The organism is Aureibaculum luteum, assembly GCF_003449015.1.
In the GTDB taxonomy this organism is placed as follows: domain Bacteria; phylum Bacteroidota; class Bacteroidia; order Flavobacteriales; family Flavobacteriaceae; genus Aureibaculum; species Aureibaculum luteum.
The window spans coordinates 173,015-230,685 of the sequence record NZ_QRGD01000004.1 but is presented as its reverse complement, the minus strand read 5'-3'; the positions used below and the strand labels follow the sequence as shown (position 1 = coordinate 230,685).

The 57,671-nt window shown below is 28.7% G+C and carries 48 protein-coding genes (2 of these 48 running past the window's edge); 41 read left to right on the top strand and 7 right to left on the bottom strand.

From position 1 onward, the window contains the following. Together D3P13_RS11655 and pepE are read left to right on the top strand one after the other, a co-directional pair. Positions 1-339, top strand: partial view of a hypothetical protein gene (locus D3P13_RS11655; RefSeq protein WP_117882579.1) — the 3' portion only. It extends 600 nt beyond the left edge of the window; only the last 339 of its 939 coding nucleotides appear in the window; the start codon falls outside the window, past its left edge; the stop codon is at positions 337-339. A gap of 91 nt (positions 340-430) precedes the next feature. After that, on the top strand, positions 431-1,132 hold the full coding sequence (gene pepE / locus D3P13_RS11650) for a dipeptidase PepE (protein WP_117882828.1): 702 nt from the start codon (positions 431-433) through the stop codon (positions 1,130-1,132). Here the strand turns inward: pepE and D3P13_RS11645 are convergent. Next, entirely contained in the window at positions 1,129-1,848 is a 720-nt protein-coding gene (locus D3P13_RS11645) for a DUF4369 domain-containing protein (protein WP_117882576.1), read from the bottom strand. The genes pepE and D3P13_RS11645 overlap by 4 nt on opposite strands. A gap of 390 nt (positions 1,849-2,238) precedes the next feature. On the opposite strand from D3P13_RS11645, the gene D3P13_RS11640 reads away from it, so the two are divergent. Beyond that, on the top strand, positions 2,239-7,431 hold the full coding sequence (locus tag D3P13_RS11640) for a T9SS type A sorting domain-containing protein (RefSeq protein WP_117882574.1): 5,193 nt from the start codon (positions 2,239-2,241) through the stop codon (positions 7,429-7,431). Here D3P13_RS11640 and D3P13_RS11635 read toward each other — a convergent pair. Further along, on the bottom strand, positions 7,424-8,815 hold the full coding sequence (locus D3P13_RS11635) for a PIG-L deacetylase family protein (protein WP_117882572.1): 1,392 nt from the start codon (positions 8,813-8,815) through the stop codon (positions 7,424-7,426). The genes D3P13_RS11640 and D3P13_RS11635 overlap by 8 nt on opposite strands. A gap of 237 nt (positions 8,816-9,052) precedes the next feature. On the opposite strand from D3P13_RS11635, the gene D3P13_RS11630 reads away from it, so the two are divergent. The 4 genes from D3P13_RS11630 (at position 9,053) to D3P13_RS11610 (ending at position 15,843) form a co-directional block, all read left to right on the top strand. Next, on the top strand, positions 9,053-9,589 hold the full coding sequence (locus D3P13_RS11630; protein WP_117882569.1) for a UpxY family transcription antiterminator: 537 nt from the start codon (positions 9,053-9,055) through the stop codon (positions 9,587-9,589). 27 nt (positions 9,590-9,616) lie between these two features. Then, positions 9,617-10,591, top strand: a complete 975-nt coding sequence (locus tag D3P13_RS11625) for a Gfo/Idh/MocA family protein (protein ID WP_117882567.1) — start codon at positions 9,617-9,619, stop codon at positions 10,589-10,591. 916 nt (positions 10,592-11,507) lie between these two features. Beyond that, complete coding sequence (locus tag D3P13_RS11620; protein ID WP_117882565.1) at positions 11,508-12,566, top strand: glycosyltransferase family 4 protein; 1,059 nt, start codon at positions 11,508-11,510, stop codon at positions 12,564-12,566. Between the two features lie 2,221 nt (positions 12,567-14,787). Beyond that, positions 14,788-15,843: a glycosyltransferase family 4 protein gene (locus D3P13_RS11610; RefSeq protein WP_117882561.1), complete on the top strand. Its 1,056-nt coding sequence runs from the start codon at positions 14,788-14,790 to the stop codon at positions 15,841-15,843. 61 nt (positions 15,844-15,904) lie between these two features. Here the strand turns inward: D3P13_RS11610 and D3P13_RS11605 are convergent, their stop codons facing one another. Next, the gene (locus D3P13_RS11605; RefSeq protein ID WP_117882559.1) at positions 15,905-16,972 is read right to left on the bottom strand and encodes a glycosyltransferase; all 1,068 of its coding nucleotides are present in this window, start codon (positions 16,970-16,972) and stop codon (positions 15,905-15,907) included. 551 nt (positions 16,973-17,523) lie between these two features. Here D3P13_RS11605 and D3P13_RS11600 point away from each other — a divergent pair. The 33 genes from D3P13_RS11600 (at position 17,524) to D3P13_RS11435 (ending at position 51,480) form a co-directional block, all read left to right on the top strand. Further along, positions 17,524-18,354 (top strand): hypothetical protein, encoded by an 831-nt coding sequence (locus tag D3P13_RS11600; protein ID WP_117882557.1) that lies wholly within the window; start codon positions 17,524-17,526, stop codon positions 18,352-18,354. After that, positions 18,354-19,409, top strand: a complete 1,056-nt coding sequence (locus tag D3P13_RS11595; protein WP_117882555.1) for a glycosyltransferase family 4 protein — start codon at positions 18,354-18,356, stop codon at positions 19,407-19,409. Before D3P13_RS11600 ends, D3P13_RS11595 begins: the two co-directional genes overlap by 1 nt. A 25-nt stretch (positions 19,410-19,434) precedes the next feature. Next, a complete protein-coding gene (gene rfbF, locus D3P13_RS11590) occupies positions 19,435-20,217 on the top strand; it encodes a glucose-1-phosphate cytidylyltransferase (protein WP_117882553.1) in 783 nt (260 codons plus the stop codon). Positions 20,218-20,220: 3 nt separating this feature from the next. Further along, positions 20,221-21,318 (top strand): CDP-glucose 4,6-dehydratase, encoded by a 1,098-nt coding sequence (rfbG, locus tag D3P13_RS11585; protein WP_117882551.1) that lies wholly within the window; start codon positions 20,221-20,223, stop codon positions 21,316-21,318. 1 nt (position 21,319) lies between these two features. Further along, on the top strand, positions 21,320-21,856 hold the full coding sequence (gene rfbC / locus D3P13_RS11580; RefSeq protein WP_117882549.1) for a dTDP-4-dehydrorhamnose 3,5-epimerase: 537 nt from the start codon (positions 21,320-21,322) through the stop codon (positions 21,854-21,856). 12 nt (positions 21,857-21,868) lie between these two features. Then, complete coding sequence (locus D3P13_RS11575) at positions 21,869-23,161, top strand: NAD(P)H-dependent oxidoreductase (RefSeq protein ID WP_117882547.1); 1,293 nt, start codon at positions 21,869-21,871, stop codon at positions 23,159-23,161. Positions 23,162-23,263: 102 nt separating this feature from the next. Beyond that, positions 23,264-24,466 (top strand): O-antigen ligase family protein, encoded by a 1,203-nt coding sequence (locus D3P13_RS11570; protein WP_157972901.1) that lies wholly within the window; start codon positions 23,264-23,266, stop codon positions 24,464-24,466. Further along, on the top strand, positions 24,459-25,835 hold the full coding sequence (locus D3P13_RS11565; protein ID WP_117882543.1) for a lipopolysaccharide biosynthesis protein: 1,377 nt from the start codon (positions 24,459-24,461) through the stop codon (positions 25,833-25,835). The genes D3P13_RS11570 and D3P13_RS11565 overlap by 8 nt, the downstream gene beginning before the upstream one ends. After that, positions 25,816-26,508: a xenobiotic acyltransferase family protein gene (locus D3P13_RS22385; RefSeq protein WP_117882541.1), complete on the top strand. Its 693-nt coding sequence runs from the start codon at positions 25,816-25,818 to the stop codon at positions 26,506-26,508. The genes D3P13_RS11565 and D3P13_RS22385 overlap by 20 nt, the downstream gene beginning before the upstream one ends. Next, a complete protein-coding gene (locus D3P13_RS11555; protein ID WP_117882539.1) occupies positions 26,501-27,325 on the top strand; it encodes a sialate O-acetylesterase in 825 nt (274 codons plus the stop codon). Before D3P13_RS22385 ends, D3P13_RS11555 begins: the two co-directional genes overlap by 8 nt. Before the next feature lie 6 nt (positions 27,326-27,331). After that, positions 27,332-28,339 (top strand): polysaccharide biosynthesis protein, encoded by a 1,008-nt coding sequence (locus tag D3P13_RS11550; RefSeq protein ID WP_117882537.1) that lies wholly within the window; start codon positions 27,332-27,334, stop codon positions 28,337-28,339. A gap of 2 nt (positions 28,340-28,341) precedes the next feature. Beyond that, a complete protein-coding gene (locus D3P13_RS11545) occupies positions 28,342-28,797 on the top strand; it encodes a WxcM-like domain-containing protein (RefSeq protein WP_117882535.1) in 456 nt (151 codons plus the stop codon). A 1-nt stretch (position 28,798) separates the two neighbouring features. After that, positions 28,799-29,914 carry a polysaccharide biosynthesis C-terminal domain-containing protein gene (locus tag D3P13_RS11540; RefSeq protein WP_117882533.1) on the top strand — a complete coding sequence of 372 codons (1,116 nt, stop codon included), beginning with the start codon at positions 28,799-28,801 and terminating at the stop codon, positions 29,912-29,914. Positions 29,915-29,940: 26 nt separating this feature from the next. Beyond that, positions 29,941-31,080, top strand: a complete 1,140-nt coding sequence (gene wecB, locus D3P13_RS11535) for a non-hydrolyzing UDP-N-acetylglucosamine 2-epimerase (RefSeq protein WP_117882532.1) — start codon at positions 29,941-29,943, stop codon at positions 31,078-31,080. Continuing rightward, positions 31,081-32,256: a glycosyltransferase family 4 protein gene (locus D3P13_RS11530; RefSeq protein WP_117882530.1), complete on the top strand. Its 1,176-nt coding sequence runs from the start codon at positions 31,081-31,083 to the stop codon at positions 32,254-32,256. A gap of 13 nt (positions 32,257-32,269) precedes the next feature. Then, positions 32,270-33,376 carry a sugar-transfer associated ATP-grasp domain-containing protein gene (locus D3P13_RS11525; protein WP_117882528.1) on the top strand — a complete coding sequence of 369 codons (1,107 nt, stop codon included), beginning with the start codon at positions 32,270-32,272 and terminating at the stop codon, positions 33,374-33,376. Positions 33,377-33,433: 57 nt separating this feature from the next. Beyond that, complete coding sequence (locus tag D3P13_RS11520) at positions 33,434-34,921, top strand: asparagine synthase-related protein (RefSeq protein ID WP_117882526.1); 1,488 nt, start codon at positions 33,434-33,436, stop codon at positions 34,919-34,921. 76 nt (positions 34,922-34,997) lie between these two features. After that, complete coding sequence (locus D3P13_RS11515) at positions 34,998-36,104, top strand: glycosyltransferase (protein WP_117882525.1); 1,107 nt, start codon at positions 34,998-35,000, stop codon at positions 36,102-36,104. A gap of 33 nt (positions 36,105-36,137) precedes the next feature. Further along, positions 36,138-37,163 carry a lipid II:glycine glycyltransferase FemX gene (locus tag D3P13_RS11510; RefSeq protein ID WP_117882523.1) on the top strand — a complete coding sequence of 342 codons (1,026 nt, stop codon included), beginning with the start codon at positions 36,138-36,140 and terminating at the stop codon, positions 37,161-37,163. Between the two features lie 22 nt (positions 37,164-37,185). Continuing rightward, positions 37,186-38,283, top strand: coding sequence for a DUF354 domain-containing protein (locus D3P13_RS11505; RefSeq protein WP_117882521.1), 1,098 nt, complete (start codon positions 37,186-37,188; stop codon positions 38,281-38,283). Positions 38,284-38,285: 2 nt separating this feature from the next. After that, on the top strand, positions 38,286-39,425 hold the full coding sequence (locus D3P13_RS11500; RefSeq protein ID WP_117882519.1) for a glycosyltransferase family 4 protein: 1,140 nt from the start codon (positions 38,286-38,288) through the stop codon (positions 39,423-39,425). After that, entirely contained in the window at positions 39,415-40,059 is a 645-nt protein-coding gene (locus tag D3P13_RS11495; protein ID WP_117882516.1) for a nucleoside/nucleotide kinase family protein, read from the top strand. The genes D3P13_RS11500 and D3P13_RS11495 overlap by 11 nt, the downstream gene beginning before the upstream one ends. Continuing rightward, on the top strand, positions 40,046-40,723 hold the full coding sequence (locus tag D3P13_RS11490; protein ID WP_117882514.1) for a hypothetical protein: 678 nt from the start codon (positions 40,046-40,048) through the stop codon (positions 40,721-40,723). Before D3P13_RS11495 ends, D3P13_RS11490 begins: the two co-directional genes overlap by 14 nt. A gap of 16 nt (positions 40,724-40,739) precedes the next feature. Beyond that, on the top strand, positions 40,740-41,786 hold the full coding sequence (locus D3P13_RS11485) for a glycosyltransferase (protein ID WP_117882512.1): 1,047 nt from the start codon (positions 40,740-40,742) through the stop codon (positions 41,784-41,786). Between the two features lie 12 nt (positions 41,787-41,798). Beyond that, positions 41,799-42,899: a sugar-transfer associated ATP-grasp domain-containing protein gene (locus D3P13_RS11480; RefSeq protein ID WP_117882510.1), complete on the top strand. Its 1,101-nt coding sequence runs from the start codon at positions 41,799-41,801 to the stop codon at positions 42,897-42,899. A 25-nt stretch (positions 42,900-42,924) separates the two neighbouring features. Then, positions 42,925-43,683: a polysaccharide deacetylase family protein gene (locus tag D3P13_RS11475; RefSeq protein WP_117882508.1), complete on the top strand. Its 759-nt coding sequence runs from the start codon at positions 42,925-42,927 to the stop codon at positions 43,681-43,683. A 90-nt stretch (positions 43,684-43,773) separates the two neighbouring features. Beyond that, positions 43,774-44,700, top strand: a complete 927-nt coding sequence (locus D3P13_RS11470) for a polysaccharide deacetylase family protein (RefSeq protein ID WP_117882505.1) — start codon at positions 43,774-43,776, stop codon at positions 44,698-44,700. Then, positions 44,697-45,491 carry a methionyl-tRNA formyltransferase gene (locus D3P13_RS11465; RefSeq protein ID WP_117882503.1) on the top strand — a complete coding sequence of 265 codons (795 nt, stop codon included), beginning with the start codon at positions 44,697-44,699 and terminating at the stop codon, positions 45,489-45,491. Before D3P13_RS11470 ends, D3P13_RS11465 begins: the two co-directional genes overlap by 4 nt. A 367-nt stretch (positions 45,492-45,858) precedes the next feature. Continuing rightward, the gene (locus D3P13_RS11455) at positions 45,859-47,259 is read left to right on the top strand and encodes a sugar transferase (protein ID WP_117882499.1); all 1,401 of its coding nucleotides are present in this window, start codon (positions 45,859-45,861) and stop codon (positions 47,257-47,259) included. A gap of 124 nt (positions 47,260-47,383) precedes the next feature. Next, a complete protein-coding gene (locus D3P13_RS11450) occupies positions 47,384-48,871 on the top strand; it encodes an AMP-binding protein (RefSeq protein ID WP_117882497.1) in 1,488 nt (495 codons plus the stop codon). A 24-nt stretch (positions 48,872-48,895) separates the two neighbouring features. Next, positions 48,896-49,141 carry an acyl carrier protein gene (locus tag D3P13_RS11445; RefSeq protein WP_117882495.1) on the top strand — a complete coding sequence of 82 codons (246 nt, stop codon included), beginning with the start codon at positions 48,896-48,898 and terminating at the stop codon, positions 49,139-49,141. Positions 49,142-49,193: 52 nt separating this feature from the next. Further along, positions 49,194-50,579 carry an MBOAT family O-acyltransferase gene (locus tag D3P13_RS11440; RefSeq protein WP_232829175.1) on the top strand — a complete coding sequence of 462 codons (1,386 nt, stop codon included), beginning with the start codon at positions 49,194-49,196 and terminating at the stop codon, positions 50,577-50,579. Positions 50,580-50,583: 4 nt separating this feature from the next. Then, entirely contained in the window at positions 50,584-51,480 is an 897-nt protein-coding gene (locus D3P13_RS11435) for an SGNH/GDSL hydrolase family protein (protein WP_157972898.1), read from the top strand. Between the two features lie 24 nt (positions 51,481-51,504). Here D3P13_RS11435 and D3P13_RS11430 read toward each other — a convergent pair whose 3' ends face one another. After that, complete coding sequence (locus D3P13_RS11430) at positions 51,505-52,689, bottom strand: hypothetical protein (RefSeq protein WP_117882489.1); 1,185 nt, start codon at positions 52,687-52,689, stop codon at positions 51,505-51,507. Between the two features lie 85 nt (positions 52,690-52,774). Next, on the bottom strand, positions 52,775-54,055 hold the full coding sequence (gene fahA / locus D3P13_RS11425; protein WP_117882487.1) for a fumarylacetoacetase: 1,281 nt from the start codon (positions 54,053-54,055) through the stop codon (positions 52,775-52,777). Positions 54,056-54,317: 262 nt separating this feature from the next. Between fahA and glyA the strand changes: the two genes are divergently transcribed. Then, the gene (gene glyA / locus D3P13_RS11420) at positions 54,318-55,592 is read left to right on the top strand and encodes a serine hydroxymethyltransferase (RefSeq protein ID WP_117882485.1); all 1,275 of its coding nucleotides are present in this window, start codon (positions 54,318-54,320) and stop codon (positions 55,590-55,592) included. Between the two features lie 288 nt (positions 55,593-55,880). On the opposite strand, the gene D3P13_RS11415 is transcribed toward glyA, so the two are convergent. Then, entirely contained in the window at positions 55,881-57,209 is a 1,329-nt protein-coding gene (locus tag D3P13_RS11415; RefSeq protein ID WP_117882483.1) for a DNA recombination protein RmuC, read from the bottom strand. Between the two features lie 128 nt (positions 57,210-57,337). Continuing rightward, positions 57,338-57,671: the 3' end of a sterol desaturase family protein gene (locus D3P13_RS11410; RefSeq protein WP_117882481.1), read on the bottom strand. It continues 602 nt past the right edge of the window; 334 of the gene's 936 nt are visible here — the last part of the coding sequence; its start codon lies beyond the right edge, outside the window; it ends in the stop codon at positions 57,338-57,340.

Below are 57,671 nucleotides of genomic sequence, written 5' to 3'. Positions count from 1 at the left end.
CAAACAATAATTGATACGAAGAGAGTATTAAATAAAGAAACTGTAAAATTATTTAATGAATTGATATCTAATTTTACTAAAAAAGGTTGCCCAGTTTTCATTGTAATTAGTCCAAGATATAATGAAATTATTAAAAACACATCAACATTAGATTATATTAGGAATATGAAGAATGTTTATTTGGTAAATTTTGATGATAATATAATTTTTTCAAAAGATTATCGTAATTTCCGAGATGAAAGTCATTTAAATAAGGAGGCAGCAATAAAATTCACAAATGTGTTAGTTGAGAAAATGATAAGAATGAATATTGATTCCATAGTTGAACAAAATAAATAAGTTAATATCACATTTCGAATAATAGTATTTCAATCAAGGTTTTTAACAACTTGATTTTGTAACGTAATTATTTTTGGCATATTAGGTAATGATGAAAAAACTTCTTTTAGCAAGTACTTCAACAATTTATGGTAGTGGGTATCTTGAATATTTAATGCCGACATTGGAAACTTTTTTTAATGGTGTTAAAAATCTGTTATTCGTTCCTTATGCTAGACCTAGTGGCATTAGTTATGGTGCGTATACCAAAATAGTATCAGAAGCTTTTAAAAAGATAGATATTAATGTTGTTGGGATACATACTTTTAGTGATAAAAATAAAGCAGTTGAAAACGCTGATGGTATTTTTGTAGGTGGTGGCAATACTTTTGTTTTGGTAAATGAATTATACGACCAAGATCTGATGGAGGTTTTAAAAAATACTATAGTTAAAGGAACTCCCTATTTGGGAACGAGTGCAGGGAGTAATATTGCTGGTTTAACGATGCAAACGACTAATGATATGCCAATAGTATATCCACCAAGTTATAACACTTTAGGAGGTATACCTTTAAATATTAATGCCCATTACTTAGATTCAGATCCAACTTCAAAGCATAAAGGTGAAACTCGAGAAACAAGAATTAAAGAATTTCATATCTATAATAAAATTCCTGTTATTGGCTTACGAGAGGGGAGTTGGTTACAAGTTGACGGAGATGAAGTTGTATTAAAGGGAGACTTAGCTGCGAGATGGTTTGTAAAAGATAAAGAGCCAATTGAAATTGAAATTAATCACCTGATAGTTATTTAATTGTCAATATTGTTTAATGCTTCTTGACTTTCTAAATGTAATAAAATTTCAATTGCGAAATCCCCCTTTTTAACTTCATGTGAAAAATTATTATAAATTGACGCAATGGTATCTGCAGATATAGATTTGTCATTTAGTAATGTTTTTAATGCAAAAGCAGCAATGTAGGAATCTGAATTACTTTTTGCAAAATTTAATACGAATGTTGTATTTTCCTTATGAATTAATTCCATTTTTTTATTGATTTCATTCAGTTTTATAACATCATTTTCGGTTCTTGCTTTTTGGAAAAGCGGGAATAGATAATTGGTCCTTGATATTATTTCATTTGATTTTTTTACAAAATTCAAGTATTTATCATTTAGCTCAGAACCTTCAATGATAGAATTGCTTAACATATTTTCATCTACATCAATAAAAACGCTATCATTTTGAATAAATAAACCAATTGATCCTTTAATGCCGTCTATAAAAATACCGAAAACTTCTGGCTTACTTATGTTACCATTAAATTGAAAAGCATTATTTACCGTATAAACAGTATCTAAAGGTATAATTTTGTTTGATTCTTGAATTTTTAAAAAGACTTTAGTATTGTCGGAAATAGAATCAACTTTTCCAAAAATGAAAAAACTATTATCTTTATTTTTAAGATAATTTTTATCACAAGAAAAAAATGAACATGTTAGAATGATAATTAATATCAAATATTTCATGAATAACGATTAAGCAATTTATTATTTAGCACAAAAATACTACTCTAAATTTAACTACTCTAAATTCAATCAAACTTATCAACAAAAAAGAACGTTTTTAAACAATATATACAATTCTAAGTATAACTTTAGATTTCCTTTAGAATTGAAAACTACGTTCGCGGCAGTTCAATTTCAGAGGGATTAAGAAGTTTATCAAATGGAATACAATTTTATTAAAAATGTTGCGTTAAGTAATTTCTGCTAAGAAGAGAATTCAGAGAAATATTTGTTCTAAAACCTCCCTGTGATTTGAATTTCATTATTCAATGAATTAGAAAATTTATGTCTTAACGAAAAAGAAATATTACTGATAATTATTTAAAAATAATTAATCTGTAACAAACGACTATGGTTAAAAAATTACTATTATGTGTTAGTATTGTATTCTTTACTAATATTGTATTCGCGAATACACCACCAACAATTTTTAATTTCAGAATAGAGGCTTCTGAACCTAATAGAGTTTATTTTGATAGTGATAAGGTTATCTCAGGGTCAAATACTGTTGGTTTTACAGTCAATAATAAATCTATTTCTGGAATTACTATTAATGAAGGACAAATGTCAAATCATTATTTTAAGATTTCATCTTCCTTTACCTATTGGGATAACAATACCATAAGATATGAAGGCGGTGGGGATATAAAAGATGCTAGTAATAATCCTTTAATAGACTTTACTTTATCGTATATAAAAAACAACATTCCTGAGCCTAGTACTTCTAAAGATAGGTTTGTAACAACTTCAGCTAAGGGTGGTGGAGATGGAGTATCTGAAGCCAATGCTTGGACTTTAAAAGAAGCTTTTTCAAAGGCTAATGCAGGTATTACAGTTTGGATAAAAGCAGGTAATTACGGAAATCAAAATTTGGCTATATATAATGATGGAACAACTACTAATCCTATTAAATTTATAGGATATAAAAATTCTAAAGGAGATATTACCTCAAACTATTTTGATTATGGTAAAAGTTGGAGTACCTCTGAAATGCCTACACTAACAGGGTCGTCATTATCTGATGGACACGCGATTCAACTAATGGGAACGAATTATGTGGTGTTTAGAAACTTACAAATCACGAATTATTATCAAGGTATTAGAGCAAATGGTACCCGTAATAGTAACTTGATTTTTGATAGAATTAACGGGAAGATGTTTGGAGGAAATAGTACCCAACATAATGATGTTAATGCAACATTTATTAATTTGGCAACTTACGTTTCCTCAGGATCAGGTTCCTATAGACCCTTTACATCAAATGACTATATGAAGTTTTTGGATTGTCGTAGTATTAATGCTAATATGGGGGGGTTCACATTGTTTGGAAGTGGAAATAATTTGGTTGACGGTTGTAAATCATACAACGATAGAACCGCAATGAATGAAAGACAAGATTATCATATTAGCGTAAATGGAAATAATAATATAATTAGAAACTGCTACGCTGAGAATTTTAACACTACCTCAACAAATGCTGCAACTCATGGTATTGGTATAAGAGGTTCAACTAATTTAGATAATGATTACAATTTAATAGAACTTAGTAAAGGGGTAAATTTAAATGAGAGCTTTTATATTAGAAATTATGGTTGTGATTTTAATGTTATAAAGGATTGTTATGCTGGTAACAATGCTAATGCATACAATCATAAAATGAAGGAACACTCTGGTGCAGTTTACCTTTGGGGGGGGGTTAGTAATAATATAATTGAAAGAGTGGTTAGTAATGAGGTGTCAATTGCCATAGGTTTTATTGATAATAAGGAGGAAGGAAATACAAATGATGAAAGTATAGGTTATGATAATATTATAAGAAATTGTGTTTTTAATGGACACAGATTTGGTATTTATATAAACGGGTATACAGGGTCAGAATTACATAATAATAAAATTATTAATACAACCTTTAATGATGGTACTTTTCTCTTTAGAGATGTCAGCCCAAATGCAGATATAAAAAATTTCGAAATTATAAATAGTACGTTTTCTAATTTTTCTCAAAAAGCAAACTATTTTCCGTTAACAGGAGTAAGTTTTTATAATAGTAATTTATATAACTTTAAAACTTCTTGGATGCCCTCTGGTAATAATAATATTTCAGTCGACCCTAAATTTGTAAATATAACTGCGAGAGATTTTTCATTACAATCGGATAGTAAATTAATTAATGCGGGTGCTAGACATGATGATAATAAATATGACATTTTAAATAATTATCGATTAAATGATAGCTCATATGATATTGGAGCTTATGAATATACTGACAATACTACTGGATATATTAATGCAAATGCGGGCCCCGATGTTGAAATTTGTAAAGGTTCTGAAACTATTCTGAATGCCACGGGGGGAAGTGAATTCTCATGGAGTACTGGTGAAACTACAGCAAGTATAACAGTAAACCCGGAAGAATCTACAACTTATACGGTTACAGTATCTGATGGCGATAATTCAGCATCTGATGAAGTTATGGTAAGTGTTAACCAACCACCTTTAGTAGATTTGGGAGAAGACATTACCACATGTTTAGGCAATGAGGTTACTTTAGTTGCAGTGGGGAATGGAGAATTTTTATGGAGTACCGGCGATATTGGCTCAAGTATAAGTGTAAACCCTTTGGAAACAACTACTTATGTTGTGACTTCAACAATTGAATGTGGTAATGAAAATTTAAGTGTTTCAGATACCATTATAGTGAATGTAAATTCAGATCTTATCGTAACAGCTGGAGATGATGTTACCTCGTGTTCGGGAGCAGAAGTAGTTTTAAAAGCAGAAGGTACTGGAGATTATTTGTGGAATACAGGTGAGACAACAGCAAGTATAACAGTAAGTCCAACTGAAACAATAACCTATTCAGTTACATCTAGTGATGGAAATTGTACAATAAGTGATGACGTCATTGTTACAATAATTGAACAACCAGAAGTGAATCTAGGAAATGATTTAACGATTTGTTATGGTAGTGAAGTAACGCTAAATGCGGATGGTAATGGAAAAATTTTATGGAATACTGGTGAAACTTCAACAAGTATCGATGTAAGTCCTTTAGAAACAACGGAATATATTGTAACTTCAAGTGTTAATTGTGGGACTGAAGTATTGAGTGTAAGTGATACAATCGTTGTAAATGTAACACCAGAATTAACGTTAACTGTTAGTAATGATGTCGCTTTTTGTTCAAGTCAAGAAGTTACATTAACAGCAGATACTAATGGAGATGTATTATGGAGTACAGGTGAAACTAGTAAAGATATAATTGTAAATCCATTAGAAACAACAATTTATACGGTTACTTCAAGTCTTGGCGATTGTTCATTAACCGATGAAGTTACGGTTACAATATCTGAACAACCAACGGTTGATTTAGGAAACGATATATCCCTATGTTCAGGGAATGAAATTACCTTAACAGCTCAAGGTAATGGTGCTTTTTTATGGAGTACTGGAAGTACAAAAAAGCAAATTAAGGTTAGTCCCACTGAAACTACTGAATATATTGTAACTGCTATTATAGATTGTGGGACTGAAGTATTGAGCGTAAGTGACACTATCGTTGTAAATGTAATTCCGGGTGTAACCTTGAGCGTGAGTGATGATTTAACAACTTGTGCAGGCACTGAGGTTATATTAACAGCTGAAGGTAATGCAAATTTTCTTTGGAATACAGGAGAAACATCGGCTAGTATTACTGTAAATCCAACAGAAACAATTACATATTCTGTTACTTCAGGTTTAGGAGATTGTGCTTTAACGGAAGAGGTTACAGTTACAATTGAGCAAGCTCCTGAGGTAAGCCTAGGAGATAATAAAACTATTTGTTTTGGAGAAGAAGTTACTTTAATCGCCGAAGGTGTTGGAGCATTTTTATGGAGTACAGGTGAAACGACTTCTAGTATTACTGTGAATCCTAATGAGACCACTACATATTCTGTTACTGCTACCACAAATTGTGGGGGTAATAATGTTAGTGTTTCTGATGAAATAACTGTCAATGTTTCGGAAGAAACGACACTATCCGTGAGTGATGATGTATTAGTGTGTTCGGGGTCAGAAGTTGTGTTAACTGCTGAGGGAAGTGGAGGGTTTTTATGGAGTACAGGTGAAACAACTGCAAGTATTTCAGTCAACCCAGAAACAACTACCACCTATAGTGTTACTGTAGGATCAGGAAATTGTATGCAAACAGAAGAAGTTATTGTTTCTGTGAATGAATTATCGACAGTAAGTTTAGGTGATGATATTGATGTTTGTTATGGAGAAGAGGTCTTAATTTCTGCAGAAGGGAATGGTGATTTTTTATGGAGTAATGGACAATCTGGATCAAGTATAAAAGTGAATCCACTTGTAACGACAACATATTCTGTTGTTGTAAGTAATGAATGTGGTAGTACAATAACTGATGAAATAACTGTAAATGTGGGGCCACAAATAACAGTTAATGCAGGGGAAGATAAAGTAATTTGTACAGGAGAAAGTATTACCTTAACGGCAAAAGGTAATGGAAGTTTTTTATGGAATACTGGTGAAACAACTGCTAGTATTACGGTAAGTCCTGATTTACCTTCAACTTATTCTGTTACTTCAACTATAGGTAATTGTTCAGTCTTTGATGAAGTTACAGTATTAGTAGAGCAATCACCAAGTGTAAATTTAGGTGATGATGTTACAATTTGTAGTGGGGAAAGTATTACTATTATTGCCGAAGGTAATGGTTCTTATATATGGAATACTGGTGATGATACTTCAAGTATTACAGTAAGCCCAAATAAGACAACCACATATAGTATTACAGCCAGTAGTAATTGTAATTCAGATGCAACTGATGAGATCACTGTTTTTGTCAATGCTTCTGTGAATGCTAATGCAGGTTCTGATGTAAGTATCGAACCTAATGAAACTGTAATACTTACTGCAACGGGTGGTAATTCATATTTATGGAATACAGGTGAAACTACAGCTAGTATTACAGTGCAACCAGAAAGTACAATTACCTATTCTGTAGAAGTTGGGAATGGCACTAGCTGTAGTGGTACCGACGAGGTTAAAGTTACTGTAGAAAATATACCATTAATGATTAATAATGGTGAGGACATTACGATTTGTAAAGGTGATGAATTGATATTGCAAGCTAGAGGAAGTTCAAATTATTTATGGGATATTGGAGAAATGGAGTCGAGTATTACCGTTAGTCCAAACGAAACAACAACTTATACGGTGTCAGCTCAAAAAAATGGAATACTGGAAACTGTAGAAATTTTGGTGACCGTAGAGGATTGTACAAGTAAAAAAGCAGTTGAATATAATGTATATCCCAATCCATCTGAAGGTGTTATAAATATAAGCATACCAACAGAAAATGAAGGAGTAAAACTTATAGTTTCTGCTTTAAATGGTAAAATAATAATTCAAAAAGAAGTTAAGGGTGATAAAAATGGTGTTTTTACACAAATAAATTTATCACATGTTGCCAATGGAATTTATATTATAAAAATGTATAATGATAATTTTAATGCAACCCAAAAGGTAATTGTTATTTAGAAACAATATAATCTGTAATTATTTTTAATTTTTCTTTATCATAAATATCACTTATAGGCATAACAAAAAATAGTTCATTTGATCTTACAGACTTTCTGAAGTAATCTATTTGTGGCCCTAAATACTTTCTTTTAATAGTTTTTAGGGCTATTTTTATAGCTCCTTTTGGGCTTCGCCATTCTGTATCAAGTCTTAAATCATTCATATCCTCTAACGCAAATATTTTATCTTGTTGTAATTCATTTGATAAAGGATTTGAATAAATACTTTTAAAATATAAATTTTTATTAAAATTAGGAGGTAATGTTATAGCATGGCCTGTTTCGCCATACGGATATAAATCACTTAAGGGATAATGATTAGTGTATAATAATAATTGCCCATCTTTAATATTTGATTTTTTTAGTGCTTCTATTAAAGCAATAGTACTGAATTTGTGGTCATTGTGTGTGTCTAATAATGGATAGGGACTTACAATTATTTCAGGTTTTATGGTATCTAATAAATAACATAAATTGTCAATTAGAGAATTCCAATTCGCAATTCCTTTAAGGCCATTTTTTAAATTTGATATATTTTGTTTCCTAAATGTATTTATATCGTCTGATTTACAATATTTACTTTTTACAGCTAGTGTATCATTTTTGTACATTGCTTCTAATGTTGTATCAAAAAATCCAAGATTCACTATATTTTGATAAGGAATACCACCTAAAAGAGGTACTGTAATGCTATTCAAAGTCCGTAACTGACCTTTTTTTAAGTAATGCTTTATTGTGTCCTTATACACTTCATCATAAGTAAAATCACCGGCTTCACCTGCTGTAATAGTAACTACAAAAGAATTGCTATTTTTTGCATATAAGCCATATGCCGCAATTTCGGCATCGTCAGGGTGTGGTGCAATTATCAGCGTTCTTTTATTTTGTATTGTACTATTTTTAAAAATAATTAATTCAACGGTTGGGTCTATTATCGCTATGTTATTATAAAAAAAATCAATTTCACCTGAATTAGAATTTATTAACTTACTTATATTAATATATCTTGTGTTTTTAGCTCCTTTTTCAAAATCATTTATTACAGAAAGGTCTTCTGAAACCAACCTAATTGAAGATTTGAAAAGTTTACTAAAAAAATTTGTTGTCACCTCTACTTTTAAAAAAGCTGTAACATCACCCTTAATTTTAGGGAGATTAAGTTTATTACCATCCAAATGTAAAATATACTTATTTGCTTCAGAATTATCAAAGTTATACTCATAAGACAAATTGGGTTTATATTTATAGATTGGCGATCTAAAAAAAAGTATATAAACTATTATCGTAAATATGGATAATAATACAAAGGTTAAGAATATTTTTAAAAAAAAATTAATTTTCATAATTAAACTACACTATATTAATTTATAGACAAATCTAATTATTTTTTTCATCTAAAATTAAAAGATGAATAGTATTAAATAATTAAAATAGTACCAATTAAAAGATATTTGAATTTATTATTTTTATTTTTTGACTTTTATTTTTACTATCATCAAATATTTATAATTAAATGTTTATATATTTTTACTGTAAAATATACTTATATTTATGACGTTATAAAAAAAGAAAATCACCTAATGCCAATTACTAACCAACAAAGTAAATGGTACGCAATTTATACTCGTGCCAATAGTGAAAAAAAAGTGTATGAACAATTATGCCGATCTGGCTATGTTGCGTATTTACCCTTAATAACTACTTACAGACAATGGAGTGATAGAAAGAAAAAAGTTCAAAGCCCATTGATTTCATCATATGTTTTTGTTAAAATTGAAGAAAAAAAACTGACTAATGTTTTGTCAATTTCTGGGGCATTAAGAATATTAAAGTATTTAGGGAGGAATGCTGTTGTCAAAGATGAAGAGATTAAAAGTTTAAAATTATTATTAAACTATACTCCTGAAGCTGGTTTTTCAATGAAGCAGCATCTCTCAAAAGGTGATGTGGTTGAAGTTATCAAGGGTTCATTAATAGGCTTAAAGGGATATTATACTCGGGAAAAAAATCAGAATAAAATTTACATAAAAATAAGAGCTCTAAATAGTTATTTCGGAGCTGAAATTCCATTGAACTATGTTAAAAAGGTAAGTTCAATTAAAAATTTAATAAAATAGAAAAATTTAATAATTATATCATAATTTATGAAAAACTTTGCACTAATAGGAGCTGCCGGTTATATAGCTCCAAGACATTTGAAAGCAATAAAAGACACCAACAATACCTTAATTGCAGCTTTAGATAAGTTTGACTCTGTTGGTATTATGGATAGTTATTTTCCAGATGCTGACTTTTTTGTTGAATTTGAAAGATTCGACAGACATATTGAAAAATTGAAAAGGCAAAAAGATATTCACTTAGATTATGTAAGTATTTGTACGCCAAATTATTTACATGATGCTCATATAAGAATGGCCTTAAGAAGGGATGCACACGCTATCTGTGAAAAGCCATTGGTTTTAAATCCTTGGAATATAGATGCCCTTGCAGATATAGAAAAAGCTACAAACAAGAAGGTTTACACTATCTTACAATTACGGTTACATGAAAATATAATAGCATTAAGAAATAAAGTGCTAAATGGACCAAAAGACAAAGTTTACGATGTTGATTTAACGTATTTAACCTCACGTGGCCATTGGTACTATACTTCATGGAAAGGAGACTCATCGAAATCTGGAGGTATAGCCTCTAATATTGGGGTACATTTTTATGATATGTTATCATGGATATTTGGTGAGGTTAAACGAAATGTCGTGCATTTACATACACATGATAGGGCTTCTGGCTATTTAGAGTTTGAAAAAGCAAGGGTTAGATGGTTTTTGTCAATAGATTATGATGTGATACCGCAAGAAATAAAAGATAAGGGGCAGCGAACTTATAGATCAATAACTGTAGATGGAGAGGAACTCGAATTTAGTGATGGGTTTACTGAACTACATACTAGAAGTTATAAAGATATACTTGCTGGTAATGGTTTTGGATTGTCTGATGCCAGGCAATCAATAGAAATTGTACAGCAAATAAGAAATGGAGAAATATCACCTTTGCAAGGAGACTATCATCCTTTTGCAAAAAAGGAAAATGCAAAACATCCTTTTAAAAATGGCAAATAAATAATTAAATATATATCCATCTTATTATGTTTCTAGGCTAACCGAAACCATATTATAAGTCTTGTTGCCGTATGTTTTCCTAATTTAGTGTTGCATGAGTAAAATGTAAATATAAAATTTTCAGTAGGTGAGTTAAAAAGATTATAAAGCTCCTTAAAGTAGTTTTATTGTATTGGAAATTGGTTATATGAATTATAAATTAGATAATAATATTACATTTTTTTTAGTATTTATTGAAATATTAGTTATTTAATGTTTTTCTGCGTATTACAGAAAAAAGAAATGGTTTATTAGAGCTGTTTCTACTATTTTATATCGATTTAACTAAATAATGAGATTATATTTGACATATATTTAAAGATTATTAGCATACAACTTATTAAATTCATAAAAAAAGAGGTTTTTTCCCTGTAATTATGAATTTTTTGCCCTTATTTTTGATAATTTTTTTGTTTTGAAAAAAAAGTGTTAAATTCGTTGTGTTATTTATTTTTATATGCTATGAAAAAGGATATTGAGATTACACCTAAAATATTTAAATAGTAATCTTCATATTAAGTTGCTTCACTTTTTTTAAATAACTTCAATACATTTATAAGACTATTTGTAAAGGGTAAATTTATTATATAGTCTTATCTATATAAGTGTATATATAAATTAAATAATTGTGTTATTTCTTTATTTGCTGTGAAAAGGAATTAAGGTTGGAATTTGTAAAACTTTAGCACAATAATCATTCTTTCTTTTTAGCAAAAAAATAAAGAAACCTATGTTTTCGACCCTTTAATTAAATTTATAAAAAGACTAAATTTAATTTGTGGCTTTTTTGTAATGAGTAACATCTTTATAAGAACATCTGATTTAACTATAAGGAATTTTATTATTCGCAATATTTTCCTAAACTCAAATATTTGTTATGAAAATAGTCTTAGTAACACCATTACTTGATTTAGGTGGGGGACAACGTTATGTTTCCGAAATGGCAAATTATTGGTCTTCAAAAGGTCATTCTGTAAGTATTATTGTTTTAAGAGGAGGCAAGCCATTTTATAGTATAAACAGCGATGTTAAAATTATTAAATTATGTTTATGCAAAGGAATTAGAATCAAAAAAGCTGTTGGTATAGTTAAATCTTTTATAAAACTAAGGAAAACAATTAAAGAAATTCAACCAGATTTTGTTTTAAGTATTTTAAGTTCAACGAACATTTTCACGTTAATTTCAACACGTTTTTTAAATGTGAGAGTATTTGTTAGAGATGCAATGAGTCCATTTAGAAAAAGAAGTAAAAAAGAGAGGTTTTTAAGAAAATTACTTTACAAAAAAGCTGATGGTGTAATATTATTGACAAAAATAGCAAAAGATTTTGTAGAAGCAGAAACTGGAGCTACCAATGTCAAGGTTATACATAACCCGGTATCCCATGTTAATAAATTTAATGATATTAAAAAAGAAAAAATTGTAATAACTGCTGGAAGATTAACATCGGTAAAAGCACAACACTTTATTTTAGAAGCTTGTGCAAAGATAAATAAGTCTGATTGGACATTTGTAATACTTGGAGAAGGTGAATTAAGAGAAAAGTTAAACAATCAGATAGAATCTCTTGGTATAAAAAATAGAGTATTAATGCCTGGGGCAGTTAAAAATTTAGATTTGTGGTTAAATAAATCGATGATTTTCGTATCAACATCTATCTCAGAGGCATGGGGGAATGCTATTTGTGAAGCTATGGCTGTTGGATTGCCAGTGGTGAGTTTTGATTGTGATGTTGGTCCTAGAGAAATGATTGATGATGGTGAGAATGGATTTTTAGTACCTGTGGGAGATGTTGACCTATTTACAAAGAAAATAGTATTATTGATGAATGATAAAAACCTACGGAACAAGTTTTCCGTAAACACAGAAGAAATACAACGAAAATTCTCAATAGATGCAATATCTAAGGAAGTTCTTGAATTTTGCTCCAATTGATGTTTCTTTTATCTTTAACCTAAATATTAATAATTGTCTCTTTTATTAGTTTCTCTTTCCTTTTTCTATATTTTCTTAATTTTTTTTCACCTTTATATTTCTTTACTGGATATAGGTTATGTTTAGATAAATCTTCAATCATAATATTTATCTCTGAAAGAGTAAAGTCTGAAGTCAATAGTCGTTTAGAAATATTAAAAATCATTTCTTGTTGTTTACTTTCAATAATTTTAGTTCCAATATTTTTTTTCTATATGCTTCAATAAAAAAAGAAATATTTTTTGTCATGAAAATGAAATCTATTATTGATTTTCGATATGCTTTAGATTCATTATTAGTCCATATTGATCAAGGATATATCCATAACTATAGGCATCTAAAGGATAAAGGGCATTTTTTTTCTTTAGGGAATATTTCTGCATTGAAAGTTATATCTTACATTACCTTCTTCTCTATAAATCCTATTTGTGAAGAAGTTACATACTCTTTTCTGTATAAATTCGTATAACAACTAACCTTTAAATTTACTATTGAAATATATTCTTTACCGTTAATAATTGGAATTTCTGAAATTTTAATTTTATTTTAGTTTTGACAGTTTTGGACTACTTTTTATGCTTTTATTCAAATTATAATTTTAATAAATAATGATTAATTATACATACACCACCAACCAATAGGTTTGTAATGCTTTATTTTTAAGTACTAGGAAAAATTAATTCTGATAACAAAATTATGACCTTTTCCATATTTGGTTTATATTATTTTACGATATTTATACAATCCATATACTTAGATGTAATCTGGTATAACTAAAGACAGTATATTACAGGTTGTAAAATATTCTTTACGATTTTCTTGTTATTATATAAACCTTTTACTATGCCATTACACCCTTAAAATTAATCACTGTATTTACTACCAAGGCTTTTATTGCATTGCTATACTTTTGTTCTTAATTATGATACAATATAAAGTTATATTGTAAGCTTGCGAAATGGCCTACGTCAGTTTCGTTTTTTTATTAATTTCGATAAAAATTTTAAAAGTGTGATTTCTATGTTAGGATTTTTGGCTAATTTTTTTCTTTGAAAATATGATATTAACAAAAGCGAAAATTTTAATGAACAGAAGTTTACTCGCAAAGGGCTAGACAGTCTATTTAAATAGTACAAAAAATAAGAAATGGTGAATTTTCTCTATTACAAGGAGATTATGATCCATTTGCAACAAATGAAATCTCAAAACATCCTTTTGAAAATGGCATGTAAATAATTGAATATATAACCTTCTTATTATGTTTCTAGGCTAACCGAAATCATATTATAAGTCTTGTTGCCGTATGTTTTCCTAAATTAGTGTTGCATGAGTAAAATGAAAATAAAAAATTTTCGGTAGGTGAAGTAAAAGATTAAAAAGCTCCTTAACGTAGTTTTATTGTATTGGAAATTGGTTATATGAATTATAAATTGCTTTGTAATATTATTATCCAAATTTTAAATTAGATAATGCTTACATTTTTTTTTAGTATTTATTGAATTATTAGTTATTTAATGTTTTTTTTGCATATTACAAAAAAAGAAGTGGTTAATTATAGCTGTTTCTACTATTTTATTTCGATTTAACTAAATAATGAGTTTATATTTGATATATATTTATAGATTATTAGCATACAACTTATTAAATTCATAAAAAAAGGGGTTTTTCCCCCTATAATTATGGGTTTTTCCCCCTATTTTTGATATTTTTTTTGTTTTGAAAAAAAAAATGTTAAATTCGTTGTGTTATTTATTTTTATATGCTATGAAAAAGGATATTGAGATTACACCTAATAGAACTTAAATAGTAATCTTGATATTAAGTTGCTTCACTACTTTTAAATAACTTCAATACATTTTTAAGACTAATTGTAAGGGGTAAATTTATTATATAGACTTATCTATATAAGTGTATATATAAAATTAAATAATTGTGTTATTTCTTTATTTGCTGTGAAAAGTAATTAAGGTTGGAATTTGTAAAACTTTAGCACAATCATCATCCTTGCTTTTTAGCAAAAAAATAAAGAAACCTATGTTTTCGACCCTTTAATTAAATTTATAAAAAGAATAAATTTAATTAGTGGCTTTTTTGTAATGAGTAACATCTTGATAAGAACATCTGATTTAACTATTATGGAATTTTATTATTCGCAATATTTTCCTAAACTCAAATATTTGTTATGAAAATAGTCTTAGTAACACCCTTACTCGATTTAGGAGGCGGGCAACGTTATATTACCGCCTTAGCTAACTATTGGTCATCGCAAGGTCACTTTGTAAACATAATTGTATTAAGAAAAGGAAAAAGTTTTTATACTATAAATTCAGAAGTAGTCGTAACTGAATTAAATTTAATCGGAGAACGAGGAATAAAAAAAGTTATAAGTGCATTAAAGACATCGATAAAACTTAGAAAAAAAATCCAATCGATTAAACCTGATTTTGTACTGAGTATCTTAAGCTCCACCAATGTTTTAACTATTTTAGCAACGCGATTTTTAAAAATCAGGGTTATTGTGGAGGATGTGATGAGTCCCTTAAGGTCGAGAAGTAAAGTTGAAAACCGATGCCGTAATTTTTTTTATAAAAAGGCTACAGGTGTTATTGCATTGACTGATTTTGCAAAAGGAATTATTCAACATGAAACGGGTTGTAAAAATATAATTACAATACCGAACCCCGTTTTTGACTTAAAAACCGATGAAACTATTAAAAAAGAAAAAATTGTTTTAAATGTTGGTAGGCTAAATTGTGCAAAAGGGCAAAAGTATTTTATAGAAGCGTGTAAAAAAATTAATAGACCTGATTGGAAATTTGTTATTCTTGGTGAAGGTGAATTGCGTAAAGATTTGGAACAGCAAATTAATAATTTGGGCATAAACAATCTTGTTACATTAAATGGAGCTGAAAAAGATGTTGGTAAGTGGTTGTCAAAATCTTCTATATTTGCATTTCCTTCTATTTCAGAAGCATGGGGTCTTGCATTAATGGAGGCAATGGCAGCAGGAATGCCATGTGTTAGTTTTGATTGTATAACAGGGCCTGCAGAAATGATTGAAGATGGTGAAAATGGCTTTTTAGTCCCAGTTGGGGATATGAATCTTTTTATAGATAAAATAAAACTATTAATGGATAATAAAGAATTAAGAAATAATTTTTCTATAAATGCAAAAAAGATAAAAAATAAATATTCCATTGAAAAAATATCAAATGACATATTGGAATTTTGCGTATAGCAAGATTTATTTTATAAACTCTTTTAATTAATAAATTGTGGAGAAAATTGTCATTTTGCAATTAAAAATTCACAATTGTATTTTTTATATGTTTTTCTTTATTACGTTGGTATTTTTTTATAACAAAATAATCAATAGGTCTTTTAAATATTCTATAAATAAAAACGGATAATAGAAACAAATATTTTCTATTAAAGACAAAGGTTTCTAATTTCCTGTAAAATTCTTTTCCCTTAAAGGGGTGAATAGGATATAAGTTATTTTGGCTAAGCTCTTTAATTTTATTGTTTATTTCAGATATTTTAAAATCAGACGTTAACAGGCGTTTAGAGATATTGAAAAGCATGTTTTGCTGTTTGGTTTCAATAATAGATGTACCAATATTATTTTTTTTATATTCCGAAATAAAATGATTGAATTTTATAGTCATAAAGATAAAATCTTCAATTGATTTTCTTAAGGCTTTCGATTCTTTATTTGTCCAAATCGAATTTGGATTTATGACATATCGATAGGCATCCAATGGGAAGTAAGCAATTTTATTTGATTTAGGAAAAACTTCAGCGTTAAAGGTCATGTCCTCCATAACTTTACCTTCTATAAACCTAATTTTAGTATTTATTAGAAATTGTCTTTTATATAAGTTGGTGCAAGTACTATCATTTAAATCAATTAAGGCTGCATATTCTTTGCCACTATATATAGATATTTGCTGTTTTGAGTTTTTTTTACCTAGAAAAGTTTTATTTAAGGTTCTTGATTCCGTTCTTACCATCTTAAATTCAAGAATATCTAAATCGTATTTTTCTGCTATTGATAAAAGTATATTGGCGGTATCTGAAATAATATAATCATCTGAATCAATAAACCAAATGTAATCTCCTTTGGCTAAATCAATACCCCTATTTCGAGTAGCACTTACACCTTTGTTTTCTTGGTGATAAACCACCATATTACTATACTCTTTAGCAATCTTTCTTGCTTTTAATATACCATTGTCACTAGAACCATCATCAATTACAATTACTTCATAATCGTTTAAAATCATTGATTGGTTATGGATACTAGAGAGACACTGCTCAATATATTTTTCAGCATTATACAAAGGTATAATAAAGCTTAATTTCATTTTCTGATATTATGATTAAGCTAAATTAGTAATAATATCAATTTGTTTAATCGTTTTTTAATTTTAATTATAAACAGCTAAATAGTATTATATACTTCAAATCTATTATTAATAGATTTGTAACGACTTAATCTTTTTAAGTTTTATGAATGGACACAAATAAGTAACTTAATTGTTGTTTCGTAATTTTTTTTTATGAATGTGAGTTAATATACCCTATAAGTGTTCGCATTAAATTATTTTCAATTTCAGTTTTTCTATTGAAAATTAGTAGTTTGCTTTACGTGTTTAAAATTTCAACAATAACTCTAGGCTCATAATTTTGTTTTACATATTTGTCTGGCCATGAAAATTCTAATGTCTTTAATCAAGCATTAATATTTGTAATTATAATTAAATATTATTTTGAACGTTAACTTAGTTGACATTCTTTATCTTTGAACTCTTTTTAGAAAAGAAATTGTATCAAATTTTAAGTAGTTTAGTCATTAAATATTGTGACTGACAATGGCGAAGCCATAAAAATAAGTAAAGCTTTAAAAAAATAATTTATGATTTCCCTTATTGTATGTTCTTATGATGGTTATTCAGATTGTTGGGATCCTTTTTTTACTTTATTGAAAAAATATTTTCCAGAAGCTGAAAATTTTGATATAATATTAAGTACGACAACAAAACCTTACCAATTTGATGGTTTAAATATTAGAACAATTGCTCATGGGGTAAATGCTCCTTGGGGACAAAGATTAAAAAACAGTATAAAGGAAGCAAAGTATGATGTAATCTTACCTATATCTGAAGATTATTTTTTAAGATCTAAAGTTAATTTTGAAAAATTTCAATATTTCGTAAGTTTAATGTATAAGCATAAGGAGATTGATCATATAAGATTGTTACGTTATAGGGTTTATTGGATAGAAAAAGCTTCAAATATTGACGGGCTAGCAAAAATTGCTCCTCTTTGCAAACATAGATTTTTGTTAATTCCTGGATTATGGAAAAAGCAAATTTTAGACAAATATTTAAAGAATTATGAGAATGTATTTATGTCGGAAAAAATAAGTGGTTACCGATCTTGGATAAGAAAGGATGGTTTTTATAGTATTGATTTGACGTATGTTGAAAAGCATGGGCACATCTATGATACATGGAATAGTGGTTATGTTTTTAAAGGTAAATGGGTGCCTTGGGGTATTAAATTTTTAAATCAAGAAAATTTAAAAATTGATTATTCCAAAAGAGGTATCCTCGATGAAAAGGAAATGGAAAAGACTAGGTGGGTTTCAAAATTAGCAATTTTAAAAAGTCCGGTATCATCTTTTAAATCATTTTCAAGTGTATTTATGTTATTTTTTAAATCATTATTTGTAAAAATAAGATAATGAAAATTATTTTAGTAACTCCCTTATTAGATCATGGTGGCGGTCAAAGATACATTACAGAATTGGCTAATTATTGGTCATCGTGTAATCATGAAGTAAGAATCATATTACTTCGGTCAGGAGAACCATTTTATTCAATTTCTAAAAATGTAAAAATAGAAGCATTAGGATATTCAAGTAAAAATAGAATTTCAAGATGTATAACAGGTATTAAAACTTTTTTAAAATTACGGAATGCTATAAGACAATCAAATCCTGATTTTGTTATTAGTATATTAAGTACCACCAATATATTAACGTTATTGGCCACTTCAGGTTTAGGGATTAAGATTTTTATCAGAGATGCCATGAGTCCTTTTAGGAAAAGAAATAAATTTGAAAGAATTTTAAGGAAATTATTGTATAAAAAAGCAGCAGGCGTTATTACTATGACCCAAATTGCTAAAGATATAATTCAAAAGGAAACTGGAGTGAAAAACATAAGAATAATACCTAATCCTGTTCGAATTATAAAAGATGACCATCAAAAAAAAGAAAAAATAATACTTAATGTAGGTAGATTAATACCAGCAAAAGGACAATTTTTTCTGTTGGAGGCCTGTAGATTGATAAATAATAAAGATTGGAAATTTGTAATTTTAGGAGAAGGTAATTTAAGAAAAAAATTAGAAGAACAAATTAATGATTTAAATATTAAAGGTCAGGTACTATTACCAGGAGTGGAAAAAAATATTGATAAATGGCTAAATAAATCATCTATTTTTGTTTTGCCATCAATTTCAGAAGGGTTTCCAAATGCCTTACTCGAAGCTATGTCAGCAGGATTGCCTGTTGTTAGTTTTGATTGCAAAGTTGGGCCAAGTGACATTATTGACGATGGCGAAAATGGATATTTAGTACCCGAAGGGAATGTCCATCTTTTAGCTGAAAAAATAGCTTTTTTAATGGAAAATGCAACATTAAGAAATAGTATAGCTGAAAAAGCAAAATTAGATTCAAAAAAATATGAAATAGGAATTATTTCAGAAAAAATATTAGATTTTTGCACAAATTAAAAATTAAAAATTAAAAAAAAGAAAAATGAAAACAGTAATTTTAGCCGGTGGTTTCGGGACACGATTGAGTGAAGAGACTGGAATCAGACCCAAACCTTTAGTAGAAATTGGAGGTAAACCCATATTGTGGCATATTATGAAAATGTATGCTTCTTATGGACATAATGATTTTATAATATGTTGTGGTTATAAGGGGCATATGATAAAAGAATTCTTCTCAAGTTATTATTTACATTCTTCTGATGTTATTTTTGATTTGAAAAATAATGAAACTAAAATAATTAATAATAGTATAGAACCTTGGAAGGTTACTTTGATAGATACAGGTGAAAATACAATGACTGGTGGTCGAATTAAAAGGGTAAAGGAGTATATAGGTAATGAGCCCTTCTTTTTAACTTATGGTGATGGTGTTAGTGATGTTAATTTTAATGATTTATTAAAATTTCATAATGAACAAAACAGTTTAGCAACACTGACTGCCGTGCAACAACCAGGAAGATATGGAGCTTTTAATTTAGAGCAAGATAATAATAAAATCGATAATTTTAGAGAAAAGCCAAAAGGAGGAACTCGTGAAACAGCATGGATAAATGGTGGTTTTTTTGTTTTAGAACCGCAAATTTTTGATTATATTGAGGGGGATGCAACTGTTTGGGAAAGAGAACCCATGGAAAAATTAGCTAAAGAAAGTCACTTATCTGCTTTTAAACATGAAGGTTATTGGCAGAGCATGGATTCTTTAAGAGATAAAACTGTTTTAGAAGAAATTTGGAATGAAGGTTCTCCAGCTTGGAAAAATTGGTAACATATGAATTTAGATTTTCAAAATACTTACAGAGGAAAAAAGGTATTGGTCACTGGTAATACTGGCTTTAAAGGCAGTTGGTTGTCTCAATGGCTATTGTTGTTGAATGCTGAAGTTTTTGGATATGCATTAGAGCCTCCAACAACTCCATCGCTTTTTAACCAGTTACAATTAAATAAACATAGTAACCATAATAGAAATGATGTTAGAGACTTAGAGTCACTAAAAAAATGTATTAAGGAAATTAAACCTGATATAATCTTTCATTTGGCTGCTCAGTCCTTGGTTCGTGAATCATATGACAACCCTATTGAAACGTTAGAAACAAATATTAATGGTACAGCAAATGTTTTAGAAGCAGTTAGACAATTAGGATTATCAACAAACATTGTTGTTATTACTTCTGATAAATGCTATGAAAATAAAGAATGGATCCATGGTTACAGAGAAAATGACCCTATGGGCGGTTATGATCCATACTCTATGAGTAAAGGGGCTGCTGAGTTGGTAGTTTCTTCATGGAGAAGATCTTTTTTTAATATAAATGATTATAATAATCATGGTGTAAAAGTTGCTTCAGCTAGAGCAGGAAATGTTATTGGCGGTGGCGATTGGGCTGATGATAGAATTGTACCAGACTGTATGCGTTCATTGCAAAAAAATGAAGAGATATTTGTTAGAAATCCATTAGCTACGAGACCTTGGCAACATGTGTTAGAATCTCTAGGAGGCTATTTAGTATTAGGTAATAGATTATTAAATCTTGATGATAAAGATTTAGATACCTATTGCTCTGGATTTAATTTTGGACCATTATCGGCTTCTAATAAAACAGTAGAAGTATTGGTAAAAGAAATTTTAGAGAATTGGGGTAGGGGATCTTGGACATATAAAAAGGAAGATGCTCGACATGAGGCATTTTTATTAAATTTAAGTATTGACAAAGCCTACCACTTACTAAATTGGCAACCGGTCTGGAATTTTAAAACTACTGTAAAAAACACAGCGGAATGGTATAAAAATACCTTTGAAAACCAAGATCAAATAGTAAATATTACTGAAAAGCAAATAACAGAATATTCTAAATCTTTGAAATTTTAAGTTGGAAAAAATTATAACTACCATACCAGGATGTTTTGAGTTAGTGCCAAAGGTTTTTAAAGATAGCCGGGGTAAACTAGTTAAAACCTTTCATGAGGATACTTTTAAAAATCTTAATCTCGAAACAAATTTCCCAGAAGAATATTATTCTACTTCAGGTAAAAATGTGATAAGAGGCCTTCATTTTCAGGAGCCACCCTACGACCATGTAAAATGTGTTACATGTTTAACGGGAAAAATATTTGATGTGGTAGTTGATTTACGAAAAAACTCTCCTACATATAAAAAACACTTTAGTATTATATTAGATTCCAATCTCGGAAATCTATTATATATACCTAGGGGCATGGCACATGGCTTTTATGTTATTGGAGATGGTGCACTATTTTTAAATAGAACCACAACAATGTATAATGGAGAAAGTGAAGGAGGCATAAAGTGGGATAGTTGTGGTATAGATTGGCCAAACATAAATCCAATAGTCTCTGATAAAGATCAGCAGTTAATTGCGTTAGAAAATTATAAAAGTCCTTTTTAAAATAAGTTATAAATGATAATTGTAGATAACAAATTAAACGAACGAGAATTAGCCAATAATCCAATAAAAGTAGGAATTGTAGGAGCAGGAGAAATGGCCAAAGGATTAATTAATCAGATAACAAGACATACGGCAGGTATGAAAGTTATTGCTACTTTTAATAGAAGTGTTGAAAGACCTATTAATGCTTATAAAGTATCAGGAATTATTGATTATGAGATTGTTGAAACCTCAGAAGAATTCAAAAAGGCAATCGAATCTGACACTGCAATTATTACTCAAAATCTGAATTTATTAATTAAGTCAAAGGATATTGATATAATAGTAGATATGACAGGATCTATTGAGTTTTCTGCGAAGTTGACTTTAGATTGTATTAAAAATGGGAAAGATATTTTATCCTTTAACGCAGAACTAGATGCTACATTGGGCCCTATTTTAAAATATAAAGCGGATAAAGCAGGTGTTAAATATAGTGTTGCAGAAGGTGATCAACCAGGTGTTACCTTAAATTTATTTCGTTTTGTTAAGCAAATGGGATTTAAACCTTTGGTTTGTGGTAATATAAAGGGCATGCTCGATGAGTACAGAACACCAAGTACACAAAAGGCATTTGCGGAAAGTTGGGGGATGTCTCCAGTTATGGCAACCAATTTTGCTGATGGTACTAAAGTTTCCTGTGAACAAGCTTGTATTGCAAATGCAACTGGAATGAAGGTTGCTAAACGAGGCATGCTGGGGTATGAATCTAAGGATCATATTGATAATCTTACTGATATTTATGATGTAAAAAAACTTGAGGAACTTGGTGGTGTTGTTGATTTTATTGTTGGAGCAAAACCGGGCCCAGGTGTATTCGTTTATGCTACTTCAGATGACCCTTTGTCTATTAAATATTTGGACTATGGAAAATTAGGTAAAGGACCATTATATAGTTTTTACATTCCTTATCATTTGTTGTTTTTCGAAATACCAATTTCAATTGCTAGAATGGTAGATTTTAATGATACGATAGTTGCGGCTATAGGCGGACCAGTTGTTGATGTTATTACAATTGCCAAAACCGATTTAAAGAAAGGAGATAAAGTCGATGAAATTGGAGGCTATAAAACGTATGGAGTTTGTGAAAATTCTGATGTTTCAAGAAAAGAAAATTTATTACCGATGGGATTGGCTGAAGGTTGCCATGTTCTAAATGATATTCCTAAAGATCAGGCATTGACATTTGGTGATGTAGAATTACCTTTAAATAGGTTATGTGACGAGTTATGGAACGAACAAGAAGAAATATTTAATAAGAAATAATTGAGCCGTTACTATACCATACCAAATAAGTTCAACAGGTTCATCATTTTAATTTTGATGTTCTCTCCCTTTCTTGCATATGTCTCATTGGGAATTGTAAAGATGGACTTTAATTCAACGCTTACGGTCTTAACTTACATTGGAGTCTTTTTAATTTTGATTTATGGAAATAAATCTAACCCGATTAAATTCCCCACTTATTTATTATTCTATTTGCTGTTTATTTTATATGTATATCATTCAGCTTTTTACCAATTAAATAGGGAGTTTAAAATAGCATACCTTTATAAAAATGCATTAATAGGTGCTTTTAATCTGTTATTTATTATTGAAAATCTTTCCATAAATAAGAAATATTTCGAATATCTTTTCAAAATAAGTAAAAAAATCATAATTCTAGCTGTAATTACTATACTAATTCAACAAGCGTATAGTGCAAATTTCTTTTTGAGAGAAGACATGGTTGATGAAAATACCTCTGGGACTAGTAATGTTGAGCGTTTACATTCAATCTATTCTTGGGTAGGATCCCTTACAAATGGTTTGGGTTTTGTTCCTATTTTTTTATTGGTTGTTGAAGATTTAAATAAAAGGAAGCATAGTAAAAGAGTTTTATTATGGATTTTATTGGGAGTTGTTTATTCCTTGCTTACAAAATCTAGATGGATAATGGTAAACACATTGATGGTTTTTATTGTAGTTTTAATTACACATCATGATAAATTTAATGAATTTTTGAAGTATTTATTTGTCATACCCTTTATTTTAATAATATCCTATTTTACCTTAAATGCAATAGGTGTTAATGCAGAGGGTATAGTAAACGAAAGAGTTTTAGAAAAAGGAAAAAGTAAAGTTAGCGAAAAATCTGCGGGTACTAGATTATTAGCCATTCAGGTATTTAATAAACTATACTGGAAAAATGCAGTCTTTGGCAAGGGAGATATCAAATATGGAATGGGAGGTACGGGAAGACAAGATTACGAATTACGAAATGCGTTGGCCAGGAAATCTTCTCAATTACATGTTGGATATTTATCATTATTTTATATGTATGGTTTCGTAGGAGGAATTCTTTTTTTGAGTTTTTTATTTTTTTTTCTAAGGAAAATGTATCGAAATGCAAAAAATACTGCACATTGGGCACCCTTTATTGCGATTTTAGGTTTTGCTGTTGCCAATCTTACTTTAGTAACATTTTCTTTACTTGAATTAGGGCTACTATTTGCAGTACTTGCCGATAAATATTTTGTAGAACAAAAAAAATCAAATTTGATGTTAAAAAAAGTAAAAAAGCATGTTTAATAAATATTTGGGTTATGTGAGTTCTTTTTTTAAAGGACATGAAAGGTCTGTAAAAGCAAAAAAAAATATTGTAGCTTCATTTGCTATTAAGGGCCTTAGTATAATTGTTGGTTTTTTAATGATAAGAATTACATTACAATATTTAGATAAAACTACTTACGGAATATGGCTTACCTTAACCTCATTTCTGGGTTGGTTTGCTTTTTTTGAAATCGGTTTGGGTAGTGGTTTAAAGAATAAGTTAGCAGAAGCTCTTGCGAATAAAGATTATGTACTTGCAAGAATATATATAAGTACTACTTATGCTATTTTGAGTATTGTAATTGGGGTGGTGGCAGTTCTTTTTTTAATAGGGAATTTTTTCATTGATTGGAACTATATTTTAAATACTGATGAGATATTAGCTGAGGAATTAACTTCCCTGACTTTTATTATATTTAGCTTTTTCTTTCTTTCGTTTGTCTTAAGCCTAATTAAAACAGTATTAGCTGCAGACCAAAGACCCGCAATTGCTTATGCCTTGGGACCAATTGGAAATGTTATCATGCTAATTATTATCTATGTTTTAACTAGAACTACGGAAGGATCATTAATTTATTTAGGTTGGGTTTTAAGTGCTGTTCCTGTCACTGTAATTATTGTTGCAACTATTTATTTTTATCAAAATGATTATAAAAAAATGGCACCTTCTATAAAATTCGTTAAATTTAAATACGCCAAAGACCTTTTAAATCTTGGATTTAAATTTTTTTTAATTCAGATGTCAGCATTAGTAATGTTTCAGTCATCAAATTTTATTATTACACAGTTTTATGGACCGGCGGAAGTAACACCTTTTCAAATAGCTTATAAATTATTTTCGGTGATAACAATGATTTTTACTATTATCGTCGCACCATTTTGGGTTGCTTATACTGATGCATGGGTAACTAAAGATATCGATTGGATAAAAAGATCTACAAAAAACTTACTATATGTCTGGTTGGGTTTATTTGTAATGGGTATATTTTTATTTCTAATATCGGATAAATTTTTTGAATTTTGGTTGAGTAAAAAAGAAATGGAAGGCATTATAATTACTACAAGATTAAAAGTAGCCCTTTTAATATATTTTTTACTATTTACTTTTGGAGGAATTTTCAATATGTTTATTAATGGAGTTGGGAAATTATCTATTCAAATGTATTCGTTGTTAATAGGTTCACTTATATTTATACCGGTAGCCATCTTTTTAATAAAATATTTACATTGGGGTATTGAAAGTGTGGTCGTAGCTTCAATTATTGCTAATTTTTACTCACCGTTTATTGCACCGATACAGTATAAAAAATTAATTAACAATAAGGCATATGGCATTTGGAATAAATAAGAAGAATATTTTAATACTTCTACAGCCTAAATTAATTTATGCTTATTATAAAAGGTATAAGCAATTAAAAAAATATAAAAATAGAAACCTTAGATTGGGGTTATACGTAATTATTAATAATTCTAAAATTGGTAAAAACGTACTTCTAAGCAATGATGTATCACTTAGTAATTCAACAATTGACGATCATAGTTATGTAAATGCAAAAACGCATGTTGGACATACAGTTATTGGAAAATTCTGTTCTATTGCATCCAATGTTCAATTTGGTTTAGGTAAGCATCCAACTAACTTAGTTTCTACACACCCCGCATTTTATGCTAATAATAAAGGTTTCAAAACATTCTCTGATAAAGATCTTTTTAAAGAGTATGATGAAATTATATTGAAAAATGACGTTTGGATAGGAAATGATTGCATAATTATGAGTGGCGTTACTATTGGGAATGGAGCTATTGTAGCTGCAGGATCTGTTGTTACTAAAGATGTTAAACCCTATGAAGTTGTTGGAGGGGTTCCTGCAAAGCATATTAAATTTAGAATTGAAGAACGTTTTATAGACCAAATTCAAAAAACAAAATGGTGGGATAAAGAAGAGGAATGGTTAGAACGAAATTATAAAAACTTTTTAAATCTAGAAGAATTCTTAAAGAATATTGAGAAAAATGAGTAACATATTGGTTGTTGTAATTATTGCGTCAATATTTTTTTTCTTGATCATATTTTTTCTTGTTAAAAAACAAGAAAAAAAAAGAGTAGTTGAGTACACAGCGGAAATAATTAATAAATTTAAAAACAATAAAAAAGGTTTGGTTGTTTTAATTTTAGGGCAATCAAATGCCGCTAATTATGGAGCTAAGGTTTTTACATCAAATAAAAATGTCTATTCTTTTAATAATAATAGTGTTTCTTTAGCAAAAGATCCTATAAGGGGAGCTTCAGGTAATAAAGGTAGTGTTTGGATCCCTTGTTCTGCAAATTTAATACGAAACAAAGTATTTGATCATATCTTATTAGTAAACATAGCTGAGGGAAGTTCAACGGTCTCTGATTGGAATGTTGAAGGTAAATATCATAAAAAACTAATAAATACGTTAAATCAACTTAAAGCTAATAATATTTCACCAAATTATATTTTATGGCAACAAGGAGAAGAAGATAATTTGATAGAAACTTCTTTGATGGATTATAAGCTAAGGTTAAATGAGTTAATAAATAGAATAAACAGCTTCGTAAAAGATGTACCCATGATATTATCTATAACTTCATATAGTCCCACCGCTAAAACACCGATAGGTAATGAAATAAGAAAAGCTCAAATGGCAATTGCAACTGAAATTCCAAATGTATTTATCGGTCCTGATACCGATAAGTATATAAGTAAAGAGTATAGGTACGATGGTATTCATTTATCAGAAAAAGCTATGATTATCGTAGCTGAGGATTGGAGTAATATAATAATGGAATTAAATAACAGAAATCAAAATTAAATATTAATGTTCAAAGACAAAACACTTTTAATAACAGGCGGAACTGGTTCATTTGGTCAAGCAGTACTAAATAGATTCCTCAAAGACAAAGTTTTTAAAGAAATTAGAATTTTTAGTAGAGATGAAAAAAAGCAAGATGATTTAAGAAAAATATTAAATGATAATTCTGTAAAATTTTATATTGGTGATGTAAGAGATCTAAGATCTGTTGACAATGTCGTTTCTGGGGTTGACTATATTTTTCATGCTGCAGCTTTAAAGCAAGTGCCATCGTGTGAGTTTTTTCCAATGGAAGCAGTAAAAACAAATGTTTTAGGTACAGAAAATGTATTAGATTCTGCAATTAGGCATGGTGTTGAAAGAGTGGTAGTTTTAAGTACTGACAAAGCTGTATATCCAATCAATGCCATGGGTATTACTAAAGCACTCATGGAAAAAGTAATGGTTGCAAAATCTAGAAATGCAAAGAATACAGTTTTATGTGGTACGCGTTATGGCAATGTAATGGCGAGTAGAGGTTCAGTAATTCCTTTATTTGTTAATCAATTAAAAAAAGGTGAAAATTTAACCATTACAGATCCAAATATGACTCGCTTTATGATGACTTTAGATGATGCGGTTGATTTGGTGTTATTTGCATTTGAACATGGAAATCAAGGAGATATATTTGTCCAAAAATCTCCAGCCTCAACAATTGAAGATTTAGCCAGAGCTTTAATTAATCTATATAAATCAAAGAGTGATATTACAATTATTGGAACAAGACATGGTGAAAAATTATATGAATCTTTAGTAAATAGAGAAGAAATGGTCAAAGCAGAAGATATGAAAGACTATTTTAGAATCCCTGCTGATAATAGAGATTTAAATTATAACCAGTTTTTCTCTGAAGGGCAAACTGATATGAGTATTGTTGAGGAATACCATTCTCATAACACCGATAGACTTGATGTTAAAGGTACTGAGAAGTTATTATTAAAATTAGAAGAAATTAGAAAGGATTTAGATAATTAAATATGGATCAATCTTTAAAACCAATATTAATTGAGGGCGGTATTTTTAAAGATGAAAGAGGTAAATTAGAATTTGTAAATAATTTTTCATTAGTAAGTATAAAGAGAATGTATTTTTCATCAAATGCTAATACGGAGATTATTAGAGCTTGGCAAGGCCACAAAGTGGAATCGAGATGGTTTTATTGTTTACAAGGTATTGTTGATGTTAGACTTGTTGCAATTGATAATTGGGACAATCCATCCAAAAAATTGAAAGCACAAAAATTTATTCTAAAATCAAATGTACCTCAAGTGCTCTTTATACCAAAAGGATATGTAAATGGTTTCAAAAGTATTGAGGCTAATTCAAAGTTAATGATTTTTTCTGATTTCTTATTAAATGAAGTACCTAATGACGAATTTAGGTTTGATAAAAATTTATGGACAGATTGGAATGTGAAATTAAATAATAAGTAATATGATTAGAGTAGGAATTACAGGTCAATCAGGCTTTATGGGGTCACATTTATACAATTATTTGGAACTAAAAGATGACGTGGAATGTGTAAACTTTGAGAAACGGTATTTTAACGATGATTCCTTATTGCAAAAATTTGTAAAAAAATGTGATGTAATAGTTCACCTTGCCGCTATGAATAGACACGATAATCCTCAAGTAATTTATGACACAAATTTAAATTTAGTAAAAAAAATAACGAAAGCGTGTGATATTGAAGCGGTGTCACCTAAAATTGTTTTTTCATCATCAACCCAAGAAGAACGTGACAATCTCTATGGTAAGTCTAAAAAAGATGGTAGAATATATTTGGAACAATGGGCGGAAAAGAATAAATCTTCTTTATCTACTTTAATTATACCTAATGTTTATGGCCCATTTGGGAAACCCTATTATAATTCTGTGGTGTCAACTTTTTGCTATCAAGTGATTAATAATGAAATTCCGAAGATAGATGTTGATGGTCAACTTAGTTTAATTTATGTTAATGAATTATCTGAAGTGTTTTATCAAGATATAATTAAAACAGAAAAGCAGGTCATTTCCTATAATGTAAAACACACTGCAACAAAAAAAGTAACTGAAATTTTAACATTGGTAACTTCTTTTAAATCTGATTATTTAGATAATGGAGTAGTACCAGATTTAAGAGATTCGTTTCACATCAACTTATTTAATACTTTCACAAGCTTTATTCCAATTGATTATTTTCCTAGAAAATACACCAAACATACTGATCAAAGAGGCTCTTTTGTTGAAATTATGAGGGCTAATACTTCGGGACAATCATCTTATTCAACCACAAAACCTGACATAACCAGAGGTAATCATTATCATACAAGAAAGGTTGAGCGTTTTGCTGTTATTAGTGGTAAGGCCTTGATACAATTAAGAAAAGTAAATTCTAATGAAGTTATAAATTATTATTTAGATGGGAGCCAACCTGCGTATGTTGATATGCCAATATGGTTTACACATAATATAAAAAATATTGGAGATACAGAATTAATTACATTATTTTGGATTAATGAACCCTTCGATAAAAATGACCCAGATACTTATTTTGAAATAGTATAGTTTTATTTAATACAATTTAAATTAAAATGCAATATAAAAAGTTAAAAATAGCTACGGTAGTAGGTACACGCCCAGAGATTATTCGTTTGAGTTCAACTATTAAACGTATTGATGAGTATTTAGAACAAATTATTATTCATACAGGGCAAAATTATGATTATGAATTAAATGAAATATTTTTTAAAGATCTAGGGTTGCGTAAACCAGATTACTTTTTAGAAGTAAACACTTCAAGTTTAGGCCAAGTTTTGGGTGAAACACTTATAAAAAGTGAGGAAGTATTTATAAAGGAAAAACCCGATGCCGTACTTATTTTAGGAGATACTAATGCAAGTATTGTTGGTATTATTGCTAAAAGGATGCGTATTCCTGTATTTCACATGGAGGCAGGAAATCGAAGTTTTGACATGAACGTACCTGAAGAAATTAATAGAAGAATTATTGACCATGTAGCCGATTTTAATTTGGTTTACACAGAGCATGCCAGAAGGCACTTATTAAGTGAAGGTTTACCGCACAGGAGAATCTATTTAACGGGGTCACCAATGTTTGAGGTATTGAAAGAAAATGAAGAAAAAATTAATAAATCTGAAATTTTAAATAAACTTCAACTTAAGGGGAAAAAATATTTTATTGTTTCTACTCACAGGGAGGAAAATGTTGACAATAAAAATCATCTAAAACAAATTCTTTCAGTTTTAAATACATTAGCAGATAGTTATGATTTACCTATAATTGTTTCTACACATCCACGTACTAGAAAAAGATTAGAAGCATTAACAAATACTGAAATTGATAAAAGAATACAGTTTTTAAAACCTTTTGGTTTTTTCGATTATATAAAATTACAAAAGGAATCATTATGTGCTATTTCTGATAGTGGTACCATAAGTGAAGAATCTGCAATGCTATCCTTTCCTGCAATTAGTTTAAGACAAAGTATGGAAAGACCAGAAGCCCAAGATACGGGTACCATTATTTTAACAGGCTTTGATTCTGATGTTATTTTAAATGCCATTGATACGGTTGTCAAAGAACAGCAATTAGGCAATTATAAAGAAATACCTCAAGAATATCAAATTTTAAATACCTCTTGGAGAGTATTAAAGCTAATAATGGGTAATGCCAAATTGAGTAATAAATGGTGGGGCATAAATAACAATTAAATGAAAGTATTATATATAGTTTCTTCTAACTTATATTATTTTGATGGAGCTTATTCAAATAGGATGAGAGGAATTTTTGAAGGTCTAGCAAAAAGGAATGTAGAAATACATTTTTTAATATTTGGAGGGTGCCGAGAATGGAAAGAATATATTTTTCATAAAAAATACAATTATCCGAAAGGAATTACCGTTCAATATGCCGGTTTTCCATATCAAATTAGGATACTTAAAAAAATGAAATTTAGTAATACAATTAAACGATTGATTATTAATAAGCAAAAAACATTTCAAAAAAATATTAAATTTGATTATGGATGGACAACGATTGGATTAGAATCTGATGTGCAATTAGAATCGTTAGCTCTATTTAAAAGTAAAAACATAAAAATAGTTCAAGAAATGAGTGAATTCCCTAGTCTTATGCTGAATAAAAGGGAGTATGAGAAATATTTAGATTTGATCATTCCTGAAATGGACATCATGTTTTTAATGACAAAAGGTTTAATGAATTTTTACAAGGAGCTGTTAAACAATAGTGCAAAATTATTTCATATTCCTATGACGGTAGACATTGAAAGATTTAATAAAGCAAAATTAATTACAAACAATAATAATTATGTAATATCTTATGTGGGCTTAATGAATAGTAAAAAAGATGGAGTAGATATTTTGATTAAGGCATTTGCAGTCGCAATAAAAAAATTTCCAAATATAGTATTACAATTAATAGGACCTAAAAAACCCGATGAAGATTATTTAAAACAAATTGAATTTATTGAAAATAAAAAATTAGATGATAAAATAATATATTTGGGACAGATACCTAGGGATAAAATTCCGAGTTTATTAATTAATTCTGATTGCTTAGTATTAGCAAGACCGAGTTCTATTCAGGCTCAATTTGGTTTTCCAACAAAACTGGGAGAATATTTAGCTACAGGAAATCCTGTAATAGTCACTTCCGTTGGAGAAATACCTGACTATCTTGAAAATAATGTTAATGCATTTATTGCAAAACCAGATAGTCTTGAGGATTTTGCGGCTAAAATTTTAAATGTTTTAAGTAATAGAGACAATTCAAAAATAATTGGTAAAAAAGGATTTCAAATTGCAAATGAACATTTTAATGCAGACGTTCAATCTGCTAAAATATTTGATATTTTAAAAGTAAACTAAAAACTAATGTGATATGGATTTTTTTAAGTTGAGTGCGGGTCTTTTTAAGCGATTACGTAGGTATTCTATTTATCAAAAAAATAAACGTCATTTTATATCCAGATCAAAAACATTAGTAAATGAAATAAAATGCAGGAAGCTAACTAATGCACAAATCAAAGAAATTCGAGAATATTATGCTCGTTTTGGGTTTAAAAATATAAATACAAAATGGCATCAATTTTACACTCATATCAGTGGTGAATTTTATAAAGAGTATATACCTGTTGAGTTTTATATTAATGTTATTGAGCCTCAACTAAATATGCTTACTGAGCCCGAAATTTTAACTGATAAAAATTTATTAGATAAGCTTTTTAATACTATAGAACAACCGGAAACAATAACAAAAAATATCAATGGAGTGTTTTTAGATGAGAATAGAACTATTCTTGATTTTGATGAAGTTGTAGACAGATGTAAAAAGTATTCAAAACTTATTATTAAACCCTCTTTAGATTCTGGTGGAGGAAAAAATATTATTGTATTTGAGGTAAATGGAAATAAAACAAATTATCAAAACATGCCGGTTAAGGAATTGATTAATTTGTACGACAAGAATTTTATTATTCAAAAATATTTTACACAACATAAACAAATGGGTAATTTAAATAGTAGTTCTGTAAATACAATTAGAATTCAAACGCTTTTGATAAATAGTGAAGTAGAAATACTAGCATCTTTTGTTAGAATTGGAGGAAAAGGGGCTGTGGTTGATAATGCATCTCATCCAACTAGTGGTAAAAGTGCAATGGTTTGTAATGTCAGCGAAGATGGCTTTTTAAATGTAGGATATAGATCAGACAGTCATGTTGTTACGAAGTCAAATACAAATATTGAATTAAAAGGTTATCAAATACCAAACTATACTGATGTTAAAATTGCAGTTAAAAATTTACACAAGCAAATTCCATATTTTAGAATTGTGTCATGGGATATCGCAATAAGTCAAGAAGCAAAGCCTGTTTTAATTGAGTACAACGTTTCGGCTCAAGGAGTGCATCATCAATTTGCAACGGGCACTCTTTTTGGGAAATTAACAAATGAAATTTTGACCCAATGTAAAATAAATTTATTTTAAATTTTATAGTGAACCCAATTAATTTTCACAATTATTGCGTAATAAGTTATTAAAATAATGAACAAATTATTTAAATATTATAATCATTTAGGATTTTTCAATCCTTTCTTTATAAACTCAAATGAGGGTTTTAAAATAAATCAAAATTTTTCTGAGACAATAAAAATTAAAAATAATGAAATAGAAATTGACTATGTTACCATAATTGAAATTTTAACAAAAGGTTATGCCCTAGGCGATAGAACCATTATTAAGGGAGTTAGTAAGTCCCCTTGGATGGCAAAACCAAACTTGGACAAAACGGGATGGAAATATTTTGAAGTACCTAAACATGATGAAAAGTTAATAGAAATAAAGCAAATTTCTCTCACATTCCTAGAATTGCTAAAAACTGAAATTCTAAATTATATAGGGAATAAGAAATCTATTGGTATTCTATTGACTGGAGGAATGGATAGTAGAATGATAGCTGGAGTTTTAGATATACTAATTAAAGAGAAGGAGGTTGAAGGGGTAAATGTAATAGCGTATACATGGGGAAATAAGAATTGTAGAGATGTAATTTACGCAAAGGAAATTGCAGATCTATTAAAATGGGAATGGAAACATATTGAAGTGTCTTCAGAAGATTTATTAAATAATTTAAAAGAAACTGCTATTAGGGGGTGTGAATATTCTCCAACACATCTTCATGCAATGTTACAAATTAAAGAAGAGAAAGGAATTGATTGTATTTTGGCAGGAAGTTATGGAGATAGTATAGGAAGAGGTGAGTATTCAGGAAAAACACTATATTCTCTCAAAGATTTGAGGGATGGTATAAATAATAAACATGGGATTTTCAAGTATAATATTATAAATAATTATAAAAAAGAAATTAATCAGGATATTGTTAAATATTGGGAAAGGTATCCTCAAAATAAGAAATATCAGCAAATAGAACAGGATAATCAAATACATTATATGCGTAGAATGTTAAACCCTTGTTTATCCGTTATAAATGAAAAAATCCCCCTGTATCAAGTTTTTTCTGACCCAAATGTATTTGGATATATTTGGTCATTGAATCCTGATCTCAGAAATAATAACATATATAAGGAATTATTGACTCTTTTTAAAACTGATTTAACCCATATTCCTTGGGCCAGAAATGGCTTACCTTTTGATGAGACTGAAGGAGTACCTGACTTATATGATAAAACTCACCATTCATATTCGAAATATTTACATGAAGATTTAAATGAACACATTAAAAGTTTGGTGTTGTCAAAAAATATTGAAAAATTAAATATTTTTAATATGAAAGCCTTAGAAGACGTATTTAATTATATGAAATCTCCCTTATACTATCAAGATTCTAACCTAGAAGAGAAACTAATTTGGTTAGCATCATTGTCATTATTTATTGATATGTATGCTATCGATATTAAAAAAACAAAAAATAAAACTTCACCTTTTGATTTTGTAATTAATAATTTATTGCCTTTTAAATTAAAAATGTTAAATATAGCCAAGAAAATTTATAGAAGTACTTTTCTCATTTAAATTATTAAAATAGTAATTTGTATGAAATAATAATATAAACCATATACTACTTGGTACAGTTTAATTTTAAAAAAAAATGAAAATATTATATATTATAGAATCTTTAGCTTCCGGTGGAAAAGAAAGAAGGTTGGTCTCTCTCATTAAAGGTTTACTCAAAACAAATGAAGTTGAAATAGAGTTAATCATACTATCAAAAGATGTTCATTATAAAGAAATTTATGATTTGGAACTTAATATTCATTTTTTAAAAAGAAATTTTAAAAAAGATGTTAAAATACTCCACAAGTTCAATAGTATTTTAAATAGCTTTAAGCCAGAAGTAGTTCATTGTTGGGATAATATTACCGCTTTTCATTTTGGCCCTATCTGTAAAATAAGAAGAATACCTTTTATAAATTCAATGATATCAACTGCACCACCTGCTAATTTGGTAAAGCCACTATCGATGAGATATTTATTAACTGCAATATCATATCCATTTAGTTCTGTAATATTGTCAAATTCTAAAGCGGGTTTAGATTCTTTTAGAGTGCCTAAAAAAAAAGGTAGATATATTCATAACGGATTTAATTTTGATCGGTTAACTATAAAATTGAATAAAGATGAAGTTCGTAAAAAATTCAATATAAAATCAGAATATGTAGTCGGTATGACCGCAGCTTTTCACAATAGAAAAGATTATATCACGTTTGTAAAGGCAGGTAATTTAATTCTAGAAAAAAGGAAAGACGTTATTTTTATAGCGATTGGTGATGGACCGGATTTAGATAAAGTAAAAAAGTTGGTGGATAAAAAATTTAAGGACAATTTTCTATTTGTAGGTAGACAAAAAGATGTGGAGTCTATAGTAAATATTTTTGATATAGGATTGTTATTAACAAACGTTAATAGTCATGGTGAGGGTATCTCTAATTCCATTATGGAGTATATGGCTTTGTCAAAACCTGTTATTGCAACTAGAGGCGGAGGTACCAATGAAATAGTATTGGATAATGAAACAGGCTTTTTAGTAAACCAACAAAATAAAACGGAAGTTGCGGACAAAATAACCTATTTGTTAGAAAATTCTAAAATTTCCAAGCAAATGGGAGAGAAAGGTGGCGTGAGGATTGAAAATCATTTTACTATTGATGGTATGATAGAAAAAACTTTAGAACTCTATAAAAATGTTGTCAAATAAGAATAATATTTATAAAAAGGAACAGACTGACAAATGGATGAAAATAAAGAAAAATTTATTTTTTGTAAGGATTATGAAAGCATTGATAAAGCAGAATGGATAGCATTATGTTCTAATTCAGCCAATCAAAACATTTTTCAAATACCCGAAATGTTTAAATTCTGGGAAGCACAAGATAATTATACTCCTATTGTCTTTGGAGTTAAATCTGAGGATAGGAAATTATTAGCAGTCCTTTCAGGGATTATTCAGACCAATGGCAACTCAATCATGAAGCTTTTTACTAGGAGAGCTATTTTCTATGGTGGACCAATTTTAGATAAAAGTGTTAATCAACAAGAAGTATTTAATTTTTTATTAAAAAATTTAAATAAAGTTATTTCATCTAAAGCAATTTATGGCGAAATAAGAAATTTCAGCGATTATTCAAACATACGCGACATTTACATTAATAATAATTATGAATATATTCCATATCAGAATTATAAGATAGATCTTACTTCAGAAGATGAAGTTTTTAAATCATTAAAATCCGAAAAAAGGAGGCAAATAAGAAGAAGCTTCAGAGAAGGAGTTCAGGTTTCTTATGAAAACAGCTCAAAGAATATTGAAGGCGTTTATAATGTTATTTATAAAATTTATAAAGAAAAAGTTAAGAAGCCTTTACATGATTTAGCATTTTTCGAAAACTTGTGTAATCAAAAATTTGGTAATGTAGTGGCCCTACAGTTTGAAAATAAAATTATTGGTGGAGGTTTTATTCTTTTGGATAATAAATGCATTTACGATTGGTACAGAGGTGGGTTAGATTACGATTTTAAACATCAATACCCAAGTACCCTAGCCGCTTGGGCGGTTATCAAATATGGACTAGACAATAAGCTAAAAACATTTGATTTTATGGGAGCCGGTATTAAGGGAGAAGATTATGGAGTTAGAGATTTTAAATCACAATTTGGAGGTCAGTTAGTGGAAGATGGTAGGTATAATAAAGTTTTTAATCCAAACTTATTTAAAATTGGAAAATTGGGTTTAAGTATTTTGAAAAAAATTAAATAATTTTAAGAAAGGTATATAATTAATGAAAGTTTTATTTATAGTTTACCATCCTGTAGACCCTTATATAGTATTTGAAACAGCAAAAAAGATAGAAAGCGAAGGCGGAAAATCCTTTTTTGTTATTATTGAAAAAGAGGGGATAATCAAAAGAATAGTTGATTCTTATGGTTTTGAAAATGTTGTTATAGGTAAAAGTAGTGAGTCGTTTATTGGTAAAATACTTAATATTTTCACCGTAGTTTCAGGAATTAATAAATATACGAGAAGATTTAAACCAAATTTAATATTTTCTCCTGCAACCCCTTATTCTAGTTTAGCCTGTAGGTTTAATAAATTGCCTTTAATATGTTGGGAAGATACTGAGACAGCTACCTTCAATTTTAAGTATTCGCATAAAAGAATTGATTCTTTATTGTTAATTGATTCTTTTTATAAAAAGCTACCAGGTGATAATATTATTAGGTTTAATGGTTATAAAGAATTGGCCTATTTACATCCAAACAATTTTAAACCAGACAAGAGTGTTTTGAAAAAAAATGGATTAAAGATTGAAGATAAGATCATTTTAATGCGTTTTTCAGCATTGAATGCCATGCATGATATTGGTTTAAAATCTGAGGCAGATACTAACGATGAAAAAATTTTGAAGTTCATTAAAAAAGCCGAAGAGGTTTATAATGCCAAAATTTTTATTTCTGTTACAGAACGTGATTTAGATCATAGATTTGATGCTTATAAATTAAATATAGAACCTTCTAAATATACTCATTTATTGTCTTTCTGCACATTATATATTGGTGAAGGAACAACAACAGCTTCAGAAGCTGGAGTATTGGGAGTACCTTGGATTGCTTTGAGAGATAAGCCATTAGGTTATTTAATTGATCAGGAAGAAAAATATGGTTTGGGATTTAGAATCGCAAGTCTTGATTTTGCTTTGAAAAAAGCTGAAGAAATTTTACAAAACAACAATTTAAGGTCTGAATGGCAATTAAAAAGAAACAAACTTCTCAAAGATAAGATAGATGTCTCAGCTTTTATTACTTGGTTTATAAAAAATTATCCTCAGAGCCACACAATTATGAAAGAGAATCCAGATTTTCAAAATAAATTCAAATAACTATGAAAATTTATCATATAGGTGTTATTTCTTTTGAAACCAAAGAAACTAAAAGAGAACTAAAAGCAATAGGCGGTATTCAGGGATATATTATTGAATTAATAAATTTTTCTTTGTTAAAAAATATTTCTGTCGGATTCGTTGGAAAAGTTTATAATTACAGTAAAAAAGAAGGATTTAAATATTTAGAAATAATAAAAAATGTTACAAGTACCAATAAATTTTTAATAGCACTTTTTCTAAACTCCTTTTTTATTAAACTACCTAAAGATAGTATTATTCATGCTCACAGGCCAGATCATTTTGCAGCTTTCACTTTTTTTAAGAATAGACCTTCTGTAGTTACATTACATGGTCAAACAGCACGAATTATTAATGATAGAAAGGGCAAATTAATTCGTGTAATTTATAATTTTTTAGAAAAATTTGCATTAAAAAAGGCTAGTGCAATTTTACCAGTAGATGAAATAACGAGAGATTACTATTTAAATTTATATCCTCAATTTAACGAAAAATTTCACGTCATACCAACTGGTGTTAATAATTTAATTTTTAAACCTTTAGATAAACAAATATCACGAGATAAGTTCGGCTTTTTAAAAACTGATAAAATAATTTTATATGTTGGAAGAATAGAACCTCCAAAAAAAATTATAGAAATTGTGCAATCATTTGAAATTTTATCAAAACAAAATTCATCTTATAAATTGATATTTGTAGGAGATGGTGTATTGTTGGATGAAATAAAAAGGATAACCTCTCGTTTAAAATTAGATGATTTTATAACTTTTTTAGGAATAAGAAAAAGGAATGAGTTACCTGAAATTTTCAATTTAGCAGATGTATCTGTTTTATATTCTAAGAATGAAGGAAGTCCTTTGTCTGTTAAAGAATCGCTAGCATGTGGAATTCCTGTAGTTGCCAATTGCGTAGGAGACATACCTCTAGTTATAAAAAATAATTACAATGGTTACCTAGTTGAAAATGAAAGTATAGAAGAGTTGGCTATAAATTTAAAAAAGGCAATTGAAAGATCAGTAGAATTAAAACAAAATTGCATTGATTCCATTCAGAAGTATACAACGGAAAAGGTAAATCAAAAAGTAATTAATTTATATAAAAAAATACTTAATGAAAAATAGGATCATTTATATAGCAGGGTCCGACGGAAGTGGCAAAACTACTATTTTAAAGGAAATAGAAGATAAGATTATAGCACAAGGATATACGACAAGACATATTTGGCTACGTTCTCCCAAAATCACATCAAAACCACTAATGGCTTATTGCAGGTTGGTTGGTTTAACAAAAAGATATACAATTGATGGCGTAAAATACAGCAAGCATGAATTTTACAGGTCCACATTTGTCTCGTGGATTTTTCCCATACTACAAGTAATCGATTTTAAAATTAAATGGTACTTTGAAAAACGGAAAATTAAAGATGATGAAATAATACTTTTTGACCGTTTTAGTCTTGATACATTAGCAGATTTAATTGTGGATACTAGAAAAATGAATTTACATAAAACATGGATTGGCAAAGAATTTGTAAAAGCTCTTCCTGAAAATACTAAAATGATAATATTAAAAGTGGATGAAAATATTATCAGAGAACGTAAAAAAGATACTCAACATGACGAATTGCTGAAGTATAAAGTTGATGTATATAATTTTTTAAGCAAAGACTTAAATATTAAAGTTATTGATAATAATAGTGACTATAAAACCTCTCTAAAAGAAACTTTTAAATTTATTTTAAATGAAGAAAATTAAAAACATTATACTTAAAAACATATATTTAAGTTGGATTCTAATTTTCACCAATTGGATATTTCAAGGTATACCTCTTGGGAGCAGAATAGAAAGAATATATAAAATATCATTTACCGTATTTTTTTGGGTAATATTTTTTGTTGTTTTTTATTTCATTCTTAATAATTCCATGGCTGGTAGTTTAATTTTTGGATTTTTAATTGCTCATACCATTAATTGGTTTGTTAATTGTAATTTTTATGTCATTTTTACTCATAGAATAAAATGGTTTAAAATACCACCCATAAGATTATTTAATCAATTGTATGCTATACAAAATAGACTTGATAATAAAAAGTGGATTTTATATTCAACATCCTCTGGTGGTATTTGTAGGGGGACGATGGATGGGAATTCTGACATTGACGTTTCTTTAGTAATAAAACCAGGAATGAAGAATATCTTATCTGCAATATTATTTTTTGTAAAAGAAAAGAAAATCGCTGATTTTAATCGAGTTCCTTTAGATATTTTTATTTCTGAATCACCTGATGAGTCATTAGAAAGATCTAACAGACAAGAAAATCCCGTGGTAATTTGTGACCCTAATGACACTATTGATAAGTATTATAAAGAAAAAATGACCATACGAGAGGCTCAAGTACTTAACAATGCAATGGCATAAGACTTAAATATAATTTATGAAAAAGAAAGTATTATTTATATCTGAATATCTTAATCCTCCTTATGATGAAGGTATTAAAAAAACGGTTTATAACTTGTTTTTAGATTTAGATAAGAACTATGATCTCAAGGTAATTTGTCGTCACGGTTTTCAAAAAAAAAATATACATATTGTTCAAACGAATGCCTTGTACTATTCTAAAGAAGTGAAGTTATTGATTAAAGATTTTAATCCTGATTCAATCATATACTTACCTTTTCAATCCAGTACTTTTGCAAGTTATTTAAGACTTAAACTATTTTCAATTTCAGCTAAAAAAACGAAAATAGCACTTGTAGCTTTGCAGCCTAAACCGCTCAAAGTATGGCAAAAATTTATTGTAAAGTTTATAAAACCCAAAATGGCATTTACGCCTTCACCGGCCTTGCATGAATATTGGAATAGTATTAAGATTCAAAACCAATTAATACCCCTATTAACTGATTTGTCAATATTTAAACCATTAAAGAATAAAAAGGATAAGCAGGAATTACGTAAAAAATATGATTTACCCTTAGATACTTATATCATTTCGCATATGGGTCATTTAAATGAGGGGAGAAATTTAAAATCATTAATTCCACTGCAAAAAGAAGGTAATCAAGTAGTTGTTGTAAGCAGTAGTTCAACACCCATTGATGCTCTAGGTAAACATTCTCTTAAGGATGATTTACTTAAAGCTGGTATTTTAATTTTAGATAGATATATTGAACATATCGAAGAAATTTATCAATTAAGTGATTTATATATATTTCCTGTAGTCAAAAAAAATAGCTCAATAGGTATGCCACTATCTGTTCTAGAAGCGAGAGCCTGTGAAACTACGGTTTTAACAACAAATTATGGTAGTCTTAGTCAATTTTTAGGAACTGATAATGGTGGTATCAAATATTCAAATCCAGAAGATTTCTTGGAGAATGTCAGTGAAATAAAAAATAATTTAAATCCAACTTGTGGTTTATCTAAGGTTTCAGAATTAAATAACGCTTTTTATAATATAATTCACAATCAGATTAATCTTTAAAAGAATTTATATATGAACTTTTATTCAATAAATAGAGGTATTTCTAAAAGGTTACATAAATACTTTTCATACAAATCAGTTGTTATTGCCAATAGAAATGCATTAAAAAAAAGAATTAATAATTTAAAGATTAATCCTCTTAAGAAAAGTGAAATTAGAGAAGCAAAAAAGTATTATGCTTCTTTTGGTTTTAAAAACATAAATACAGATACCCACAGAATTAACACTTATTTTAGCGGTGTTTTTAGCAAAGAATATCTCCCGGAGGACTTATTTCACAGTACAATAGAGCCATATTTAAATGATTATCGCATAGCGGTTGGATTGACAGATAAAAATTACTTTACTTTGATTTTTAAGAATATTAAGCATCCTCAAACTGTTTTAAAAAACATTAATGGTGTTTTTTATGATGATGATAATAATTTATTAAATGAACAACAGGCTATTGATCATTGTAACATTTTTGAAAAATTGATAATAAAACCCTCAATTGATAGCTTTGGTGGTAAGGGTATTATTGTTTTTAATTTAAAAGATGGAGTATCTGATTATAAAAATCAAACTACTAAGCAGTTTCTGAATAACTCAAAGAAAAACTACATTATTCAGAATTTTTTAATTCAAAATCAAGCAATGGAATCTCTCAATCCAACATCCATAAACACGCTAAGAATTATTACATTATTTTGGAACAATCAAACTAATATTTTGCATAGCATAGTACGTATTGGACGCACGGGTTCCTCTGTTGATAATACGGGGCAAGGTGGTCTTTTTTGTCAAATTGAACCTGATGGGAATTTACTTAAAAAAGGTTACGATGGAGAAAGTAATATTCATTTTGAAACGGATACAAAGATAAAGTTTAAAGATTTTAAAATACCTTTTTATGACAGAGTCAAACAAGAAGTAAAAGAACTTCATAATCAAAGGCCTCACTTTAAATTGATTTCATGGGATTTGGCTATTAATAACCTTGATGAAACTGTATTAATTGAATACAATGTGATGGGGCAAGGTATAGATGCATATGAATATACTAACGGTCCCTTCTTTGGTAAGTTTACTAAAGAAGTTTTAAAATATTGTGGTGAACAAAAACAATATTAATATATAAAATAAATTAAAATTAATAATGGATTTTACCCTAAAAAAATATAAAGAATTAGTTGAAATATTAATCGAGAAAAACTATTCAGTTCAAACTTTTGAAGAATTTATTAAAGACCCTAAAGAAAAGGTAGTTGTTTTAAGACATGATGTTGATAGGAGGTCTATCAATGCTACTTGGTTGGGTAAAATAGAAAAAGATCTAAATGTTAAAGGAAGCTATTATTTTAGAATAGTTCCAGAAAGCAATGATAAAAATGTAATTCAAACAATTGCTAAAATGGGGCATGAGGTTGGTTATCATTATGAAGATTTAGGAATGACTAAAGGTGATTTTGAAAAAGCCTATGAAAATTACAAAAAAAATTTAGCCTATTTTCGTACTTTTTATCCTGTTACAACTGTTTGCATGCATGGAAGCCCTGGAAATAGAATCGACAATCGTCAAATATGGGAAAAGTATGATTATAAGCAGGATGGTATTATAGCAGAACCTTATTTTGATGTAGATTATAATAAAGTTTTTTATATCACGGATACAGGAAGGGCATGGAATAAAAAAAGTGTAATTGTTAGAGATAAGGTAGAAACTAATTTTAACATTCCAGTAAAAAATATTGATCATATGATGGAGCTAATTAAACAAGACAAAATGCCTGATCAATTGATTATTAGCACGCATCCACATAGATGGTTTGATGTTGGTCCATTATGGTTTGTAGAACTGGTAATGCAAAATATTAAAAATGTAGTTAAAGCTATTCTTATAAAATATAGAAAGTAGTATGATAGTCCATAATGTGTATTTAATTATAAAAAGAGACATCAATTGTTATAAATAATTGAAAAAATAGGTTAGACTAATTTTATTTAGATGAAAAAGAAATATTGCTTATTGTCAAATGATGTGGAAACTACATCAATTTGGCATAATACACTGAGGGATGAAACTGGTTATAAAGTTTTAACTGAAGGAATGCCATTGTTATTAGATTTGTATGCAAAATATAATGTTAAATCAACCTTCTATTTTACAGGTTATATAGCAAAACTTTATCCCGAAATTGTCAAAATGGTTATTCCTTATGGACATGAAGTAGGAAGCCATGGACTTTCACATACCAAAGAAAATGGATTTGATGTAATGCCGTTGGAAAAGCAAATAAGGCATTTAAAAACATCAAAAGATATCCTAGAAAATATTATCGGTGAAGAAGTAATCTCATTTAGAGCTCCAGCACTGCGTGTAAACAATGACACTGCTATAGCACTAGCTGAAACGAATTTTAAAATAGATAGTTCTGTAGCTTCTCAAAGATTTGATATGTTCATGTCTTTTGGAGGGTTAAAAAAATTAAATTGGCTAACAGCACCGAGATTGCCATATAAAACAAGTAAAGAATCTCTATTCAAAAAGGGGGATGGTAAAATTATTGAAGTTCCATTAAGTGCCTCGTTAATACCATACTTAAGTACCACCATGCGGATTTTCCCAAATTTTACCGCTTTACAACGTAGGGTTATGGCTTTTGAATCTTCGAAAACTGGTAAACCCATAGTTTTTGATACGCATCCTAATGAATTTATAGATGAGAGTGATGAAGAAAGACAAATAAATAAAAGATCAAAAAATATAGTAGCTTCTTTTTTACAAGATACAGTGCGTTCAAAGCTAAAAGTAAAAAATTTAGGCCCAGCTGGCATAAAAATTTATGAAAGAGAAATTGCATATTTTGATAAGCATAATTTTGAATTTTGCACCATAAAAGATTTTTGTAAACAAAAAGGATTATTAGAATGAGAATTTATATAATAACGATGGATGATCCAATCCAAACTTATGATTTTATTAAAGAAATCATTGATGTTAAAAAGGATGAAATTATAGGGTTAGCTGTGCCTAAAGGAGATAGATTAACACTTTCTAAAGGAAAATCTAAATATACCTATGTACTTTCTTTATTACTAATTATGGGGCCATGGCACTTTATTAAAACGTCTTTTAAAACTGTTTTTCATAAAATTAAAAAGAAATTCCACAAATGGGGTGTAGCTAAAGATCCTTCAATAGCAGGATATGCAGAATCATTGGGTATTCCTGTAAAAAGTATAACAACACCAAATAGTAAAAAATTCAGAGAATTTTTAGAAACTCTAAATCTTGATGTTATTATAAATCAAAGTCAAAATATAGTTAAGAAAGATTTATTGGAAATTCCTAAAATTGGTGTGCTAAATAGGCATAATGCCTTATTACCTAAAAATAGGGGTAGGCTTACACCTTTCTGGGTTTCGCTTTATGGTGAGAAGGAAACTGGTGTTTCTATACATTTTGTAGAAGAAGGGATAGATTCAGGTGAAATTTTGATACAAAAAAAATACGAAGTAGGTAAGAAAGATAATTTTAATTCTATAGTAAAAAAGAATTATACCATTGCTGCAAAAGCAATGATCGAAGCTTTAGATAAATTAGAAAAGAAGGATTTTAATTATATCCCTAATGACGATGATAAAGCGACCTATAATACCACACCAAGCTTAAAAGAAGCAATTAGCTATCGAAAAAAAAGGATTCAATCTTTATTTTCATAAACTTTCAATATGTAACCTTTTGAGGTTCAGTATAGTATTTTAACGCATTTGATAATTAACATTTTTTAACATTTTATTTTAGAATTTAATTATTTTTTCTTATATTTGCAAAAGCTATTAAAAAGAACCCCCTAGTAAAATGATACTTACAACTTATAAGTATGTGGATAATTGGTGTAAAATGATATTTTTTTTTGTAAAAAAAAATATTAGTTTTATTACAATTAATTTTTTTTATATAGTTTATTTTTCTTTCAACTATTTTTCTTTAACTAAAATATTTTATGGCATGCGTTTTGGTATGTCAAATAGGATTCATCCTATTAATATTTTAAAGATTACAGTTTAATTAAAAAACTATATTGCTATGATTGAAAATTACCCAACCCAAAAACTTGAATCTGAAAAGTTTCTTGAAGATTATATTCACTTGAAGAGGAATATAACTTTAAATGATTCTTTTGAGTCAGATTTGAATTTAAAGAAAGAAGATTCTTCAAAACTTCGTTTATTAACAAAAAAACTTGTTAGAAATAAAAAAGCAGCAGATTTTTCATCTTTGGAAAGAATAAGAATTGTTGTGGATAGTCTTATTGATGATGTTAGTGAAAAAGAAGTTTGTAAAAAGGAAGGTATTTCAATTAAAGTTTTCTCAGAGTGGAAAAGTGAATTTTTAGAAGCTTTTAATAATTATTCGGAAATTGAAACGCTTCAAAGAGCTTTAAATTCTAATAACAAAGGACTTATTATTGATGAAATAGGAGAAGATGCATATGAATTCTATAAGGAATTTATTAATATATCATCTGTTAGAAATTTAATTATATCAAAAAACAAAGTTTTATCTAACTATAGTGAATTTGACGGTGTTGAGAATATTGTGTTAATTGATAAGGTTAATAATTTCAGGTTGATAAATAAACAATTTGAAGAAGTAAATAGTAAATTACCTTTAAATGGTGTTTTGCTGGGTAATTTTGAAACATTTGCATCTAGAGCAGAAAGACACCCAATAAATAAATTACCTTATATAAGTAGAATATATTTTGGTTTTGAATTCTTATTTAAAAGAGTTTTTCCTAAAATGCCAATATTGAAGAAATTATATTTTTTCACAACTAAAGGTAAAAATAGATTACTTTCTAAGGCTGAGACGTTGGGTAGATTAGTTTCTTGTGGCTTCGATATAATTGACGTGAAGGTAATTGATGGAATTCATTATTTTGCGGCAAAAAAAATTAAGGAACCAGTTTTTGATATGAACCCAAGTTACGGACCCTTATTTAAAATGAGAAGGGTTGGTAAAAATGGTAAAATTATTGGTGTTTATAAGTTGAGAACTATGCACCCTTATTCGGAATATTTACAAGATTATGTCTTAAAGCAAAACGGTTATGCAGAAACAGGAAAACCTGCAGATGATTTTAGATTGGTGCCTTGGGGTAAAGTATTACGTAGATATTGGATTGATGAATTACCTCGGTTAATAAATGTCTTTAAAGGAGAACTAAAACTTGTTGGTGCTAGGCCTGTTTCTCAGCGTTACTTTCAAGATATTCCTGAAGATTTACAAAAATTGCGTTTAGCTCAAAAACCTGGTTGTGTGCCACCTTATGTAGCTTTAGATAGAAAAGGTGCTGTGGAGAGTGTTTTACAATCTGAAAAAGAATATCTTGAAGAAAAATTAAGAAATCCGTATACTACAGATACAAAGTACTTCTTTAAAGCAATTTATAACATTGTTTTTAAACATAAAAGAAGTGCTTAATTTTTAAATAAATTAAAAGAGCTACTTAAATATTTATTTTTTAAATGTAAAGTAGCTTTTTTTTATGTTAGTTTTATAAAACTAATTTTAAAATAAATTAAATAATTATTTAAAGGATTTCCATATGTTTAATAATAATGTTCTGCAAAAATTTGTAGATATATGTGAATATCACAAATACAGAAATGCCTTCTGTATTTCAAAAACTTATTACACCTATAATGAACTAGGAGAATGTATTTCAAGAATTCGTAAAGAATTACAATCACAAACTTTCATAGTTAAAAATGTCGGGCTAATAGAAAATGATGATTTGGAAACTTATGCCTCAATTTTTGCTTTATGGCTCGAAGGTTTAGCGTATGTGCCTCTTAGTCCTGAAGCACCTATTGATAGAAATAAAGATATTATTAATCAAGCTGGCATTACTACAATTTTAGATTCATCTATTAACGATACCTTTTTAGAATATAATTTAATTAAGTCTTCAGAGCTGGAAAAAACCACTTTAGATTTAGAGGTAAAAGAAGTTTCTGAAAATGATTTAGCGTATTTATTATTTACTTCTGGAACTACGGGAAGACCAAAAGGTGTTCCAATTTCTCGATATAATCTTAACTCTTTTGTAGATGCGTATGATGATTTAGATGTTGAAATAACCTATGAAGATAAATGTTTACAGATGTTTAATTTAACATTTGATCTTTCAATAATATCCTATTTAATACCGTTATTACACGGGGCTTGTGTGTATACAATTCCCAAAACTGAGATCAAGTATTCTTATGTATTTGAGTTGTTAGATGAATCGGGTATTTCTATCACAATGATGGTTCCTTCAATGCTTCAATATTTACGACCTTATTTTGAAGAAATGAACTTTCCAAATATGAAATATAGTTTATTTTGTGGAGAAGCATTGGATTTAGAACTAATAAATGAGTGGAGTAGTTGTGTTCCAAATGCAATTATAATTAATACTTATGGACCAACAGAACATACTATTATTTGTTCTTCTTATAATTATATTGGAGATAAAAGCTTGACATGTAATGGAGTACTTTCTATTGGTGAGAGTTTAGGTGATTCTGAATTAATAATTGTTGATGATAATGATAACTTGGTTGTTAATGGTGAAAAAGGAGAGTTGTGTTTAACAGGAGGTCAACTTAATCCAGGCTATTGGAATAATGAAGAAAAGAATAAAGAAGCATTTTTTAACTTGGAAATTGATGGGAAAATTAAAAGAATGTATAGAACAGGAGATTTATGTTTTATGAATGAAGATGGATTTATCATGTATTTAGGTAGAATTGATTTTCAAACAAAAATTCAAGGCTTTAGAGTTGAATTATCTGAAATCGAATTTCATGCCAAGGCTTTTTTAAGTTCTATAAATGCGGTTGCAATAGCCATTGAAAATAAAATTGGTAATAATGAAATAGGTTTAGTTATAGAAAATGAGAAAATTGATATAACAGAATTATTAGATTATTTAAAATCTAAATTACCTTCTTATATGATACCAACTCGATTTAGTTTTTTACCTGTTTTTCCCAACAACATAAACGGTAAAATCGATAGGAAAATTTTAATAAATAACTTTATATAATAAAATTTAAATTTTAATAAAAACATGGATAGGAATGTTATCGTTGAGAAACTAAGAGATATTTTTGTAAGAATTCTTGAACATGAAGAATTTGACATAAAGGATGAATTAAGTGCAGCAGATGTTAATGGTTGGGACTCTTTGTCTCATATGTTAATTGTGGGAGAAGTTGAAGATACTTTTTCTATTAAATTCAAATTCAGAGAACTAAATAAAATGAAAAACCTTGGAGATATGATAGAAATCATAAACTCTAAAGTAGATTTATAAAATGGTCTTTACTTCTTTTAATTTTCTTATTTTTTTTCCTATTGTAATTTTTATGTACTTTGTTACGCCACAAAGGTATAGGTGGTTAACATTATTAATAGTTAGTTACTTTTTTTATATAAATATAGAGCCTGTATTTGCCTTACTTACTGCGGCTATTTCTTTGTCTACTTATTTTTTTACTCGACTCATTGACGGCACAAATGATGAGAAAAAGAAAAATAAATACATGGTTATTAATATTATATTGATTTTACTGCCATTGTTTTTCTATAAATATTTTAATGAGATTAATAATAGCATATTTATGTTCTTAGATCAATTTAATGTCAGATGGCCATTGCCGAAAATTAAATTGTTATTACCAATAGGTATATCATATTATACATTTATGGCTATAGGATATACAATTGATGTATATAGTGAAGAAATTAAAGCCGAAAAAAATTTAGGGATTGTAGCTTTATTTATCTCGTTTTTCCCTTTAATATTATCTGGCCCTATTGAAAGGGCTAATAATATGTTACCTCAGTTTAGATCTGGTAAAAATCCTGATTATGATATGATTTCTTCAGGAGCTAAATTAATGCTATGGGGTTATTTCATGAAATTGGTTGTCGCTGATAGGACGGGGATTTATATTAACTCTATTTTTGAAAATGCCGAATTTCATAATGGTTCTTCTTTGATAGTTGCCACTTTGTTATACCCAATTCAAGTTTATGGTGATTTAGGAGGCTATTCTTTAATTGCTATAGGGGTTTCAAAAATTTTGGGGATTAATGTTATGGATAATTTTAGAAGACCTTTTTTTGCAACTTCAATGTCAGAATTTTGGAGACGCTGGCATATTTCTTTAATATCTTGGTTAACTGATTATTTATATACCCCCCTAACTTTTGCTTTTAGAAAGTATAAAATTTGGGGAATAGTTATAGCCTTAATGATTACTTTTATTTTAAGTGGTTTATGGCACGGTGCATCCTTAGCATTCTTAGTTTGGGGTGTAATGCAGGGAGTTCTATTGAGTATTGAAGCGTTAACCAATAAGAAAAAGTTAACTTTTGAAAAGAAATTTAATTTAAATAATAATAGGTTATATATTATAATAAGTATCATTATTACGTATATTCTTTTTGCTACTACAGAAATTTTTGGAAGAGGTACAGATATAAACGAAGCGATAACTATTTTCCACAAAATGTTTACGACATCTGGAAATATCTTTATTGGAACCTCTTCGATAGTAATTTATATGATATTCGGCATAACATTATTATTATTAAAAGATTTTACAGATGAATTTTATCCCAATAAATTTTTACTTTTTGAAAGTAAATATAAAATAGTGAGAATTGTTTCTTTCAGTTTTGTTTTTATTTTAATTTTGTTGATTGGGGTTTTGGATGGCAGTCAATTTATATATTTTCAATTTTGACCTTATGTTAAAAAAAATAATTATAAATATAATTTTAATTGTACTTACGATTTTTATATTAGATTTTTCTATAGGAAAAGTTCTTAAGCATTTTTATTTCAAAGCGGTAGGAGGGACTAATTATGAAATCACTTATGCATTAGAAAAAACAAAGGCAGATGTATTAATTTTTGGTTCTTCACGTGCCAACCATCACTATATTCCGAAAATTATTAAGGATTCATTGGGCCTAACATGTTATAATACAGGTAGAGATGGTGCAGTTTTGTTATATCAAAATGCAGTTTTGAAATCTGTATTAAAAAGATACGTTCCTAAAATAATTATCTTGGATTTTATTGGAGGTTCAGATGAAATAAAACAAGCTTATGATGATTTATCTTATTTAACACCATATTATGATAAAGATATTGATATACAAAAAATTGTAAATCTTAAAGGTTCCTTTGAAGAATTAAAATTAATTTCTAATATATATCCTTACAATTCAGAAATTTACAATATCTTCAGAAATACAGTTTCTAATAAAAAAAGAAGTACAGATAATGGTTTTAAACCGGAAGTAGGAATTTGGAAGAAAAATATTGACACAATTAAATCTATTGAACCTTATAACGATAGTATAATCATTTCGGCGAATAACGAGTTTTTAGATTTAGCTAAAAATTCAGGATCAAAAGTTATTGTTGTTTATTCTCCCATGTATTTACACTATAATCAAAAAAGAGATTTAGATTTTATGAAAAGCTTATGTGAAGAAAAGGGGATTCCTTTTTTGGATTATACAAAAGACACTGTATTTTTAAACAATAGAAAATATTTTAAGGATCCTCTTCATTTAAACCATGAAGGAGCAACATTATTTACGAATAATTTTATTAATAAATTAAAAGATAAATAGCATTTTTAGATTAATGAATTTTGCTTATATCTCTTGCTCACTGAGCAACACATCTACTTTCTGTTTAAAATTATTTATCGAATATTTAATAAATTCAAAGTCTTTTGGATAGATTACAGCTTTTGATTGCAAGGCTTCAAAGTATTTCTGATCATTGGCTCTTTGATCACCGTTGTATTTGGCGTAATTATGTTGGAATTTAGCTTCTCCAAATTCGGGTTTATTCGTAATGTTAGTTTTCTTTTTTAAATCTTTTACGATTATAGTTCCATCTATTTTGGAAGACTTATTTTGTTGATAGAGTAGCACTTCTGCGGTAACATTTTTATATTTCGGAGTCTTAATGTCATTCCCTTTTTCATCTTTCATAACATTTCCGTTGTTATCTAATTGATATTGCCATCCGTCTTGAACTTTTTGCTCCTGACTAATTTTCTCTTTTAATATTTTTTCGGGTTCAAAAGTCAATTTATCTAAAGAGATATCAACCTGATAGTCATAACTGACTTTCCGGTCTTTTTTATCATGATAAATAACCCAGTGATTATCGAAGTTTGAAGAATTTATTTTATTCAAATATTTAATGCTATCGTTAGAAATTTCCTTTATTTTATTTTTTAAATGGACTAAAACAAAACTACTTCCTTTACTCTTAGCTCTTTGTAGTAAATCATTTAGGCCTGTTTTATAAGTAGGATTTACATACATTAAATCTTCTATATGCTTAAAAGCGTTTCTAGCATCTAAAGTGTTTCCTTTCATTAACTTTTGTGCGGTACTGAATAAACTCTCTGAATAATTTTGTTTTGCATCGGCAATACTTGTAGTGTAATCTTCAAAATTAAAATCAACTTCATTCCCTTCAAATGATAATGGTTGTAAGACCCTAATTTCATCTTGTCGAATATCTAGGTTTAAGTAATTACCCAATATCTTTTTTAAATTTTCAGGTGTTTTACTTTTTTGTAATTTATTAATTTCAGCCTTGTCTGAAATAGCTGCTTTTTCGAATGCTTCTTTTAAAAGGGGAATTTGTTTTTGATTAGACTTTTTGGTTTTATCTTTATTTAATTGTGTAATAGCTGTATTGAAAGCACTTGTGTAATTTCCAGATTGTAAATGATTAGTAGTTTTTTGAGTTCCTCCACAAGAAAGCATAATTATTCCGATGAATAAATACGAAAGAAATTTTATAAATGTAGATTTCATAGTAAATTATAGTTGATTTACTACAAAGTTACCCTTTTAATAAGTACTTTTTTAAAATTTGATTTAGCCAGAAAGTATAAAAAGATTATTCTTTTATTGATGGTAGTAACTTTCCTATACAATCACCAAACCCAATTCTAACCGTATTATTTTCACAATACCCTCTCAAAATAACGGTATCGTTATCATTGATAAATTTACGTTCAGAGCCATCATTTAAAGTAATAGGATTTTTACCAGCCCAAGTCAATTCAAGCATAGAACCATAAGTTTCTTTTGTTGGACCAGATATAGTACCTGAGCCCATCATGTCACCAGCTCTAACATTACAACCATTACTAGTATGATGTGTTAATTGTTGAGCCATGGTCCAATACATGTATTTAAAGTTAGATTCAGTAACTTTAGTTTCTTCTCCATTTTCGGGTAATATTGAAGCTTGCAATTTTATATCTAAGCTTCTATTGCCCGATTGTTGTAAATAGGGAAGTGGTGTAGGATTTTGTTCAGGACTAGCCATTCTAAAAGGCTCTAAGGCATCTAAAGTGACTATCCAAGGAGAAATGGTTGATGCAAAACTTTTTCCTAAAAAAGGACCTAGTGGAGCGTATTCCCAGCCTTGTATGTCTCTAGCACTCCAGTCATTAAATAAGATTAATCCAAAAATATAATCTTCAGCTTCTTCAAGTTTTATAGTTTCACCTAATTTATTGACATCTGTAGTAATAAAAGCCATTTCCAATTCAAAATCAACCAATTTTGATGGACCAAATATTGGGTTGTCAACACCTTTAGGTTTCGTTTGTCCGTTGGGTCTTTTTATTGGTGTTCCTGATGGAATAATTGAGGAACTTCTACCGTGATAACCAATAGGAATATGCAACCAGTTGGGCATCAATGCATTTTCAGGATCTCTAAAAATACTTCCTACATTGGTAGCATGTTCTTTACTTGCATAAAAATCAGTATAATCACCTATAGTTACTGGTAATTGCATTTCAACTTCTTCCATTGTAAAGATAATACGGTCTTTGTGTTCTGCATTGTCTTTTAAAATAGAATTGTTACTATCAAAAATTTCAGCAATTCTATTTCTAACCAATCGCCACGTTATTCTACCATCTGCTATAAAATCGTTTAAAGTGTCTTGTAAAAAAATATCATCAGTTAATGGTATTTCACTAAAATAGCCTAATTGATGCAATGCTCCTAAATCAATGGCGTAGTTGCCAATCCTTGTCCCTATTGTTATAATATCATCTCTTGTTAAAAAAACACCAAAAGGGATATTTTGTATTGGGAAATCAGAATCCTTTTCAACATTCAACCAAGACTTTCTATTCGGATCATTTGCTTTTATTACCATCTTTTAATTGTATAAAATTTTATTCAAATATATAAGTTTATATGTTTTTGCAAAATGAAATTAGTATTTTTGGCATCACTTTAACATAGAACTGATTTGAACTTTTTAAATCGATTTGAAAATTAGCAATTTTATGGCAATTTGGAAACTTTTATGATGCATAGTTGAAAAACTTAAATTTTAAAAAGTTAATAAGGGTTTTAAAAGAATATTATTCCAATCATTAGAAAGTTTTAAATAGGTTTTTTATAAAACAATTACAATGCAACGTGATCAAGAAATTTTTGATTTAATAGAAGAAGAAAAACAGCGACAACTCAATGGACTTGAATTGATTGCTTCAGAAAATTTTGTAAGTGAACAGGTAATGGAAGCTGCAGGTTCTGTATTAACAAATAAATATGCCGAAGGATATCCTGGTAAACGTTATTACGGAGGATGTGAAGTCGTAGATGTAGTAGAACAAATAGCTATTGATAGAGCTAAAGCTTTATTTGGAGCCGCATATGTAAATGTGCAGCCACACTCAGGTTCTCAAGCAAATTCAGCAGTATTTTTCGCATTATTAAAACCAGGAGATAAAATTTTAGGTTTTGATTTGTCTCATGGTGGACATTTAACGCATGGTTCACCTGTAAATTTTTCAGGTGTTCTTTATGAAACCTCTTTTTATGGCGTTGATAAAGAAACAGGAATTTTAAATTATGATAAAATTCAAGAAACTGCTAATAAGGAAAGACCAAAGTTAATCATTGCAGGAGCTTCTGCTTACTCTAGAGATATAGATTTTAAAAAGTTTAGAGAAATTGCTGATAGTGTTGGTGCTTTATTAGTTGCAGATATATCACATCCTGCTGGATTGATAGCAAAAGGTATTTTAAATGATCCTTTGCCACATTGTCACGTTGTTACTACAACTACGCATAAAACATTGCGTGGTCCAAGAGGAGGGATGATTATGATGGGGAAAGATTTTGAAAACCCTTGGGGAGTCACATTAAAAAGTGGTAAGCCAAAGATGATGTCTTCTTATCTAAATTCTGCTGTATTTCCTGGAAATCAAGGTGGACCATTAGAACATATTATTGCAGCTAAAGCGATTGCTTTTGGTGAAGCATTAACTGATGAATTTTTATTTTATCAATTACAGGTAAAAAAGAATGCAGCTGCATTAGCAAAAGCATTTGTAGCAAAAGGGTATGATTTAATTTCAGGAGGAACCGACAATCATATGATGTTGATTGATCTTCGTAATAAAGATATTACAGGAAAAGAAGCTGAAAATGCTTTGGTAAAGGCTGACATTACAGTGAATAAAAATATGGTTCCGTTTGATACACAATCACCTTTTGTAACATCAGGAATTAGAATTGGAGCTGCCGCAATTACTACACGTGGACTTAAAGAAGATGATATGCCTATTATTGTTGAGTTTATTGATGAAGTAATAACGAACTATCAAAATGAAGATGCTTTAGAAGCTGTAGCAATAAAAGTAAATGAAATGATGAGTCATAGACCATTGTTTAATTCTTAAGTTAAATCTTATTATATAAAAAAAAAGCGAGCTATTAAGCTCGCTTTTTTGATTCTTATAATTATTGTAATACTAAATTTCATCTCTTTTAAAGGTGTTAAGTGAAATTTCCATTAATATAAACACTATCTAACGCTTCTCATTTAGTGTAAAGTTAAACAATCACCTCTTTCTTTAAAATTTGCAAAATCTTTTGGAAGCCAATGATCTCTTCAATATTTAGGCTTCGTTAGCATTATAATGAATGGAAATGTCACAAAAAATATGATTGATCTATATTATTATCTATTAATCTTCACCTTTTGCCCTTTCAATTATTTTTTGAGGTAAGGCTTTTTTAGCTTTGGCTCCTAATTTTTTAATTTTCTCAACACTGGTAATTAGATTTCCTCTTCCTTCAACTAATTTATTCATGGCTCCTTTGTACTCACTTTTAGCTTCGTCCATTTTTTTACCAACTTTAGTTAAATCGATTACGAAGCCTTCAAACTTATCATATAAAGCTCCTGCTTGACGGGCAATTTCAACGGCATTTCGCTGTTGTTTTTCATTTTGCCACATGCTATCAATGGTCCTTAATGTAGCAAGTAGTGTAGAAGGGGTAACGATAACAATGTTCTTTTCAAAAGCTTTATTATACAATTGATTATCTGTATTAATGGCAACAGCAAATGCGGGTTCAATGGGTACAAATAGCAATACAAAATCTGGAGATTCTATTTCGTAAATATCTTCATATTTCTTTTCAGATAATTGCGTAACATGTCTATTGAGAGAATTGATATGGTCTTTTAAATAGCGTTCTTTATCACTATCATCTTCTGCATTAGCATATCTTTCATAATCGGTTAAAGACACCTTAGAATCAATAATCATTTTCTTATTATCAGGAAGATTGATAATAACATCTGGTCTTAGTCGTGTTTTATTAAGGGCATCTGTATTGAAACTTTTTTCCAAAAAATATTCTCTATCTTTTTCTAAACCAGATTTTTCTAACACACGTTCTAAGATAAGTTCGCCCCAATTTCCTTGAGTTTTACTATCTCCTTTTAGAGCTTTTGTAAGATTAACAGCTTCTTTACTCATTTGCTGATTCAACTCTTTTAATCCAATTATTTGCTGTCTTAATGCGGCATGGTAATCGATACTTTCTCTATGTGTTTTATCTACTTTATCTTCAAAGAGTTTAATTTTTTCGTTTAATGGGGTTAAGATATTTTTTAAATTCTCTTTATTTTGTTGCGTGAATTTACTCGATTTTTCTTCTAATATTTTATTGGCTAAGTTTTCAAATTCTTTGGTGAATTTTTCTTGAATATTTTCAAGCTCTTGTTTCTGATCTGAAAGCTTTTCATTTAAATTATGAATAGAGGCATCTTGCTGAATATTTACTTTTACTATTTGCTCTTTTTCAGCTTGAAGTTGACTATATTCTAATTGAAGGTCCGAAATTGTTTTTTCTGCAATAGATTTTATCTCGGTAAGAATGGTATTACGTTCAACTAACGTTGATTTTTCTTTTTCGGTTTCAACTTTAGTTAATAGTTTACCAATAAAAGCTCCTATGAGTAAAGAAATAATAAATATGATAATAAATATGAAATATTGTTCCATCAATGTTAGTAGAATTAGTATAAAATATCACAAAAAAACATGAAGGTACCCTTCATTCTGTTGACATTTCTTATTCAGCACTTGTTTTCTACAAAAAGGGTATGTGTCTTATTAATTAGAGACAATAATTATTTATCAGCACCCATTGCAGCTTTTTTTAATATTTTTTGTTGTTGTTTAACGGTTAGTGAACTTCCATCAACGCTCCAACCTGGAGGTCCAAAAATGTACATAAACCCTTCCTTGAAAGATTTGGCTCTTTTAACATCTTTCCATATATCGCCATATTCATGTGTAAGAATAACGAATGGGTTATAAGATGAAGGTGGTGTTGTTACTCCGTATTTAATTTCTATTTCTTCGTCTAGTTCTTTCCAAGTTCCAAACATTTTATCGAAAAGATTTAAATATCCACCATGATTCTTATCCATATATTCAATATTTCTAGAGTGATGAACTTGA

What these genes read in the sequence shown, in the direction of transcription:
- pepE (WP_117882828.1), top strand. Translation starts at nt 431, where the DNA reads ATGAAAAAACTTCTTTTAGCAAGTACTTCAACAATTTATGGTAGTGGG.
- D3P13_RS11645 (WP_117882576.1), bottom strand. Translation starts at nt 1,848, where the DNA reads ATGAAATATTTGATATTAATTATCATTCTAACATGTTCATTTTTTTCT.
- D3P13_RS11640 (WP_117882574.1), top strand. Translation starts at nt 2,239, where the DNA reads ATGGTTAAAAAATTACTATTATGTGTTAGTATTGTATTCTTTACTAAT.
- D3P13_RS11635 (WP_117882572.1), bottom strand. Translation starts at nt 8,815, where the DNA reads ATGAAAATTAATTTTTTTTTAAAAATATTCTTAACCTTTGTATTATTA.
- D3P13_RS11630 (WP_117882569.1), top strand. Translation starts at nt 9,053, where the DNA reads ATGCCAATTACTAACCAACAAAGTAAATGGTACGCAATTTATACTCGT.
- D3P13_RS11625 (WP_117882567.1), top strand. Translation starts at nt 9,617, where the DNA reads ATGAAAAACTTTGCACTAATAGGAGCTGCCGGTTATATAGCTCCAAGA.
- D3P13_RS11620 (WP_117882565.1), top strand. Translation starts at nt 11,508, where the DNA reads ATGAAAATAGTCTTAGTAACACCATTACTTGATTTAGGTGGGGGACAA.
- D3P13_RS11610 (WP_117882561.1), top strand. Translation starts at nt 14,788, where the DNA reads ATGAAAATAGTCTTAGTAACACCCTTACTCGATTTAGGAGGCGGGCAA.
- D3P13_RS11605 (WP_117882559.1), bottom strand. Translation starts at nt 16,972, where the DNA reads ATGAAATTAAGCTTTATTATACCTTTGTATAATGCTGAAAAATATATT.
- D3P13_RS11600 (WP_117882557.1), top strand. Translation starts at nt 17,524, where the DNA reads ATGATTTCCCTTATTGTATGTTCTTATGATGGTTATTCAGATTGTTGG.
- D3P13_RS11595 (WP_117882555.1), top strand. Translation starts at nt 18,354, where the DNA reads ATGAAAATTATTTTAGTAACTCCCTTATTAGATCATGGTGGCGGTCAA.
- rfbF (WP_117882553.1), top strand. Translation starts at nt 19,435, where the DNA reads ATGAAAACAGTAATTTTAGCCGGTGGTTTCGGGACACGATTGAGTGAA.
- rfbG (WP_117882551.1), top strand. Translation starts at nt 20,221, where the DNA reads ATGAATTTAGATTTTCAAAATACTTACAGAGGAAAAAAGGTATTGGTC.
- D3P13_RS11575 (WP_117882547.1), top strand. Translation starts at nt 21,869, where the DNA reads ATGATAATTGTAGATAACAAATTAAACGAACGAGAATTAGCCAATAAT.
- D3P13_RS11570 (WP_157972901.1), top strand. Translation starts at nt 23,264, where the DNA reads ATGGACTTTAATTCAACGCTTACGGTCTTAACTTACATTGGAGTCTTT.
- D3P13_RS11565 (WP_117882543.1), top strand. Translation starts at nt 24,459, where the DNA reads ATGTTTAATAAATATTTGGGTTATGTGAGTTCTTTTTTTAAAGGACAT.
- D3P13_RS22385 (WP_117882541.1), top strand. Translation starts at nt 25,816, where the DNA reads ATGGCATTTGGAATAAATAAGAAGAATATTTTAATACTTCTACAGCCT.
- D3P13_RS11555 (WP_117882539.1), top strand. Translation starts at nt 26,501, where the DNA reads ATGAGTAACATATTGGTTGTTGTAATTATTGCGTCAATATTTTTTTTC.
- D3P13_RS11550 (WP_117882537.1), top strand. Translation starts at nt 27,332, where the DNA reads ATGTTCAAAGACAAAACACTTTTAATAACAGGCGGAACTGGTTCATTT.
- D3P13_RS11545 (WP_117882535.1), top strand. Translation starts at nt 28,342, where the DNA reads ATGGATCAATCTTTAAAACCAATATTAATTGAGGGCGGTATTTTTAAA.
- D3P13_RS11540 (WP_117882533.1), top strand. Translation starts at nt 28,799, where the DNA reads ATGATTAGAGTAGGAATTACAGGTCAATCAGGCTTTATGGGGTCACAT.
- wecB (WP_117882532.1), top strand. Translation starts at nt 29,941, where the DNA reads ATGCAATATAAAAAGTTAAAAATAGCTACGGTAGTAGGTACACGCCCA.
- D3P13_RS11530 (WP_117882530.1), top strand. Translation starts at nt 31,081, where the DNA reads ATGAAAGTATTATATATAGTTTCTTCTAACTTATATTATTTTGATGGA.
- D3P13_RS11525 (WP_117882528.1), top strand. Translation starts at nt 32,270, where the DNA reads ATGGATTTTTTTAAGTTGAGTGCGGGTCTTTTTAAGCGATTACGTAGG.
- D3P13_RS11520 (WP_117882526.1), top strand. Translation starts at nt 33,434, where the DNA reads ATGAACAAATTATTTAAATATTATAATCATTTAGGATTTTTCAATCCT.
- D3P13_RS11515 (WP_117882525.1), top strand. Translation starts at nt 34,998, where the DNA reads ATGAAAATATTATATATTATAGAATCTTTAGCTTCCGGTGGAAAAGAA.
- D3P13_RS11510 (WP_117882523.1), top strand. Translation starts at nt 36,138, where the DNA reads ATGGATGAAAATAAAGAAAAATTTATTTTTTGTAAGGATTATGAAAGC.
- D3P13_RS11505 (WP_117882521.1), top strand. Translation starts at nt 37,186, where the DNA reads ATGAAAGTTTTATTTATAGTTTACCATCCTGTAGACCCTTATATAGTA.
- D3P13_RS11500 (WP_117882519.1), top strand. Translation starts at nt 38,286, where the DNA reads ATGAAAATTTATCATATAGGTGTTATTTCTTTTGAAACCAAAGAAACT.
- D3P13_RS11495 (WP_117882516.1), top strand. Translation starts at nt 39,415, where the DNA reads ATGAAAAATAGGATCATTTATATAGCAGGGTCCGACGGAAGTGGCAAA.
- D3P13_RS11490 (WP_117882514.1), top strand. Translation starts at nt 40,046, where the DNA reads ATGAAGAAAATTAAAAACATTATACTTAAAAACATATATTTAAGTTGG.
- D3P13_RS11485 (WP_117882512.1), top strand. Translation starts at nt 40,740, where the DNA reads ATGAAAAAGAAAGTATTATTTATATCTGAATATCTTAATCCTCCTTAT.
- D3P13_RS11480 (WP_117882510.1), top strand. Translation starts at nt 41,799, where the DNA reads ATGAACTTTTATTCAATAAATAGAGGTATTTCTAAAAGGTTACATAAA.
- D3P13_RS11475 (WP_117882508.1), top strand. Translation starts at nt 42,925, where the DNA reads ATGGATTTTACCCTAAAAAAATATAAAGAATTAGTTGAAATATTAATC.
- D3P13_RS11470 (WP_117882505.1), top strand. Translation starts at nt 43,774, where the DNA reads ATGAAAAAGAAATATTGCTTATTGTCAAATGATGTGGAAACTACATCA.
- D3P13_RS11465 (WP_117882503.1), top strand. Translation starts at nt 44,697, where the DNA reads ATGAGAATTTATATAATAACGATGGATGATCCAATCCAAACTTATGAT.
- D3P13_RS11455 (WP_117882499.1), top strand. Translation starts at nt 45,859, where the DNA reads ATGATTGAAAATTACCCAACCCAAAAACTTGAATCTGAAAAGTTTCTT.
- D3P13_RS11450 (WP_117882497.1), top strand. Translation starts at nt 47,384, where the DNA reads ATGTTTAATAATAATGTTCTGCAAAAATTTGTAGATATATGTGAATAT.
- D3P13_RS11445 (WP_117882495.1), top strand. Translation starts at nt 48,896, where the DNA reads ATGGATAGGAATGTTATCGTTGAGAAACTAAGAGATATTTTTGTAAGA.
- D3P13_RS11440 (WP_232829175.1), top strand. Translation starts at nt 49,194, where the DNA reads ATGTACTTTGTTACGCCACAAAGGTATAGGTGGTTAACATTATTAATA.
- D3P13_RS11435 (WP_157972898.1), top strand. Translation starts at nt 50,584, where the DNA reads ATGTTAAAAAAAATAATTATAAATATAATTTTAATTGTACTTACGATT.
- D3P13_RS11430 (WP_117882489.1), bottom strand. Translation starts at nt 52,689, where the DNA reads ATGAAATCTACATTTATAAAATTTCTTTCGTATTTATTCATCGGAATA.
- fahA (WP_117882487.1), bottom strand. Translation starts at nt 54,055, where the DNA reads ATGGTAATAAAAGCAAATGATCCGAATAGAAAGTCTTGGTTGAATGTT.
- glyA (WP_117882485.1), top strand. Translation starts at nt 54,318, where the DNA reads ATGCAACGTGATCAAGAAATTTTTGATTTAATAGAAGAAGAAAAACAG.
- D3P13_RS11415 (WP_117882483.1), bottom strand. Translation starts at nt 57,209, where the DNA reads ATGGAACAATATTTCATATTTATTATCATATTTATTATTTCTTTACTC.